The sequence below is a fragment of the Acetobacter sicerae genome, assembly GCF_011516765.1.
Lineage (GTDB): Bacteria > Pseudomonadota > Alphaproteobacteria > Acetobacterales > Acetobacteraceae > Acetobacter > Acetobacter sicerae.
In genome coordinates this window covers 57,551-115,221 of record NZ_JAAABN010000011.1, presented here as the reverse complement: position 1 = coordinate 115,221, position 57,671 = coordinate 57,551, and the positions used below count along the sequence as shown (strand labels likewise).

The 57,671-nt window shown below is 58.7% G+C and carries 46 protein-coding genes, 3 tRNA genes and 1 pseudogene (2 of these 50 running past the window's edge); 23 read left to right on the top strand and 27 right to left on the bottom strand.

Going from position 1 to position 57,671, the window contains the following annotated elements:
- The 3 genes from GVI59_RS12905 to GVI59_RS12895 form a co-directional block, all read right to left on the bottom strand.
- Window positions 1-710: the 5' portion of an L-dopachrome tautomerase-related protein gene (locus tag GVI59_RS12905; protein ID WP_194299133.1), read on the bottom strand. It extends 421 nt beyond the left edge of the window; 710 of the gene's 1,131 nt are visible here — the first part of the coding sequence; the start codon lies at window positions 708-710; the stop codon falls past the left edge of the window.
- Window positions 711-786: 76 nt separating this feature from the next.
- Entirely contained in the window at window positions 787-2,085 is a 1,299-nt protein-coding gene (locus GVI59_RS12900) for an Hsp70 family protein (RefSeq protein WP_173574614.1), read from the bottom strand.
- Window positions 2,086-2,131: 46 nt separating this feature from the next.
- Window positions 2,132-2,950 (bottom strand): EAL domain-containing protein, encoded by an 819-nt coding sequence (locus GVI59_RS12895; RefSeq protein WP_173574613.1) that lies wholly within the window; start codon window positions 2,948-2,950, stop codon window positions 2,132-2,134.
- 460 nt (window positions 2,951-3,410) lie between these two features.
- On the opposite strand from GVI59_RS12895, the gene GVI59_RS12890 reads away from it, so the two are divergent.
- From GVI59_RS12890 to GVI59_RS12875, 4 genes are all read left to right on the top strand, one after another.
- Window positions 3,411-5,501: a phosphocholine-specific phospholipase C gene (locus tag GVI59_RS12890; RefSeq protein ID WP_173574612.1), complete on the top strand. Its 2,091-nt coding sequence runs from the start codon at window positions 3,411-3,413 to the stop codon at window positions 5,499-5,501.
- Window positions 5,502-5,593: 92 nt separating this feature from the next.
- Complete coding sequence (locus tag GVI59_RS12885; protein WP_173574611.1) at window positions 5,594-10,696, top strand: Hint domain-containing protein; 5,103 nt, start codon at window positions 5,594-5,596, stop codon at window positions 10,694-10,696.
- On the top strand, window positions 10,693-11,901 hold the full coding sequence (locus tag GVI59_RS12880; RefSeq protein WP_338422100.1) for an autotransporter strand-loop-strand O-heptosyltransferase: 1,209 nt from the start codon (window positions 10,693-10,695) through the stop codon (window positions 11,899-11,901). Before GVI59_RS12885 ends, GVI59_RS12880 begins: the two co-directional genes overlap by 4 nt.
- Window positions 11,902-12,170: 269 nt before the next feature.
- A complete protein-coding gene (locus GVI59_RS12875; protein ID WP_173574610.1) occupies window positions 12,171-13,772 on the top strand; it encodes a B12-binding domain-containing radical SAM protein in 1,602 nt (533 codons plus the stop codon).
- A 185-nt stretch (window positions 13,773-13,957) separates the two neighbouring features.
- Here GVI59_RS12875 and GVI59_RS12870 read toward each other — a convergent pair whose 3' ends face one another.
- The 3 genes from GVI59_RS12870 to GVI59_RS12860 form a co-directional block, all read right to left on the bottom strand.
- Entirely contained in the window at window positions 13,958-14,989 is a 1,032-nt protein-coding gene (locus tag GVI59_RS12870; protein WP_173574609.1) for an isocitrate/isopropylmalate dehydrogenase family protein, read from the bottom strand.
- Window positions 14,990-15,059: 70 nt separating this feature from the next.
- Window positions 15,060-16,838, bottom strand: a complete 1,779-nt coding sequence (locus tag GVI59_RS12865; protein WP_408736622.1) for an aminopeptidase P family protein — start codon at window positions 16,836-16,838, stop codon at window positions 15,060-15,062.
- A gap of 237 nt (window positions 16,839-17,075) precedes the next feature.
- On the bottom strand, window positions 17,076-17,948 hold the full coding sequence (locus GVI59_RS12860) for a hypothetical protein (protein ID WP_173574608.1): 873 nt from the start codon (window positions 17,946-17,948) through the stop codon (window positions 17,076-17,078).
- Between the two features lie 294 nt (window positions 17,949-18,242).
- On the opposite strand from GVI59_RS12860, the gene GVI59_RS12855 reads away from it, so the two are divergent.
- The gene (locus tag GVI59_RS12855; protein ID WP_173574607.1) at window positions 18,243-18,458 is read left to right on the top strand and encodes a hypothetical protein; all 216 of its coding nucleotides are present in this window, start codon (window positions 18,243-18,245) and stop codon (window positions 18,456-18,458) included.
- Between the two features lie 891 nt (window positions 18,459-19,349).
- On the opposite strand, the gene GVI59_RS12850 is transcribed toward GVI59_RS12855, so the two are convergent.
- The 4 genes from GVI59_RS12850 to GVI59_RS12835 form a co-directional block, all read right to left on the bottom strand.
- Window positions 19,350-19,426 (bottom strand) — tRNA-Pro (locus tag GVI59_RS12850).
- A 100-nt stretch (window positions 19,427-19,526) separates the two neighbouring features.
- Window positions 19,527-20,123, bottom strand: coding sequence for an LOG family protein (locus tag GVI59_RS12845; protein WP_173574606.1), 597 nt, complete (start codon window positions 20,121-20,123; stop codon window positions 19,527-19,529).
- 248 nt (window positions 20,124-20,371) lie between these two features.
- A complete protein-coding gene (locus GVI59_RS12840) occupies window positions 20,372-20,635 on the bottom strand; it encodes a hypothetical protein (protein WP_173574605.1) in 264 nt (87 codons plus the stop codon).
- A gap of 124 nt (window positions 20,636-20,759) precedes the next feature.
- Entirely contained in the window at window positions 20,760-21,965 is a 1,206-nt protein-coding gene (locus GVI59_RS12835; RefSeq protein ID WP_173574604.1) for an MFS transporter, read from the bottom strand.
- A 148-nt stretch (window positions 21,966-22,113) separates the two neighbouring features.
- Between GVI59_RS12835 and GVI59_RS12830 the strand changes: the two genes are divergently transcribed.
- Both GVI59_RS12830 and GVI59_RS12825 read left to right on the top strand, forming a co-directional pair.
- Window positions 22,114-22,719, top strand: a complete 606-nt coding sequence (locus GVI59_RS12830; protein WP_173574603.1) for an NUDIX domain-containing protein — start codon at window positions 22,114-22,116, stop codon at window positions 22,717-22,719.
- 201 nt (window positions 22,720-22,920) lie between these two features.
- Window positions 22,921-24,204, top strand: a complete 1,284-nt coding sequence (locus GVI59_RS12825) for an AI-2E family transporter (RefSeq protein ID WP_173574602.1) — start codon at window positions 22,921-22,923, stop codon at window positions 24,202-24,204.
- Window positions 24,205-24,369: 165 nt separating this feature from the next.
- Here the strand turns inward: GVI59_RS12825 and glf are convergent.
- Window positions 24,370-25,517: pseudogene (glf, locus tag GVI59_RS12820) on the bottom strand (UDP-galactopyranose mutase).
- 283 nt (window positions 25,518-25,800) lie between these two features.
- Between glf and GVI59_RS12815 the strand changes: the two are divergent.
- A complete protein-coding gene (locus tag GVI59_RS12815; RefSeq protein ID WP_173574601.1) occupies window positions 25,801-26,139 on the top strand; it encodes a hypothetical protein in 339 nt (112 codons plus the stop codon).
- Between the two features lie 293 nt (window positions 26,140-26,432).
- Window positions 26,433-28,055 carry an ABC-F family ATP-binding cassette domain-containing protein gene (locus GVI59_RS12810; protein WP_173574600.1) on the top strand — a complete coding sequence of 541 codons (1,623 nt, stop codon included), beginning with the start codon at window positions 26,433-26,435 and terminating at the stop codon, window positions 28,053-28,055.
- 12 nt (window positions 28,056-28,067) lie between these two features.
- On the opposite strand, the gene GVI59_RS12805 is transcribed toward GVI59_RS12810, so the two are convergent.
- Together GVI59_RS12805 and GVI59_RS12800 are read right to left on the bottom strand one after the other, a co-directional pair.
- On the bottom strand, window positions 28,068-28,730 hold the full coding sequence (locus GVI59_RS12805; protein ID WP_173574599.1) for a protein-tyrosine phosphatase family protein: 663 nt from the start codon (window positions 28,728-28,730) through the stop codon (window positions 28,068-28,070).
- A 275-nt stretch (window positions 28,731-29,005) separates the two neighbouring features.
- Window positions 29,006-30,394: a PAS domain-containing protein gene (locus GVI59_RS12800; protein ID WP_173574598.1), complete on the bottom strand. Its 1,389-nt coding sequence runs from the start codon at window positions 30,392-30,394 to the stop codon at window positions 29,006-29,008.
- A 238-nt stretch (window positions 30,395-30,632) separates the two neighbouring features.
- Between GVI59_RS12800 and GVI59_RS12795 the strand changes: the two genes are divergently transcribed.
- On the top strand, window positions 30,633-31,748 hold the full coding sequence (locus GVI59_RS12795; RefSeq protein WP_173574597.1) for a THUMP domain-containing class I SAM-dependent RNA methyltransferase: 1,116 nt from the start codon (window positions 30,633-30,635) through the stop codon (window positions 31,746-31,748).
- A 120-nt stretch (window positions 31,749-31,868) separates the two neighbouring features.
- Entirely contained in the window at window positions 31,869-32,216 is a 348-nt protein-coding gene (locus GVI59_RS12790; RefSeq protein WP_173574596.1) for a zinc ribbon domain-containing protein YjdM, read from the top strand.
- A 42-nt stretch (window positions 32,217-32,258) separates the two neighbouring features.
- On the opposite strand, the gene GVI59_RS12785 is transcribed toward GVI59_RS12790, so the two are convergent.
- The 7 genes from GVI59_RS12785 to GVI59_RS12755 form a co-directional block, all read right to left on the bottom strand.
- Window positions 32,259-33,359 carry an acyltransferase family protein gene (locus tag GVI59_RS12785; RefSeq protein WP_173574595.1) on the bottom strand — a complete coding sequence of 367 codons (1,101 nt, stop codon included), beginning with the start codon at window positions 33,357-33,359 and terminating at the stop codon, window positions 32,259-32,261.
- 295 nt (window positions 33,360-33,654) lie between these two features.
- Window positions 33,655-34,752, bottom strand: a complete 1,098-nt coding sequence (locus GVI59_RS12780; RefSeq protein WP_173574594.1) for an aromatic ring-hydroxylating dioxygenase subunit alpha — start codon at window positions 34,750-34,752, stop codon at window positions 33,655-33,657.
- A 295-nt stretch (window positions 34,753-35,047) separates the two neighbouring features.
- A complete protein-coding gene (locus tag GVI59_RS12775) occupies window positions 35,048-35,830 on the bottom strand; it encodes a succinate dehydrogenase iron-sulfur subunit (RefSeq protein WP_173574593.1) in 783 nt (260 codons plus the stop codon).
- Between the two features lie 27 nt (window positions 35,831-35,857).
- Window positions 35,858-37,669 (bottom strand): succinate dehydrogenase flavoprotein subunit, encoded by a 1,812-nt coding sequence (gene sdhA, locus GVI59_RS12770; RefSeq protein WP_173574592.1) that lies wholly within the window; start codon window positions 37,667-37,669, stop codon window positions 35,858-35,860.
- A gap of 84 nt (window positions 37,670-37,753) precedes the next feature.
- Complete coding sequence (gene sdhD / locus GVI59_RS12765) at window positions 37,754-38,173, bottom strand: succinate dehydrogenase, hydrophobic membrane anchor protein (protein WP_173574591.1); 420 nt, start codon at window positions 38,171-38,173, stop codon at window positions 37,754-37,756.
- A 1-nt stretch (window position 38,174) separates the two neighbouring features.
- A complete protein-coding gene (gene sdhC / locus GVI59_RS12760) occupies window positions 38,175-38,651 on the bottom strand; it encodes a succinate dehydrogenase, cytochrome b556 subunit (RefSeq protein WP_173574590.1) in 477 nt (158 codons plus the stop codon).
- A gap of 272 nt (window positions 38,652-38,923) precedes the next feature.
- Entirely contained in the window at window positions 38,924-39,946 is a 1,023-nt protein-coding gene (locus GVI59_RS12755) for an aspartate-semialdehyde dehydrogenase (protein WP_173574589.1), read from the bottom strand.
- Between the two features lie 330 nt (window positions 39,947-40,276).
- On the opposite strand from GVI59_RS12755, the gene GVI59_RS12750 reads away from it, so the two are divergent.
- Complete coding sequence (locus GVI59_RS12750; RefSeq protein ID WP_173574588.1) at window positions 40,277-40,726, top strand: DUF2501 domain-containing protein; 450 nt, start codon at window positions 40,277-40,279, stop codon at window positions 40,724-40,726.
- A gap of 268 nt (window positions 40,727-40,994) precedes the next feature.
- Here GVI59_RS12750 and nusG read toward each other — a convergent pair whose 3' ends face one another.
- The 3 genes from nusG to GVI59_RS12735 all read right to left on the bottom strand — a co-directional run bounded on the left by nusG (window position 40,995) and on the right by GVI59_RS12735 (window position 41,960).
- Window positions 40,995-41,525: a transcription termination/antitermination protein NusG gene (gene nusG, locus GVI59_RS12745; protein ID WP_010668723.1), complete on the bottom strand. Its 531-nt coding sequence runs from the start codon at window positions 41,523-41,525 to the stop codon at window positions 40,995-40,997.
- A gap of 9 nt (window positions 41,526-41,534) precedes the next feature.
- Window positions 41,535-41,729, bottom strand: a complete 195-nt coding sequence (gene secE, locus GVI59_RS19390) for a preprotein translocase subunit SecE (RefSeq protein WP_077814465.1) — start codon at window positions 41,727-41,729, stop codon at window positions 41,535-41,537.
- Window positions 41,730-41,883: 154 nt separating this feature from the next.
- Window positions 41,884-41,960: transfer RNA gene (locus tag GVI59_RS12735), tRNA-Trp, on the bottom strand.
- 297 nt (window positions 41,961-42,257) lie between these two features.
- On the opposite strand from GVI59_RS12735, the gene GVI59_RS12730 reads away from it, so the two are divergent.
- From GVI59_RS12730 to atpC, 7 genes are all read left to right on the top strand, one after another.
- A tRNA-Gly gene (locus tag GVI59_RS12730) sits at window positions 42,258-42,331 on the top strand.
- Between the two features lie 107 nt (window positions 42,332-42,438).
- Window positions 42,439-43,878: an MFS transporter gene (locus tag GVI59_RS12725; RefSeq protein WP_173574587.1), complete on the top strand. Its 1,440-nt coding sequence runs from the start codon at window positions 42,439-42,441 to the stop codon at window positions 43,876-43,878.
- 212 nt (window positions 43,879-44,090) lie between these two features.
- On the top strand, window positions 44,091-44,681 hold the full coding sequence (locus tag GVI59_RS12720) for a F0F1 ATP synthase subunit delta (RefSeq protein WP_173574586.1): 591 nt from the start codon (window positions 44,091-44,093) through the stop codon (window positions 44,679-44,681).
- Window positions 44,681-46,216, top strand: coding sequence for a F0F1 ATP synthase subunit alpha (atpA, locus tag GVI59_RS12715; protein ID WP_173574585.1), 1,536 nt, complete (start codon window positions 44,681-44,683; stop codon window positions 46,214-46,216). The genes GVI59_RS12720 and atpA overlap by 1 nt, the downstream gene beginning before the upstream one ends.
- A 16-nt stretch (window positions 46,217-46,232) precedes the next feature.
- Entirely contained in the window at window positions 46,233-47,114 is an 882-nt protein-coding gene (locus GVI59_RS12710; protein ID WP_173574584.1) for a F0F1 ATP synthase subunit gamma, read from the top strand.
- A gap of 60 nt (window positions 47,115-47,174) precedes the next feature.
- Window positions 47,175-48,653 (top strand): F0F1 ATP synthase subunit beta, encoded by a 1,479-nt coding sequence (gene atpD, locus GVI59_RS12705; RefSeq protein WP_173574583.1) that lies wholly within the window; start codon window positions 47,175-47,177, stop codon window positions 48,651-48,653.
- A 28-nt stretch (window positions 48,654-48,681) separates the two neighbouring features.
- Window positions 48,682-49,089 (top strand): ATP synthase F1 subunit epsilon, encoded by a 408-nt coding sequence (gene atpC, locus GVI59_RS12700; RefSeq protein ID WP_010665847.1) that lies wholly within the window; start codon window positions 48,682-48,684, stop codon window positions 49,087-49,089.
- Window positions 49,090-49,325: 236 nt separating this feature from the next.
- Here atpC and queF read toward each other — a convergent pair whose 3' ends face one another.
- Window positions 49,326-49,796: a preQ(1) synthase gene (gene queF, locus GVI59_RS12695; protein ID WP_173574582.1), complete on the bottom strand. Its 471-nt coding sequence runs from the start codon at window positions 49,794-49,796 to the stop codon at window positions 49,326-49,328.
- A 102-nt stretch (window positions 49,797-49,898) separates the two neighbouring features.
- Here queF and rnd point away from each other — a divergent pair, with 102 nt between their 5' ends.
- Together rnd and GVI59_RS12685 are read left to right on the top strand one after the other, a co-directional pair.
- Window positions 49,899-51,125: a ribonuclease D gene (rnd, locus tag GVI59_RS12690; RefSeq protein ID WP_173574581.1), complete on the top strand. Its 1,227-nt coding sequence runs from the start codon at window positions 49,899-49,901 to the stop codon at window positions 51,123-51,125.
- A 166-nt stretch (window positions 51,126-51,291) separates the two neighbouring features.
- Window positions 51,292-52,050: a GcrA family cell cycle regulator gene (locus tag GVI59_RS12685; RefSeq protein ID WP_173574580.1), complete on the top strand. Its 759-nt coding sequence runs from the start codon at window positions 51,292-51,294 to the stop codon at window positions 52,048-52,050.
- Window positions 52,051-52,221: 171 nt separating this feature from the next.
- Here GVI59_RS12685 and GVI59_RS12680 read toward each other — a convergent pair whose 3' ends face one another.
- On the bottom strand, window positions 52,222-52,719 hold the full coding sequence (locus GVI59_RS12680) for a bactofilin family protein (RefSeq protein ID WP_173574579.1): 498 nt from the start codon (window positions 52,717-52,719) through the stop codon (window positions 52,222-52,224).
- A 523-nt stretch (window positions 52,720-53,242) separates the two neighbouring features.
- On the opposite strand from GVI59_RS12680, the gene GVI59_RS12675 reads away from it, so the two are divergent.
- The gene (locus GVI59_RS12675; protein WP_173574578.1) at window positions 53,243-54,232 is read left to right on the top strand and encodes an adenosine kinase; all 990 of its coding nucleotides are present in this window, start codon (window positions 53,243-53,245) and stop codon (window positions 54,230-54,232) included.
- 46 nt (window positions 54,233-54,278) lie between these two features.
- Here GVI59_RS12675 and GVI59_RS12670 read toward each other — a convergent pair whose 3' ends face one another.
- Both GVI59_RS12670 and GVI59_RS12665 read right to left on the bottom strand, forming a co-directional pair.
- Complete coding sequence (locus tag GVI59_RS12670; protein ID WP_173574577.1) at window positions 54,279-55,664, bottom strand: glycosyltransferase family 4 protein; 1,386 nt, start codon at window positions 55,662-55,664, stop codon at window positions 54,279-54,281.
- Window positions 55,664-57,139 (bottom strand): glycosyltransferase family 4 protein, encoded by a 1,476-nt coding sequence (locus tag GVI59_RS12665; protein WP_173574576.1) that lies wholly within the window; start codon window positions 57,137-57,139, stop codon window positions 55,664-55,666. The genes GVI59_RS12670 and GVI59_RS12665 overlap by 1 nt, the downstream gene beginning before the upstream one ends.
- Before the next feature lie 128 nt (window positions 57,140-57,267).
- Here GVI59_RS12665 and GVI59_RS12660 point away from each other — a divergent pair, with 128 nt between their 5' ends.
- A protein-coding gene (locus GVI59_RS12660) for a glycosyltransferase family 2 protein (protein ID WP_338422099.1) crosses the window boundary here: on the top strand, window positions 57,268-57,671 show its 5' end (the start). The gene runs 1,618 nt beyond the window's last position; 404 of the gene's 2,022 nt are visible here — the first part of the coding sequence; it begins with the start codon at window positions 57,268-57,270; its stop codon lies beyond the right edge, outside the window.

Below are 57,671 nucleotides of genomic sequence, written 5' to 3'. Positions count from 1 at the left end.
GGACTGATGGCGACAAGAGTGGCGTCAATGGCCAGAGGCCGTCCGTCCCGCGCCTTGACCTCGCCGGAGGGCGTGACGATCGGTCGTTTTGCGGTCAGCCCTTCGACATGATCAAGAAAACGTCGGGCGACACCACTCTCAAGGTCGATGACCAGAATTCCCGGCACCCCCGAATCCGCGACATAGGCCGTCTGCTCATGCACAGCGATGCCTGCCAGGATGCTGCCGTCTCGCAGCGCATCAGCTGAAACGGGGAAAGAGCGTTTAACCTGACCTGTGGAGGGATCGATCTGGATCAGTTTCGCAGGCGCTTCCGGCTTGGCCTCCCGATCCGGGACACCACTATCGACAAGCCAGAGAGTGCCATCAGCCGCCCGCGTCATGCTGGTCAGCGCGACAAAGCGTTTGGCCGGATCGCCTTCCGCCGCATTCCAGTCTGCGTCAGGGTAGGGTGCAGGCGCACCGCCGACTGTCGCGATGCTGAGTTGCGGGTTCGGATTGCCCAGCCAGCGCGGCGCTTCCAGCACCAGCCTGCCATCGGGCAGGGCGATCACGGATTCCCATATCTGTGAAGATGACGTCACGGCAGGCGTCAGGTCGGCTGCCGTCGCCTCCGCCTTTTCCGGCATGGGGACCGCCTGCGCGGACGAGGGAAGCGCCGCCAGCGCAAGCGGCAGGGACAGACAGGAGACGAGAAGCAACCGTTTCATGAGAGAGAGTTTCACCCTGTTCACATCCCTCTGACAACACCTCCGGGGTGCGATCCAGACGCGCAAGATATTTCTGTCAGACTGCCAGAGCGAGGGGATTGGCCAGAGCCAGCCCTTCCGCCACGGAGACGAACTCGCCGCCCAGTTCGACCTTGTCCGCGCCGAACCGCTGAATGAACAGCTCTCTCACCGCTGGCACAAAGGAGGTGCCGCCGGTCAGGAACACGCGGTCGATCTGGTCCGGCGTCAGGTTCGAGCGCTCGATGGCGAGGTCAATCGCGTCCCCGAACTGCGCCAGATCAGGCGCAATCCATCGCTCGAAATCGGCCCGCTGGATCGTCTCCTCGATCGCGAGACCTTTCTGTGAGAAGCGCAGCACGGCGCTGTCTTCCGTAGACAGGGTCCGTTTGGCGGCGGAGACGGCATTGTAAAGGAGTTGTCCGTTCTGCTCGCGGATCAGCTCGACCAGATTCATCAGCCGTTCAGGCTGGGAGGCTGTGCGCGCAACCTCGGTGATCTCGTTCAGAATGCGCGGGGTCCGCATCAGGGACAGACGATGCCAGCGGGCGAGGGAACTGTACCATTCGATCGGCACCGGCAGAGGCTCGCCGCCCATGATGCGGAAAGTGCAGTCACGGCCCAGAAACGGTGCGACCACATGATCGATGATCCTTGTGTCGAACTGATCTCCGGCCAGCCCCACGCCAGCATAACCCAGCGCCTGTGTGGGCTGCGCCGTTCCCGGCTCGAAACGCAGGACCGAGAAGTCGCTCGTGCCGCCGCCGAAGTCTCCCACCAGCACCGTCGCCGGATGATTGAGGCGATGCGCGAACTTCCACCCGGCGGCTTCCGGTTCGAGCATGATGGAAATCTCGGGGAAACCGGCTTCGGCAAGGCTGGCGCGCAGTCGGGCCTCGCCAAGATCGTCATCGGCGTTATCGCCGACAAAACGCACCGGCCGTCCGACAGTCACGGCGCAGTCCTGAGGCGCAAGATCCGCCAGCTTCATCAGTTCCTGAAGAAAGGAGGCGACCAGCGTTTCCAGCGGAACCCGCTGCCCGAAAAGCTGCGTCTCCCGAAAGCTGGCCTGCGCCAGATAGGACTTCATCGACATGATGAGACGGGTTTCGGTCGGATCGTCGAGATAGGCCTCAACGGCCTCTTCTCCCACGGCGCGTTCGGTCAGGCGCCGTCCCCCCGTCAGTTCCTGCCACAGCGCCAGAAGCGTACGGCAGGTATCCGTGGTGTCACCTCCCGGCGTTGGAAAACGCACGGTACGCGTGTCACCGTTCTCGTTGCGCAGAACGATGACGCTGTTCGTTGTGCCGAAATCAATGCCCAGCCGGACAGGAGCGGAAGAGGAGGCGTTTTTCATGAGCGGGGACTTAAAAGCTGCGACTCCTCCTGTCCACGTCTGACTGTCACGATGTGCGCTTTCTTTTCCTTGCGGCCGATCGGGCCGGTTTCTGGTCTGTCAGGAAATCCATGAGGGACTGAGGTCTTCCAAGGCTGTTTCCTCGGCCTTCCTGGCAGCCGATGCTCTGTAGAAAGTGAAGTGTTTCAGGCGTATCCACGCCTTCGGCTCGTGTATTCAGTCCGAAATCCTTTCCCAACTGCACCACGGCGCGGGCGATGCTCTGGCCTGCCTGCAGATGGGCCGGGTCGTCGTGATGGAAGAGATGTCGGTCCAGCTTCACGGCCGTGAGCAGTCCTGAAAAGCTTCTGTCCCGGAGAAGGGAGAGACTCGTCAGACCCATCCCGAAGCCCGAGAGCACGAGACCTGCTCCCGCATCGCGCAGGGCGGCGAGGGAGTAGATCAGAATCTCGCTGTCAACGGCGAGGCTCGTTTCCGTAAATTCGAAATCCAGTTTCGAGGCCGCAAGCTGATGGTCGGACAGGACGGTGGCAAGGTGATTCAGCAGGTCCACCGGAAATGAATCCGGCGTTTCGAGCGGCAGGGCCAGACGGCACTGAGGCGGAAGTTCAGCCGCCATCCTGCATCCCTCCACCAGAAGCGGCAGCCAGACAGGTTCTTTCTGCCGACGACGAGGCGCCGTGCGTCCGGATGTCAGTGAGGGAGGAGGGCTGAGATCGCCACCCACCACAGCGAGGGTCGAAAGTGAAAAGCGCGGAACGATGCTGAAGCTTGCTTCAGCTCTGTGTCGTGTATGCATTCCTGCCATATGCGACGTGACGCGATGAAAGGTCTCCGGGCGACCAGAAGCAGGTGAAACAGGCAAAAAAGCTCTCCCGGTAAAGCAGATCGCTGAGACACTAAGGGCGGCAGGTAACTTTCTGGTAAATTATGACGGTTCTGACAAAAAGAGCCGAAATGAAAGCCGGTTGGCGGAAAGTGGCGGCTGATTGCCTCTTTCTTAAAGGAACTGCGCAAGGCCGTCGTCAGTCTACCTTTGGTGAGGCGGATGTAACGGAAAATTGAGTAGGAAGATTGCTGTCAGATTGACTTCAGAAAGATCGCGCCAGACTTCCAGTCTGCTTTTGTCAGTGCTGCGAAAACCATATCGATTTCTCTGCGTGAAAACGCCCGGGTTCAATGCGGCGGCGTCTCCCGCTTTCTGTCCCGTCGAATAATCTAGAGCCGCCCGCGACTTAAAACCGTAATGAAATCATAACCCAATCAAAGATTAATATTCAGTAAACGCTCTGCAAGCCAAAGATACATCAGAGCAAAGAATCATAATGTCTGAGACAAATCGCAGGAATTTTATGAAGCTGATGGCGGGAGGCGGGACCGTGGGGACCCTCCCTCTCAGCATTAAAAAGGCGCTGGCAACTCCAGCCAACAACGCGACACGCTCCATTGAAGACGTCGAACATGTCATTTTCCTTATGCAGGAAAACAGATCGTTCGATCATTACTATGGCACGTTGCAGGGCATCCGTGGCTTCAATGATCCACGTGTCGCATCCCGCAATGCGACACAGACTGTGTGGGAGCAGCCGCAGGGTTCATCTGTGGTGATGCCCTTCCACCCGACCGCGCCGGATCTCGGTCTGGCGTTTGTGGCTGACCTTGCGCATGACTGGGAAAGCACGCATGCGGCGTGGAATGGCGGCTCATGGGATGGCTGGATTCCGGCCAAGACCACCACCTGCATGGCGCATATGGAGCGCGCCGACATTCCATTTCATTATGCTCTGGCAGATGCTTTCACAATCTGTGACGCCTATCACTGCTCCCTCATGGGGTCCACCGATCCCAACCGCTATTACATGTGGACCGGCTGGGTGGGTAACGATGGGAAAGGTGGAGGCCCTGTCGTCGATAATGCCGAGGCAGGCTATTCCTGGACCACGTATCCCGAGCGTCTGCAGGCTGCGGGTGTCACCTGGAAGGTCTATCAGGATATCGGCACCGGGCTGACCGCGGCAGGAAGCTGGGGCTGGACCAGCAATGCCTATATCGGGACATATGGTGACAGCTCCCTGCTGTATTTCAATCAGTACCGAAACGCAGACGATTCCTCGCCGCTGGCCCAGTATGGCCGGACAGGCACCAATATCGCTCAGTCCGGCACGCTTTTTGATATTCTGAAAAGTGACGTCGAGTCTGGAAATCTGCCACAGGTGTCATGGATTGTCGCGCCCGAAGCCTATTCCGAGCACCCGAACTGGCCGCCGAATTACGGCGCATGGTACATCTCGCAGGTTCTGGACATTCTCACTGCCAATCCAGAAGTCTGGAGCAAGACCGTTGTTTTCCTCACATTCGATGAGAATGATGGCTTCTTCGATCACGTTATTCCCCCCGCGCCTCCGCCTGCCGCAGGGCGCGGCAAATCGACCGTTTCCATAGAAAACGAGATTTATCCGGGCACATCCTCACAAAGCTCCGGGCCATACGGCTTTGGGCCGCGCGTGCCGATGACCGTCATCTCTCCATGGACACGCGGCGGCTGGGTCAACTCGCAGGTGTTCGATCACACCTCGATGATCCGCTTTCTCGAAAAACGCTTCGGCTCGCTTTCATCAGGCCTGATCGAGCCCAACATCACGCCATGGCGTCGTGTTGTGTCCGGCGATCTGACCTCGATCTTCAATTTCCAGACGCCCAATGATGATCTGGTGTCGTTGCCATCGACAAGCAGCTACGTCCCGCCGGATCAGAGCCGCCATTCCAGCTACGTGCCGAGCGTGCCCACCACACAGGCTGTTCCCCGGCAGGAAAGCGGTGTCCGACCCGCCCGCGCCCTACCATATGATCTGCACACGCAGTTCACGCCGTCAGCCGCTACCGGCATGGCCACGCTGAAATTCGTAAACAGTGGTGACGCCGGAGCGGTTTTTCATGTCCGCGATCTGACCGGCGCCTTCCAGCCACGCTACTTTACGGTTGAAGCCGCCAAATCCCTTTCCGACACATGGATCGTGAACGGTGGCAGCAGCTACAATCTGGAAACACACGGTCCGAACGGGTTTTTCCGGGCCTATCGCGGCACGCTCGGCGGTGCGGCGCATTCTTCCGCACTGGCGATCTCCACCCAGTCCAATCGCACTGCCCAGATGCTGATCATCGAACTGGTCAATGAAGGCGCCACGGCGCTCACGCTGACGTTCAACGATGCCTATGCCTCGACACAGATGCGGCCCGTCGTCCTCGCGGCTCATGGTTCGCATCCGCTGGTCGTTTCGGCCCGAGGCACGAGCGGCTGGTACGACATCACGATAACGGCCGCAGAGGACAGCACTTTTCGGGCGCAGCTCGCAGGGCACCTCGAAAACGGTCAGCCAAGCATCACCGATCCGCTGATGGGTGGCGTCACAGTCTGACGCGCCCTCGCGTTCATGTCGTCTGTCGGTCGCATGAACGCCTTTCTTCACCCCTGCCTTCCGATACCCATGATCTGGAAACGATAAGCCTCATGACGACTATTTCCTCCGGCTCTTCCGTCGATGTGACGTCCGGCACAACCAGCTCCGACATGATCATTCTTAGTGGTGGCACCGGCATCATTGACGATGGCGCAACGGCCAGCGGCACCGAAATCCAGACAGGTGGCCGTGAAGTCGTCATGTCCGGCGGCGAGGAAGATGGCGCGCTGATCAGCGGAGGCATACTGGCGGTTGTCAGTGGCGGCATCATCTCAGGAGGCACCGCCATGGATGGCGGTTCTGTCGCTGTTGCTGAAGGCGGGACAGAAAACGGTCTCACTCTGGTCGATGGTATCGAAATGGTTGTCGGCGGTTCTTCGCTGCTGGCGAGTGTGAGCGCTGACGCGATTCAAATATTGCAGTCCGGTGGCATGGCGGATGGCGCGGATGTTTCCGGTCAGCAACTGATTGGTTCGGGTGGCGTGTCGCAGAACGCGGTCATCGAAAGTGGCGGCGTGGACGTCGTGCAGGCTGACGGTATGACCATCGGCGTCACCATCATGGGCTATGGTGGAGAAATCATTCTCTCCGGCGGCGTTTCAGAAAATGCGATGCTGGTGGATGACGGCGCAATGGAGACGGTCAGCGCTGGCGGCGCCCTGATCTCGGCCTCCCTCTACGCCGGAACGACTGTCGTGGCGGATGGGGGTGTTGAAAGCGCTTCCCTGCTGCAGGGAGGAACGGAAACGGTTCAGTCCGGCGGGTCTTCCCTGAATACAACTATCGCCTGGGGCGGCACTGAAGCTGTGGAAGACGGCGGCACTGTTCTCTCGGCTATCGTGCAGGAAGCGGGCATGCTCCAGCTTGATCAGGGAGCGGTGGCCATCGACACGGACATCCAGTCCGGTGGCACCCAGACAGTGGCGTCTGGAGCCGTTGCTTCCAATGTCACGGTCGAGAATCAGGGGCTCCTGATCGCTGACGACGTGTCGGCCATTCAGGGCGCAACGCTGCAGGGCGGCGCTCAGGTCGATATTGCTGACATTGCATGGAATGCCTCCGAAACCGTCACGATCACGACGGATAAGGGCCTCGTGATCAGCGACGGGTCTTCTTCATGGACACTAGACCTCGCCGACGCGAGTGGCGGCACACAGGCCTCGCTGTCCGCTGCGGATGACGGCAGCGTTCTCGTCACCATTGTCGCGAGCCAGACGACCTCCGGTGGTGTGATCGGCAATGGGGCTATCGACGTCGTCTCCTCCGGCATGGCCGCGTCGAGCATGGAGATCGCAAGCGGCGGCACGGAAATCGTGCAGGCGGGTGGCACGGCTGTTGGAACGGTCATCGACGATGGCGGCGCGGAGTACGTCCTGTCGAACGGCATGCTCATCAACGCGACTCTTGCCGGAAATGCACAGGAAGTTCTGGTTTCCGGCGCACAGGTCAGTGGAACCATCATCCAGAGCGGTGCGGCTGAAATCATCGTCTCCGGCGCGACAGCCAGCGACGCGGACGTGCAGGCAGGAGGCACGCAGGTCGTCTCTTCAGGCGGCACGACTGTCAATCTCACCATCGAAAGTGGTGGCAGCGCGACCATTGCCGCGCAAGGCGCGACCAATCGTGGCGGCACCGCCATCAACACGACCGTGAAAAGCGGTGGCGCCATCGCCTTCGGGCATAACGGCGTCGAAATCGTCTCGGGTGGCACGGACTCCGGCGTGACGATCGACGATGGCTGGGAGCAGATCCAGACAGGCGGCACGGCGTTCAATGACATTCTGACCGGTGGCACCTATGCGGGTGTCGTCGGCGGAACAGATGTTGGACTGACCATGTCCGGCAGCGGCAATCGGGAATATGTGGGGTCTGACCCGCTGACCGGGGCGACCGGCGCAGGGCTCTCCGAACAGACTGCGGTGGGCAGCGGTTCTACCCAGTATGTCTATGCTCAGGGCACCTCTGTCGATGCACAGGTTGCGGGTATTCAGACCGTCTCCTCCGGCGGAAAGGTTATCGACGCCACGATCCTGGCCGGGGGCTCCGCCTCTGTCGCGGGCACATCCTTCAACATGACGGTCGCAACCGGCGGAGACGCCACCATCAGGTCCGGCGCAATCGAAATCGTGTCGTCTGGCATGGATTCCGGTGTGACGCTGTCGGGTGGCGTTCTTGAAGTGACGACCGGCGGTGTCGCCACCGGTGACATGCTGATCGCGGGCGCTCAGGCGGGTGTTGCTGGCGGCACGGCCATCGGTCTCTCACTTTCCGACGGCGCTACGGAAACGGTCGGTTTCGACACACACACCAGCGCCGTCGCGGCCGGTGTTTCCTCCGACACAAAGATCGGCGCATCCGCCATTCAGACTGTCGGTTCGGGCGGCACAGCCATCGGTGCTGATATCGTCTCCGGTGGCGCGGAAATCGTCCTGTCGGGTGGTCTCAGCTCCGCTGCGGACATTGAAACCGGCGGTCTGCTCATTGCCGACGACGCTTCGGAAATCGCTTCGGCTGCTCTCGGTTCAGGGGGCAGCATCAATATCCGCGATCAGGCATGGGCCAGCGGCGCGACCGGTTCCATCGGCAGCGACGGCACGCTGACCGTTACGGAGGGCGGCAAGAGCTGGACTCTGAACCTTTCCCCACGCGAAGCGGGCGCGACGGTCGAACTGTCCTCTGCGGGGGATGGCAGCACGCTGATCAGCGTCTCGGATCTTCCGCCCGGCTTTTTTGCCGACACGCTGGTTTCTTCCGGCGCCATTCTTGACGTGAAGTCAGGACAGACAGTGTCCAGCGTCGCCGTTCTCAGCGGTGGCACTGAAATCGTGGAAAGCGGGGGGCATGCGTCCGCCACTACGGTCATGGGCAACGCCGTCGTCTCGCAGGGTGGCGTCGATGTGGGGATGACCATCAGCAGCGGTGGCAGCGCCAGCATCGCCGCAGGCGGTACGACGGTCAATATGACCGTTCTCAGCGGAGGATCGGAGACATACGGACACAACGGGATTGAAATCGTCTCGGGCGGCACGGACGCCAATGTCTCTCTCTCCAACGCTTACGTGGATGTCGAAACGGGCGGCACGTCGTTCGGCGACATGCTGCTCGACAACACGTGGGGCGGGGTCGTTGGCGGCACGGACATCAACACCACGATCAGGGGGGCTGGCAGCCGTGAGACGGTCGGGTATGACCTGCGCACGAAAGCCAGCGGCAAGGGGGTGTCGATCAGCACCCAGATCGGCAGCGGCGCGACCCAGACCGTCTATAGCGGCAGCACCGCCACCAGTGCGGTGGTGTCAGCGGGCGGCACGGAAATCATCATGTCCGGCGGCACGGCGGTTGGAACGGTCGTGCTCAGTGGCGGCATGGAGATCGTCTCCAGCGGTTCGAATGGCGGCACGTCGATCAACACGACTGTGGAAACCGGCGGCAAGATCATCATGTATCATGACGCCGTTGAAATCGTATCCGGCGGTACGGATCTCAACGTCACCCTTGATGACGGCTGGGTCGATATCCAGTCCGGCGGCACCTCGTTCAATGACAGGCTGACCGGCGGTACGTGGGAAGGCGTTGTCGGCGGCACCAACATCGACATGACGATGGTTGATGACGGCAACATCGAATATGTCGGATATGACCGTCTGACCGGTGCGACTGGTTCCGGTCTTTCCATCCACACGACCATCGGCAGTGGCTCGACACAGGTTGTCGAGGTTCAGGGCACGGCGACAGGCGCTGTCGTGCAGAGTGGCGGCACGCAGATCGTGCAGTCCGGCGGTATTGCGACTGACACACTCATCCAGTCGGGTGGCACGGCTTTCGTCTCGGCGGGTGCTCAGGTTAGCGGGCTGCATCTTGATAGCGGGGCAGTTCTGTCCGCTGCCGATGCGCAGACGCTTTCCGGCCTGTCCGTCGATAACGGCGCGACAGTGGTGCTGGAAGATGTCGCCTGGGACAGCGCCGTGGCGGCCAGCATAAACAGTGCTGGTGATCTAGTCGTTCAAAGCGGCGGCAGTTCATGGACTGTCGATCTTGGCGAGGGAACATTCGGCGGTACTGTCGAACTGTCTTCCGCGGCCAATGGCGGTCTTGATGTCGAATTGACCTGCTTTCTCGCGGGCGCGCTTATTCAGATGGCCGACGGCACGGAGAAGCGGGTCGAGACCATCAAACAGACTGATCAGGTCATGGCCTTTACGCGGAGTGGCGAGGAGAGCCGTTCCGTCATCTGGGCCGGTCGCATGCGGCATACCGTAAAAACCGATCTGCCTGACGACAGCGCAGGCTGGCCTGTCCGGATTGTAGCAGGCGCTCTCGGCGAGGGCGTGCCACACTCCGATTTTCTGGTTACACCGGAACATTGCCTGCTGATAGAGGATCATTTCGTACCGGTCCGTATGCTCGTGAACGGACGCACCATACGTTACGATCGTACTCTTCCTGTCTATGACTACTATCATATCGAGACAGACAGCCATTCCGTGATCCGGGCCAGTGGAGCGCTGACGGAAAGTTTCCTCGATACCGGTCACAAGCGCACTTTCACACAGGATGGCAGGCTCGTCACGATCGGCAGCCGGGTTCTGGACTGGCAGACGGATGCTGCGGCGCCATTGAATACGGATCGCTGTTTTGTGGAGCCGCATTATCGCGCGATCGAAAGTCGCGCCATTCAGTTGGGTGTGCCGGTTAAAGAAAAGATCGCACAGATCACGCATGACCCCGATCTGAAAATTGTGCTTCCGTCCGGCGAAGAAGTCAGATCCCGTAGCGGATTGGGCACGGACACCGTGTTCTTCGCGCTGCCTGCCGGAGCGCATGACATCCGGATCGTCTCACGGGCTGCGCGTCCAGCGGATACGATCGGTCCGTTCCTTGATGATCGACGTCACCTTGGTGTCTGTGTCGGTGAAATCACCTATTATCAGGCTGGCATTACGCATCCAGTGACGTCACATCTCGAACAGTCTGCACTGCCGGGATGGCATGCGCCTGAAGGTGACCGATGCTGGACCGACGGAGCAGCGGTTCTGTCTCTGGACCATGCTGCTGTCGATAAGGGGGGTCTTCTCGCCCTTCAGATCGTTGCCGGTGGGCCATGGCCTGTTTCTGAAGAAGGGGATCAGGAAAAGGATCACCGTGCGGCGTGAGCAACGAGACTGATGTTAAAAACCATCTGACGAAAAACCCGGATGCCGCACACACTGTGGCATCCGTTCTCAGTCAGGCAGGTCCGGACGGTATCCGCTACGATTTTCAGGATGGCTGCCGTGTATTCTGTCCTCCCGGTCATGACTGGCGCGTGGTCATGCATGATCGGGAAACACGGAATGTCCTGTTCAATCACACCTATCAGGGTGGTTATCTCCGTTCATCGAGACGTTCTTTTGTCTCATTTGGACTAGAGGTTTTCAAAAATGGCAGTCCTGTTTTCGCTCACGACTATAACGCGGCGGGCAGAGACGTTCTGATTGATATGTCTCTTGGCGCGCTGGGAGATCATCTGGCGTGGATGGGGCAGGTTGAGCGTTTTCGGCAAAAGCATGGATGCCGACTGACCTGCATCATGCGTGGTCCTCTCATCGATCTTCTTGCAGACGCGTATCCTGAAATACGCATGGTTTCGAAAGAACAATGCGGAAAGGAAGGATTTTATGCCGCTTACAAGGTGGCAGTGTTCTACAATGATGACGCAGGAGATTTTCAGCCCTGTGATTATCGGCAGGTCGGGTTATGCGCGACGGCGGCATGGATACTCGGTCTTCCTCCACAGGAAATCCGTCCGGCTATTCCGTCCGTGAGTGACGTCAGACCGATTGAAAAGCCCTATGTGTGCATCGCGGTGCAGGCGTCGGGGCAGGCAAAATACTGGAACAATCCGCGCGGCTGGCGGGAAGTCGTGACCTTCCTGAAGCAGGCGGGATACGAAGTTATTTGTATCGATAAATTACCTGAAAATGGCTCAGGTCTGACATGGACAACGGTACCGAACGGGGTTCGGGATGAAACGGGTGAACGCCCGCTGGCGGAACGGGCCTGGTGGCTGCATCACGCGGAGTTCTTCATCGGTCTCTCCAGTGGGCTGGCCTGGCTCGCCTGGGCGGTGAAGTGCCGGGTTGTCATGATTTCTGGGTTTACTGAAATATTCAACGAATTTCAGACGCCATGGCGCATCATCAACAAGAATGTGTGCAATGGGTGCGCCAATGACGTGCGCCTGAAATTCGACTCTTCAGATTTTTTCTGGTGCCCGCGACACAAGGACACGTCGCGGCAGTTTGAATGCACACGCATGATTACAGCCCATCAGGTAATCAGTCATATTGATACATTACGAGACGATATAAAACTCTAAACGCAAGGTGTTCCAGACACTGCTCTATCGCTATTTCTGGGTGTTGGGCTTATAAAAAGCTATTCCCTTGCAAGAAGGGTCATATGACGACCCTACGCCGGGACGCTGCCGTTCAGAGCTTCCTCGTCCGACGCAGTTAAGGGCGTCCCCGGCTTTTTCTCTCCTAAAACTGAATCAGGCCCCATCTGCGGGTCCGGCGCGCTTTCGATCAGGGCGGGAAATCTCCTGCCTGATTGCGATCAGCTGTTCTATCTGAGGAATTCTCCCTGATGACTGACAGCTGCAAGGTCTTGATGATCTTTCCGCTTTTCAATTCAGGTTCGTTCTGGAACTACAAGGAAGCCTGTGATCTGACGGGTGCACGCTACCCGGCTGCGCCTCTCGGTCTGATCACCGTGGCCGCCATGCTTCCGGAGAGCTGGGACGTCAGGCTCATCAATCGCAATACAGAACTTCTGACGGAAGAAGACTTCGCATGGGCCGATATGGTGATGACCGGGGGAATGCTTCCGCAGAGAAACGATGCCCTGCATATCATCGACACATGCCGGACCAGGGGCAAGCCTGTGGTAGTGGGGGGACCGGATGTCACATCCAGCCCGCCTGTCTATAAAGCCGCGAATTTTCAGGTTCTCGGGGAAGCTGAAGAGATCATGGGCGACTTCATCTCGGCGTGGCGAAGCGGCGTCAGGGAGGGCGTGTTTGAAGCGCCCATGGGCAAGACGGACGTCACGAAAAGTCCCGTGCCGCGTTTTGATCTGCTGAAGCTGGATCAGTATCTGCATGTCGGGATTCAGTTCTCGCGCGGATGCCCGTTCAGTTGCGAGTTCTGTGACATCATCGAGCTGTATGGCCGCGTGCCGCGCACCAAGACGACCGGGCAGGTCATGGCCGAACTGGATGCGCTCTATGCCCTCGGCTATCGCGGACATGTCGATTTTGTTGACGACAACCTGATTGGCAACAAAAAGGCGCTCAGGAAATTTCTGCCTGATCTGAAACGGTGGCAGGACGAAAAACGTTTTCCGTTCGAGTTTTCGACCGAAGCATCAATCAACCTTGCCGATGATGCCGAACTGCTGAAAGACCTTGCCGACAGCAACTTCTTCGCCGTGTTCGTGGGGATTGAAAGCCCGGACACAGACACGCTGGTCATGACGCAGAAAAAGCAGAACACCCGCCGCAGTCTGCAACAAAGCATCGAGACCATTCATGGCGCCGGAATTTTCGTGAACGCCGGTTTCATTGTGGGTTTCGACAGTGAAAAAGGCAGCGTCGCTCCCGGCATGATCGAGTGTATCGAAGACACGTCGATCCCGGTCTGCATGGTCGGTCTGCTTTACGCACTGCCTACGACGCAGCTGACACGTCGCCTGCTGGCGGAAGGACGTCTCTTTCTGGATGACGGCCAGACGCAGTCGGGTGATCAGTGTACGGCCGGCCTGAATTTCCAGACAAGTCGTCCACGCCGGGATGTGCTTGATGATTACAGGACCGTGCTCAGGACGATTTATGAACCGACCGCCTATTTCGGTCGTGTGCGCAGACTGGGGCGTATGCTCAAACGCAAGCGTGCCCATCGGATGATCAAGGGGGATCTTCGCAGTTTCTTCCGGCTGCTTTTCCGCATTCATCGCGCGGGTCCGGGAACGGTAGGGCAATTCTGGCGCATGCTGGTCGACTGCGCCGTGCATAACCCGAAAGCGCTGCCGTACGTGGTCATGACCAGCGCGCTGTATCTGCATCTTGGGCCGTTTGCGCGGCAGGTCGTCGGAGAGATCGATCAGGAAATCGCCCGGCTCGATCAGGGGCATTGGCGGGTTCCGCCTCTCCGGGAGAAACCCGCCGAGATGGTGCTTCAGCCTGCCTGATCAAAGGCGGCATGATTCAGAGCTTATTCAAAGGCATTTGTGGGGGCGGGGGAAAGTCCTGAAAAGCATGTCTGCAAACCACATGAACGGCACAAAAAAGGCCCCGCCGTAAAACGGCGGAGCCTTTCTTTACGCAGGTCTGGAACTGAACATCCCAGCCTGCGTAACGTGTTTTTACTGAAAGATCAGACGAGAGCCTGCTTCAGCGCAGCCGTCAGTTCCTTCGTGCCAGCTTCGCCGCCCATGTCACGGGTGCGAACCTTGCCGCTGGTGATCAGGTTCTTGATCGCCGTGTCGATCCGGTCAGCCAGATCATCGCGACGAACGTGGCGCAGCATCATCACCGCTGCGAGCAGCAGAGCCAGCGGGTTGGCGAGGTTCTTGCCTGCGATGTCAGGAGCGGAGCCATGCACCGCCTCGAAGATCGCAGCTTTCTCACCGATGTTCGCGCCCGGTGCGAGACCCAGACCGCCAACAAGACCGGCTGCCTGATCGGAGAGGATGTCGCCGAACAGGTTGGTCGTGACGATCACGTCAAACTGCCACGGGTTGGTCACCAGCTGCATGGAACAGGCGTCGACGATACGCTCGTCACACTCGATCCTGCCCTTGTATTCCTCGGCGACCTTGCGGCCAGCCTCAAGGAACATGCCGCACATCTGCTTGATGATGTTGGCCTTGTGGACCAGCGTCACCTTCTTGCGGCCGTTCTGCACGGCGTAATCGAACGCGAAGCGGACAATGCGCTCGCATTCCTTGCGGGAAACATAGCCGCCCGAAAGCGCAATGCCCTGCTTGTCGCCATTGGCCGGGATCGTCTGTTCCATCGCGGCGTAATAGCCTTCGAGGTTCTCACGAACGATCACCAGATCGATGTCTTCATAACGACCACCGGGAATGATCGTCTTTGTCGGACGAAGATTCGCGTAGAGTTCGAACTCTTGACGCATGGTGACGTTGATGGACTTGAAGCCGCCGCCGACAGGCGTGGTCAGCGGGCCTTTGAGAGCAAGACCGGTCTTGCGGATGCTCTCGAGAGTGTCTTTCGGAAGAGGATCGTTAACCGCGTCAACGCCAGCCATGCCAGCGATGTGACGTTCCCACTTGAACGGAGCGCCGACCGCATCGAGGATCTCGACCACCGAATCCATAATTTCGGGACCGATACCGTCGCCCGGAATAAGGGTGGCGGGGATTGTTTTGCTGTTCGTCATCATGAACTCCCTATACATCCGCCGCCTCTTCTGCCTCGCATTGAGAGAAAGCGCGATGCGCAATTACGTGTTGTCACTTCCTCTTGATGGAAGAGCAGGCATGCACAAGCCATGATTTCGCCTCGCCGGAGAGCAGAGGACCAACCTCAGAAAGCACTCTGGCGTGGTAAGAATCAAGGAAATCCAAGGCTTCCGGTCCCATGACGTCCGGGTCGACCAGACGGCGGTCGAAAGGAGCGAGAGTCAGCGTTTCGAACTCAAGAAAGTTCCGTCCATCCTGCCCGACGTCCGATGATCTGACCATCTCCAGAGTCTCCAGCCGGATCCCGAAAGCACCGGGACGGTAATAGCCCGGCTCGTTCGACAGGATCATCCCGTCCTCCAGCGCGATTCTGTTGGGCAGCTTGGAGATGCGCTGCGGCCCCTCATGCACGGAGAGATAGCTTCCCACACCGTGCCCGGTGCCGTGGTCGAAATCCAGACCGCCCTGCCACAGCGCATAACGCGCCAGCACATCCAGCGCGCTGCCGGTGGTGCCGGAGGGAAAGCGGGCGCGTCCCAGCAGCAGATTACCCTTGAGCACGCGGCTGAACGCTTCCTTGATTGAGGCAGGTGGCTCATCCGGCCCCGTCCACACGGTGCGTGTGATGTCCGTTGTGCCATCGGGATACTGCGCGCCGCTATCCACCAGATAGACGGTGTTCGCACCAAGGAGGCGGCTGGTCTCCGGCGTGACGCGGTAATGGATGATGGCCCCGTTCGGTCCGGCGCCCGAGATCGTGTCGAAGGAATCGTCGCGATATTCCGGCGCTTCGGCCCGGAATGCCTGAAGCCGTTCCACCAGTTCCATCTCCGTTGAACCGGCGGCATGAGCGTCCAGCCAGTGCAGGAAGCGGCAGATGGCGACGGCGTCACGCAGATGCGCGGCGCGGGCGCCCTGCTGCTCGACGGCATTCTTCCTTGCGCGGGGCAGGGCGCAGGGATCGGCGGCTTCCACGACGGTCGCTCCGGCGTCTTCCAGCGTCTGGCTGAACCAGACCGGCGTGGCGGATGGATCGACGGCGATCGTCTGATCCGTCAGCGCCCGGAGTGAGTCTTCCAGATGTTCCGGCGGAAGAATGTTCACATCGCTGCCAAGCCAGTCCCGGACCTCGGGTGTGATCTTCGCCTCATCCACAAACAGATCGACCTGCCCGTTGCTGTGCAGAATGGCGAAGGAGAGCACCACTGGCGTGTGAGGCACATCGGTTCCACGGATGTTCAGCAGCCAGGCGACTGATGTGCAATCAGCGACGATCGCGGCCTGCCATCCACTTTTCGCAAGCTGCGTCCCGAGAGCGTGACGTTTTTCCTCACTGCCCTGCCCGGAAAATTCCAGCGGATGAACCTGCGTCGGAGCAGCGGGTGGGGCAGGGCGATCAGTCCAGACGGCATCGACCAGATTGAACGCTGTCGGGAGCAGTGTGACAGCATCCGTTTGAAGAGCGTTCAGAGCGGAACGGCTGATAATGCGTGGGTCGTAGCCGATCCTGGCCTTTGTGGGAGCGTTCTCTTCAAGCCATATCCGCGGAGGAGCCTCCGTGATGTGATGGCGTTCCCACAGTGCGCCATCGACCTGATCGTCCATCTGGGTGATGTAGCGCCCATCCGAAAAAACGGCGGCCTTGTCGGACAGAACGACGGCCAGTCCCGCACTGCCTGTAAAACCGCTGATCCACGCTAGTCGTTCGGCGCAGGCAGGGACGTATTCCCCCAGATACTCATCACTGCGCGGAATGATCAGCCCATCCAGACCGTTTTCTTTCAGCAAGGCGCGCAGGGCCTGAAGACGGTCGCTCATCTTTCCAATCACGGGACTGATCGTGGTCTCTGTCAACGGGCTCTCCTCTGACACACATCCCTTTCACGGGATGCGTTGCTGCCTCTTCATGGTGATGTCGCGCCGTAAGGTTTCCCGGTCCCTGTCGGCATGGTTTCCGGCGGAAGAGATCGGCTGGCTCCACACGCCTTGTCCTCTCTGCCTCTCATTCCGGGCATCACCCTCAACCGGAGCATATCCGTTCGATCATGCGCGTAAACCCGGCGGGTCTTACCGCGTCGTTTTGTGCGTCGTTCTGCCCGACGATTGCCCAGAGGACGATTGCCCGGAGGGTGTCTGGGAGGTCGGGACCGGATCCGGCGACGGGCTGAGCCACGCTGGCAGCACCTGCGAAGCTGCCGATGTCGATTCGTCCGGACCCTGCGGCATGGACGAGCCCGGCTTGACCTTGAAGGGAGCCTGTTGAGTCGTGGAAGTCGACGGAGCCGTCTCATCCTCGTCCGGCGTCTGGGCCGGGGCGGGAGGCTGGGCGCTCGGAGCAGGTGCTGGCGCAGGCTGGACAGGAGGTGTCTGCACAACCGGTTCCGGCTGTGTCGCGGGGACGCTGGCCGGAGCGGGCGGTTGTGGAACGACAGGCGTGACTGCTGAAGGCGTGGGTGTCCGGGGAGGCGTAAGAGCCGGGGGCGTCTGTGTCGGAACTGCCGGGGCCACTGCGGGCCGCGTTGCGGGAACTGCGGCAGAAGGCGCTCGCGGTGTGATCGGTGCTGGCTGGGGAGCGGACAGCTGCGCCGCTTCCGGCACGGGGTTAACGGCGGATGGTGCTTCTTCCTGAGAACTGACGGAGGGCGAGACAGGCGATTTGATCGGTCCACGCAGGTTCGGAGCTATTCCGCCAACAGGAGCGGGGCGAGCCGAAAGCGGGGACGATGCGCCATGCTGAACCGTCTCGTGCGCATCATGCCATGCCGCTCCATCGAACCAGCCCTGCCAGCGCCCGTGCTGGTCATACCAGCCGAGATGACCGGCATGATGTCCCATTGTCCATCCCTCTTCATAACCGGCGGGACGATAGTTGTACTGGGCGTAACAGCCTTCAAGCGCCAATGCGGTCAGCAGCATGGCCGCAATCTGTCCTGTTCGCATGGCGCACTCGTTCTCCTGAGCGTGTTCTCTTGATCACGGGTTGGACCAGAGACAGCGCGCAAGAGCAAGGGGGGAGCAGGGACAGAGGCAGGTTTTCAGGCGATTCTTCGGAAAAGGAGCATCCCGGCGTGTGTCCTGCTCCTGTTATGCGCCGCCATATAACCCTGCAGATCGGCAGCATGGCATGCGATGTCGTCAGGCTATATTATAACGGATGAATATCGACACGTCCCTGTTTCGATTTTACTGTGATTCGACTGTTCAAAAATATGCTCTGAATTCAGGAGGAACGTCATGTCGCGCTCTGTAGCAGTCCGGGGACTTGCCGCTGTATTTGTGTGCTCTGGATTGATTGCCTGTTCCACGGAAAAGGAAATAATACAGGATCATAATTCACCGCATACCCAACAGATTGAAAAAGAAATCAATCTTGATGAAGATGCCGCCGGGCCACCAAAAAGCGCTCCGCCAGAAGTTCAGCAACCTCACAGCGATCAGAGCAAAAACTGATTATGGAATGATCGCCTGTCTGTTTTCACAGCAGAAGCCCGTTAAAAATACGGCTCAGTTAACGGCTGCGGACGGGTGGTCTGCGTGGATGCTGATAGAGATAATGACGTCTGGATTCAGCCATGAGACACCGGCCGCGCGCGGTCCGGTCTGAAATTTCATTGCAACTGTGCAGTTTCTTCTGATCCCGGCGGATCTCCTGATGCGGCGACAAACGGGTAGGGCCTGAGCAGGCTGTGAGCAGACACAGGACCGACGTCATCATCAGGATGCGAAAAGGGGAGGGTGTAAAAATCATGGTTCCCGGATCGGATTTCAATCGGAAAGCAATGGCCTTCCTGCTTCCTTATCTAGAGTAGTCTCTGTTCAAATGAAATCACCGGTGTCCGGGAAGGTGCTCTGAAAAGAACAGGATAGTCGGGCGTGAACTTGGCAGCCCTTGCGAAGAACGCGTCTCTGGCTACGTCTGGATTCTGAATCAGCCTCATATCTCTCACGCGATCAGAGGAATTTCTTCGATGGTCTGTAATAGCGGGAGCCAGACCTCTTTCCGAGCCTGAGGCCTGTTGTTGCTCATACAACTCATCCTCTGTTCGGAATGGTAAAAGCGCGGGAGAGGTTGTGGCTTCCTCACACGTCCCGTCAGTTGCCATCAGTCAGGCATGGGGCGGTAATTCTTCCCATCATCAGCCTGACCCGTAACACGAACACAAACGGACAGAATCACACGACGATAGGCGATCGCGAGATCTGTCGGGTGAGCATCGCTGCCCGTGATGGGCGTATCATTCGAGTGACGTATTTTAGAGATGTGGGGAGAGAAAGATATAGTCTGCGTTCGCCTGAACAACAGAACATATAAGCGGATGTCGGGCCATCCGTTGAAAACCCTGGTCGGAGTGAGAGGATTCGAACCTCCGGCCCCTGCGTCCCGAACACAGTGCTCTACCAGGCTGAGCTACACTCCGATTGGGTGCGGGCCTAATAGCGCTCATCGTTCATGACTGCAAGGGCCGAAATATCATACGGCCCCCTCGAGTGGTTTATTTTTCCCCCGAGAGCGGAAATTTACATTCTGGAGGTCGCTTCCGAGGCCTCACGGCTGTCGGAGCGGGAAACGAGTTCCAGCCGTTTCAGAGCCGCCGCCGTATCAGGCACTACCTCAAGCAGGGCTCGTGCCTGGGGAGAGGCGAAGCCCTGACTGACGGCCTCGTTCAGCATCGCAAGCACGCCCTGCGCCCAGTTTGCGACATTGACGATAAGGATAGGCTTGGAATGCAACTGGAGCTGCTTCCAGGTCAGAATTTCCATCAGTTCGTCAAAGGTTCCGAACCCGCCGGGAAGAATGAGAAATGCGTCAGCTACCGCAAACATCTTCTGTTTCCGCGTATGCATGGAATCCGTGACAACCAGTTCCGTCACGCCGCGATGCATGACTTCGCGGGCTTCCAGAAAATCGGGAATGATACCGGTGACACGGCCACCCGCCTGTATGGCCGCATCCGCCACGACGCCCATCAGGCCCACATCCCCACCGCCATAAACGAGATGGATACCTGCCCGGGCAAGCCCGGCTCCCACGGCTTCTGCAGTTTCCTTGTAGACAGGCTGATTGCCGAAACGGGAGCCGCAAAAGACGGCGGCGGCATTGATGCGGGCAGGCATGCAGTCAACTCTCCAATGGGCTTGTCAGGTGTTTTTTCTCGGCTCCGTCGTCAGTCAACGGCAGCCATCTTTTCCAATAAGAGCATGATACAGCTTCATACCTTTCCGCCAAGTCACTGACGTCGTATTCCCGACGATCATGCTCCCGGAATGGCGTCTTCCGCACAGATAATACCGGCTGTCTGAGCCCGTCCGGGCAGAAGCGATTTTAGAGATACCGTTAGCCAGTCCCTGACGGCTTCATCCGGTTACCCGCGATCGGCGGGGACACGAACGGAACGGACAGCCAGATGAGTTTTGGCGCGCGGGCCGGACAGAAGAGAGAAAGCAACTGCTATCATCCCGCTTCCGGTTCCGAGCAGGCCGAATTCTGTTGCCAGAAGGCTGGCCGTCTTTTCATCCGCCAGACTCTCGGCCAGAGACAGGCCCTTCCAGATTTCCACGCAGAGCATCAGCGACGCCAGACCTATGAGCCCGTACCCAACCCAAAGCATGACGATATAGCGCTTCATCCGGCCTACCCCCGTTTTGCTCAGCCTATTCGCCTGCATCTTCCAGACACAACAGAAACCTGTCGCCAGCAGTTTCAGAAAATTCATTCAGACCGCAATAAGCGTCGGAAATGAGGCAGCCCCGTCACGCCGATGCCGCAGGACTGTTTTTCGGCAGAGTGAGGGTCAGGAAGAACCCAATAGCGCAGAACGCGGCTGCAACGACAAACAGCGTCGGAAAGCCCCAGATGGGAATGATCATCCCCAGCCCCGGACCAGACGCCCCGATGGCGAGGTCCAGAAAGACGGAAAACCCTCCCAGCGCCACTCCGCGATTTTCCGCCCCCAGCCGCTCGATGGCCAGCACGCCCAGAGCCGGGAACACCAGAGAAAATCCCACACCCGTCAACGCCGCTCCAATATTGGCCAGAACGGGAGACGGGCCGCCTGCGATGATCAGCAGGCCAAGCGTTTCCACCGCCATGGAGACCAGCGCCACTTTCACTCCGCCGATCTTTCTGATCATGGATGAGAAAACGAACCGCGTCAGCACGAAGAACCCGCCGAAGACGGCAAGGGCGATGGCGGCCCCGCTCCAGTTCTCATCGTTGAAGTAGAGCGTCAGACAGGAGACGATTGCGCCAAATCCGACCGAGCTCGCTCCAAGTGCGCAGCCATACGGCATGATGGCGCGGAAAATGGTCGTAAAACTCGGTTTGGGACCAGTCTGGGGAGCCGGGCGGGTTGTTTTCTGCCGGAGGGCATTGGGAATACAGGCGATAAACAGAAGCGTTGACAGCAGGCCCACGCCTATCAGGCCGCCGAACCGGATGTGAGATGAAAAAATCAGGGAGGCAATCGGCGCGCCGAGAGCGATGCCGCCATAGGAACAGACGCCGTTCCATGAAATGACAGCCGCCGAATTCGCAGCGCCCGCCCTGTGCATGTTCCAGATGATGACGCCGACCGCCACCCAGCTTTCGCTAAAGCCGAGCAGGGCGCGCCCGATGAGGAGCAGGCCAAGGGACAGCGATGATTCCGATGCACACAGGGACGAGGCGACAAGCAGCACGCCGGACAGGGCGCCCACGATCAGACCGGTCAGAACCACCGGGCGGGCGCCGTTGGCGTCAAGCCGTTTTCCGGCCCAGGTTCTGGTCGCCAGAGTAGCCAGATATTGTGCAGAGACTGCAAATCCTGCGAGTGCGGCGCTGTATCCCAGTGTCCGGTGAACGAAAAGTGGCACGACCGCCATCTGAAGGCCGATGACCGTGTAACAGGCCAGTGTAAACAGCAGGACGGGGTAGATGCGGGCGATTACGGATGAAGAACGGGGCGAAGAGGGAGTCATGCAGCATCCGGTGGCAGTGGTCAGTGCGGTCTTTGCAGAGGCAGGGGTTTCTGCGTGCAGGAAGGCAGTCTAGCCTGTAACGCTTGGGAAACAGGGACGTTTCAGACGCCTCAATGTGAACTTCCACCCATCAGGGAGGTAATCCGTCATGACGATCACGCCGTCAGCAGAAAATGTCAGCCCGCTTACAGATACACCGGATGATGGAGGATATGTCACGCTTTCCTCTCGCATCGCCTATGAAAATCCGTGGACACGAGTGCGTGAGGATATCATCCGCCGTCCGAACGGGAAGGATGGTCTCTACGGGATTGTCGAGCGCGGGGATTTTGTCGTCATCATGCCTGTGGGTGGTGAAGGCGGCGAGCGGACCGTGACGCTCATCCAGCAGTTCCGCTATCCCGTGCAGCGACGCATGTGTGAATTTCCCATGGGTATGTGGGAGACAAAGCCCGATGCCGATCCGGACGCCGTCGCCGCCGGAGAGTTGCGGGAAGAAACCGGTCTTTCCGCCGCACGGATGCAGCATGTCGGCGTCGTCTATCAGGGGGCGGGCTATTCAACCCAGCGCGGCCACGTCTATCTCGCGACCGATCTGACGCCGGGAGAAAATGCGCTGGAGGAAACGGAGCAGGACATCACCTGTCACACGCTTCCCCTCGCGGAATTCGAGCGGATGGTGCGCGATAACGAGATCACCTGCATGGTGACGCTCGCAGCCTTCGCGATGATCCGCGCTCGGGGTCTGGTCTGAACACGACGTCCCGCCCTGCGGATGCACACTGATGTGTCCGTATGGCTGCGCTGCCCGTAAAGCAACACTCAGCCGATAGGGAATTGACAGGGACTCGTCTTCCACAGTCTGTAGCAGGGTCAGAATTGTAAACCTGTCTCCCACCATTCCGGATACGTAGTGGTAACAGACACGCCACTGACGGCAAAAGGAGTACGGGACATGCCGCAGGACATGGATGAGTCCGGTTCTTCCGCCGGTGCGGGCAACGAGGCGGCGCGACCGGTTCTTCCGCCGTCTGTTCTGGCGAGTGGACCGGATGAAGAAGCCGCTGCGGAACGGGCCCAGCAGGCCCGCATGCATGAAGCGGTGCGACGCGCGCGTCTGAGCGTCAATCAGGTCTGCCTGATTATCCTGACCAATCTGGCGATCCTGTACACCCTGAAACTCGCCGCCTCGATCGTGCTGCCGATGGTTATGGCCGTGGTGACGAACCTGATGCTGGTGACACCAATGCGCGTCATCTCGCACTGGGTGAAACTCCCGCGACCCATCATCGCCTTCCTGCTGATCGGCAGTGTGTTCGGAGGATTTACAGCCGTCGGAATGGCCGTCTCGGTGCCTGCGGCCGGATGGCTCTCACAGTTGCCGCGGGAAATCACGCTTGTTCAGTCGCATCTGGCCATTCTGAATGATCCCATCCATTTTCTGGAAAGCACTGGCCTGAGAATACAGAAAATGCTCGGTGTGCCGACCGATCCGCATGCGTCGGGCGTCGCGTCCGGCATTATGCCGCTCGGCTCATCGCTGCTGCTCGGCACGCAGGCGTTCATGGGGCAGCTTTTCACATTCTTCATCATGCTGTTCTTCCTGCTCGCACAGGGAGACAGCCTGTTGCGGCGCTTTGTCGAGATCATGCCGACCTTCAACGACAAGCGTCGCGCCGTTCAGATTTCGTCCCATATCGAGCGGAACATTTCGCTCTATCTGGCGACCATCACGATGATGAACGTGTTCGTGGGGATCGCCAATACGGTCCAGTGCTGGATGCTGGGCATGCCGACACCTCTGTTGTGGGGCGTGGTGGCGTTCGCTCTGAACTACATTCCGATCATCGGCCCCTGCACGGGCATCGTGATCTATTTCTGCGTGGGGCTGCTGTCGTTTCCAACGGTCGTTCAGGCGCTTCTGCCGCCGGCAGTCTATCTCTGTATCCACCTGCTGGAGGGAGAAACCATCACGCCCATGCTGCTGGCGCGCCGTTTCACGTTAAACCCGGTGCTTGTGATGGCGTCATTGCTGTTCTGGGACTGGATGTGGGGTATTACCGGCGCGTTTCTTTCCGTGCCGATGCTGGCCGTGTTCAAGATCATCTGCGATCACGTCGATTACCTGACGCCCATCGGGCACATGATCGGTGGACCGGGCGCCATGCCTGACAGGCATGAGCACGACCTTCATCATGAAGGGACTGAGCTGAACCCGAGAACGCACGTCAGCTCATAAGCCAGAGCATCACGGAGACGCCTATCAGGACGAAAAGCCCGGCAGCCTGTTCATGTCTGCTGTGGGCGGTTTTTTAGCGAGGTTCCGGAGGGTGCCGTTCTGAAATGAGGCGGCACCCTCCGGAACCTTGTTTTTACTGTCGATAAAGTGTGTCGAAGCGTTCGTTCAGGTGGGATCGACAAAGAAAACGGGGATGGCCTCTCCGGCTGCAACAAGCTGGTCGATCCGATCACAGGCGGCCAGAGCCTCCGAGATGGTCACGTCCATATCCAGATATCTGTAGGTTCCCAGACGTCCGAGGAAGGAGATTTTCTTTTCCGTTCTGGCCAGCTCGATATAGCTTTCGAGCATGCGTTTTTCATGGACCTGACGGATCGGGTAGTAAGGAATGTCCTGCTCTCCGGCCAGTCGGCTGTATTCCTTGAAGCAGACCGTGCGTGAGAATTTGTCAGCTTCCCACGGAGCGAAATGCTTGTGCTCGGAGATACGCGTGAAGGGGACGGACTGGTCGCAGTAATTGATGACAGCCGTACCCTGATGGTCGCCCTCATCCTCGATCCGCTCGAAGTCCAGTGTCCGATACCCCAGTCGTCCCAGCCTGAAGCCAAAATAGCGGTCAATCGGGCCAGTGTAGAAAACATGATCGAACTCTTCGGCCACCGCCTCGAAAGAGGTGCCAAGCCGGACTTCGATACGATCATGTTTGAGAATGTTTTCGATGATGGCCGTGTAACCGTCCTCGGGCATGCCCTGATACGGATGGTTGAAGTAATTGTCGTCGTAGTTGAAGCGCAGGGGAGACGTTTCAGGATGGAGGCGGGCAGTTCCGTAGGCTCCATGCCCCACTGCTTGCAGGTATAGCCGTGAAAAAAGGCCCGGTACAGATCAGGGCCGATCATGGAGAGCGCCTGCTCTTCAAAATTCTGCGGATTTCTGATGGATTTATCCGCTTTGGACTCAATGAAAGTCCGCGCCTCTTTCGGGCTGAGCGTCTGGCCGAAGAACTGATTGATGGTCAGCAGATTGACGGGAAGCGTATAGACCCTGCCCTGAGAGATCGCCTTGACCCGGTTCACATACGGACGGAATTTTCCAAACTGGTTGATGTAATCCCATGCCCGCTGATCAGCCGTATGGAAAATGTGCGGGCCATAACGATGCACCATGATGCCGGTCGCCGCATCGCGCTCGGTATGGCAGTTGCCGCCAGCGTGAGGACGTTCATCCAGCAGAACGACCTCATGGCCTTTCTGCGCAAGATGACGGGCAATAATGGCGCCGCTGAAACCCGCTCCAACGATACAGACTCTCATAAGCAACACTCAAATTCTGTTCCGGGTGATATGCGTGCAAGGTTCTGACGCATACTTTGCCAGAACTTCTACACTCGATATTTTATGGGAGTAAAGTTTATAATTTTATAATGCAGTGCAATCATATATTGAAACTGGCGGCAAGAAAGTATTTATAAATAAGTTTTTCTATTTTGGACTGTTCTTGTAATGAAAGAGAGATAAAATTATTGTAATCATGAAACCATTCACTGCACGGAGTTGTTTAACTGGCTGCATTAACTTCTGATGTTTGGAAAGAATAATGAAAGTCGCTTACGCACTGACTTTGGGTGTTGCTCTCTCAGTTTACTCACAGGCATCTTTCGCGCAGGCCACGGGCAGGAGCGACGTTGCTCCCACTGCTGAAAGCGCCGCCCAGCAGGTCGGGAAAAGCCCGGCTTCCGCGAAGACAAAGCACGGCAAGCGCATCGAGCCTTCGCAGAAACTCTGGAACAACCCGAGAACGGTCGCCGAGCAGCCCGGTAGCGTGCCGCCGGCGAACAAAACCACAAACGATCATTCAAAGCCGCTCAATTCCGGTGAACATGAGAAAGATGGCGCTCAGAAGCCACAGTCTTCAGACTCTAATGAGCAGCAGTAAGAGTTTTCAGTAAGTTTTGTCGGCATGCGCTGCATGAATGGATATGCAGTGCGTGCCAAAACGAACGGCAATTCCACCATGCCGTGATCGTTACAAGGCAGTGGTTTATCCTGTGAGGTGACAAGGCCTGCGTCCGGTCTCATTGTCGCGGACAACCCTGAGGCTCCGTTCGGACAGCATTCCTGGTCGGAATAGACGGATTTTTCCAACGCGCGCGCACCTGTTTGCGCCGGACGGCGGTTGATAGTACCTCGGCGGCTTCCGTCAGCCCGCCCGAGGACCTCCGAGCCCCCATGATCCGTCTCGACAATATCAGCAAGCACAACGGCAAGCGTGTCATCTTCATCGAGGCGTCAGCTTCGCTTCAGAAGGGCGAGAAAATCGGCCTCGTTGGCCCCAATGGCGCGGGCAAGACGACCCTGTTCCGACTCATCACAAAGCAGGAAGAGCCTGATGAAGGCAATGTCGTCACCGACAAGGGGCTGACCATCGGGTTCTTCAGTCAGGACGTCGGCGAAATGGAAGGCCGCAGCGCCGTCGCCGAAGTCATGGACGGCGTGGGCGAAGTCTCCACCGTTGCGGCGGAGCTGGCCCAGCTGGAAATGGCATTGGCCGATCCCGAGCAGATGGATCAACTGGACACCATTCTGGAACGCTTCGGGGAGGTGCAGGCGCGTTTCGAGGAACTGGGTGGCTACGCGCTGGACGGGAAGGCGCGTGAGGTGCTGGACGGCCTCGGTTTCAGTCAGGAAATGATGGACGGCGATGTCGGCAAGCTGTCCGGCGGGTGGAAGATGCGCGTCGCTCTGGCCCGCATCCTGCTTATGCGGCCCGACGCCATGCTGCTTGACGAACCGAGCAACCATCTCGATCTGGAAAGTCTGATCTGGCTCGAACAGTTTCTCGCGAACTATGACGGCGCATTGCTCATGACATCGCATGACCGAGCCTTCATGAATCGCATCATCAACAAGGTCATCGAGATCGACGGCGGCAATCTGACCAGCTTCTCCGGTGATTATGAATTCTACGAACAGCAGCGCGCCCAGAACGAAAAGCAGCAGCAGGCCCAGTTCGAGCGTCAGCAGGCCATGCTGGCCAAGGAAATCGCCTTCATCGACCGGTTCAAGGCTCGTGCTTCCCATGCGGCGCAGGTCCAGAGTCGTGTGAAGAAACTGGACAAGATCGACCGTGTCGAGCCGCCGAAACGTCGCCAGACCCTGTCTTTCGAGTTTCCGCCAGCGCCGCGGTCAGGTGATGTAGTCGTGACCCTGAAAGGCGTGGACAAGAAATACGGCAGCAAGGTCATCTATGAAGGCCTCGACCTGATGATCCGTCGTCAGGAACGGTGCTGTGTGCTCGGCGTGAACGGTGCGGGTAAATCCACACTGCTGAAACTCGTCACCGGTACGACTGAGCCCGATGCCGGCACGGTCACGCTCGGCGGCAGTGTGAAGATGGGTTACTTCGCCCAGCACGCCATGGATCTTCTCGATGGAGACCGCACGATCTTCGAGACGCTTGAGGACAACTTCCCTCTCGCCAATCAGGGTGCGCTCCGGGCGCTCGCGGGTGGCTTCGGTTTCTCCGGTGACGATATCGACAAGCCCTGTCGTGTTCTGTCAGGCGGCGAGAAAGCGCGTCTGGTGCTGGCGCTGATGCTGTTTGAGCCGCCGAACTTTCTCGTGCTCGATGAGCCGACCAACCATCTCGACATCGGCACCAAGGAAATGCTGATCAACGCCCTCTCGAAATACGAGGGCACCATGCTGTTCGTCTCGCATGACCGGCACTTTCTCGCCGCCCTGTCCAACCGTGTGCTGGAACTGACACCGGAAGGCATCCATCCCTATGATGGCGGCTATTCGGAATATGTCGCCCGCACTGGCCGCGAAGCGCCCGGCCTGCATGCGTGATGGCGGCGGGAGTTATTCCCGCCGCAGCACCTTGTCCGTGACGAACGACGCCAGCTTGCCCGCAACGAAATCGCGCTTGAGGGCGACTTCGTCGTAATGGTGCTCGACCCATTCCAGAAAAGGAATGCGACCTTCGGCCTCGGTGCGGTAGCGCCAGAAAAAGGCGTCCAGAATGCCGGTGCGGGAACGGTTGAAATGCCCGAAGCGCCATGAAAGCTGGCGGAGCGCCTCATCGGTCGTGCCGCCCTCGAACATCACCACAAGACCGGAGGCGAGACCCGCACGATCCGCGCCGGACTTGCAGTGCATCAGCATCGGAAACTCAAGCGAGCGATAGAGCGACGCAAAGCGCAGTATGCGGTCACGGTGCGGTGCGCCCCGGCTTTCAAACGCCATATCGACGTGAATCAGGCCCTGCTGTTTCGCCGCATTACGGGACAGGGCGTCGGAGCCGCACTTCCGGTGACCACGCAGATTGACCAGCGTTTTCAGGTGAAAACGACGCTTTGCGGCGGCAAGGCGTTTGGGTGTGGGATGATTGCAGCGATAGACCTTGCCCGGGACGACCGTGTGAAAATTGGTCCAGACAAGTCTGAAAACCGCATGATCTACGAACAGGCTGTCTATCCAGGCTTTGCGACGGCCGCTCGGCGAGGCCAGACTTCCTTCGAACACAAGGGTGCTCCTGTTTGTTGGGGGGCGGAGTATAGGGAGAGAGCGGCATCTCTCCAAGATGGCCAGCCCTATGGGGTGTGCGACGCTCTCAGGGCAGCAGGAGAGGGCGGATCGGAGATGAAAATGTTAACGGTTTTTCTTTTAATAACAGATTGATATTCAGAACGCCCGGGTGGCGGTTTTGCGAGACTCCCCGGAGTTTTCCGGCCCACTGCAACAGAACTTTCTTGTGACTGAAAGGATGGTTCATTGGCAGGCCGCTGAGAGCGAACGGATCAGTTTGTCGGCAGACGGGTCAGCACCCGTTTTGCCGGTGCCGTGAATTCCCAGAACACACCATCCGCTTCATGATGACAGATGACATTTGCCCCTTCTATTCCGCGGGGGTTGCGTTCGATCACTGCCGTGCCGAAACCTTTTGATGGTGGTTCCATGATCGGAGGGCCGCCGAGTTCCTTCCATTGCAGCCGGAACAGAGCGTCATCGTTCTTTCCTTCAATCTGCCAGTTGATGGTCACAGCGCCGGTATCGTTGGAAAGAGCGCCATAACGTACCGCATTCGTTGTCAGTTCGTGAATGGCCAGACCGATTTTTTCCACAGCCTCCGCACGCAGACGGATATGGGGGTCGCCTTCGAGGCGAAGCCGGCTGAGGCAGGATTCGCCGTTCGCGGCAGTGTGCGCCGTCACAACATCTTCAACGCTGGCGCCGGTCCATTGCTCCCGCACCAGCAGATCCAGACCGCGGGCAATGGCGGTGATGCGTTGATCGAGCGATGTCACAAAGGAGGCGCGCGGGTCCGGAACCGTCCGCCTGAGCATGGCCCTTACGACGGTCAGCATGTTGCGGGAGCGGTGCGTGACCTCACGCAGAAGCATGCCGATGCGCGCCTCGTTCTCCCGCACCTTCGTCACATCACGGGATACACAGAGGATTGCCTCCACGCCGCCGCTTGTGTTGAGCAGGGGAGTCAGAACGTTATCCCAGTAACGCGGCGGTTGTCCCGGTATCTGGCTGAGGCCGCCAAACCTGGCTCCTGCTCCGTTGCGGGCTTCTTCCAGCGCCTGTTCGCCCGGATCCCATGCTTCCTGAGGCAGAAGCGGCAGCCATTTCATGCCAAAACCTGAATCTGCATCGACATTCAGCGCCGTACAGCCCGCCTCATTCATGTGAGCCAGCGTGCCGTCGGTGTTGATCACCTTGATGCAGTCCGAGCTGACATTGAGCATGGCCATGCGCATGCGGGCGGTGTGACTGGTCTTCTGTTCACGCAGTTTCTGCTCATGAACATCGGTCAGGATATGGAACCAGAACAGAAGCGTGTTGCTGGCGTCCCTGTGGGGAACAGTCCGAAACAGAAACCACCGACCGGAGTTGGCAGAACCCGGGGAGACGCCTCCCATCAGGCGACATTCCGTCGTCTGCTGCTCGCCGGTTTCCAGAGACAGTCTCAGAATCTGCTCGATCTGATCGCGATCTTCCGGAATGATCCAGTCAACCCAGGCGTCCGATGCAAAGTCATGATTCGGTCCATCGGCATAGCTGCGCCAGGCCTTGTTGAAATAATCACTGCGTCGATCCGGACTGACCACACAGATCAGGTCAGGTAGAAGATCAAGAGTGGTATTCATTGAAGACGTGGTGACAGCTGGGGCGATATCCATGGTAGTTCCGGACCGTCAGAAAAGTCTGCACACGCTGTCTCAGGGCAGGACCAGAATGCAATGTTTCATGAAATAAGTATCTTATTGAAACACGGGTCAGGCTTTTTTGTCAAAAAAATGGATCAAGCTGATGTGGTGCTTGTATCCGGACGGCTTTATCCACTGATCAGAAAGGTTTTTCAGCTTTTTCCGGCAATATCGGTTTGCTGAGAAAGCAGCTTCCTGTCATGGAAGCGCAATGACTGGACCGCGCCCCTTCGAGATCTTTCTGGCAACCATTCCCGGACTGGAGGCAGTCCTGTGTGAAGAGGTGCGCCTTAAAGGCTTCAAACGCCCCGTCGCCGTTCCCGGCGGTGTCACGATACTGGGCGGCTGGCCAGAAGTCTGGCGGGCCAATCTGTGGATTCGCGGCGCAAGTCGGGTGCTGGCGCGGATCGATAGCTTTCGCGTGACGCATCTGGCGCAACTCGATCAACGCGCCCGACAGGTGCCGTGGGCAGAGGTTTTGCGTCCGGACGTTCCGTTCCGGGTCGAGGCAGACTGCACCACTTCGCGCATCTATCACGAGGGAGCCGCGGTCGAACGCATCACCCGCGCCATCCACGAAACACTGGGCGCGTCGGAAGCCAAAGAAGGCGGTGTTCTGGTGAGGGCGCGCATTGAACGGGACATCTGCACCATCAGTGTGGATACGTCCGGTGTTCTCCTCCATCGACGCGGACATAAGGCTGCGGTCAACCGGGCACCGATCCGTGAAACCATGGCGTCCCTTTTTCTGCGGCAATGTGGCTACACAGGTAACGAGCCCGTGGTGGACCCGATGTGCGGCTCGGGCACCTTTCTGCTGGAAGCGGCCGAAATCGCCGCCCGTCTCAATCCGGGGCGCTCCCGCCACTTCGCTTTCGAGGAACTGGCGACATTCGACCCCGAAGCGTGGGCGCAGATGCGGGCTGTAAAAAGTGAACGCACGCCTTCCGTCCGGTTTTATGGCAGTGACCGGGACGCGGGAGCCATCGCCATGAGCCGCACCAATCTGGAGCAGGCGGGTGTCGCTGATTATGTGACGCTGCAACAGGCGACAATCAGTGAACTTCAGCCGCCGGAAGGACCGCCGGGTCTGGTGATCGCCAATCCGCCTTATGGAACCCGTATCGGGGACAAAAAGGCGCTGATTCCTCTCTATCGCGCCTTCGGCCAGACGCTGATGAACCGGTTCTCCGGCTGGCGCGTGGGGATCGTGACGACGGAAACGGCGCTCGCCCATGCGACCACGTTGCCATTTCTGCCCACAACAGCGCCGGTTCCACACGGCGGACTGCGTGTGACGCTCTATCACACGGCCCCGCTTCCCTGAACGATCATATGTGAAATCTGCGGCTCGGGATGGGACGCAGGCTTGTGTCGCAGCCGCCGGTTTGCCATGCCTGCATCCGCGAAGGCGCACCCTGCGTCTGTCGGTAACGGAGAGTGCGAGATGAGCGAAGCCCTGAAATGCCCGGAATGTGGATCGGAGCATGTGTATCAGGATGGCCCTCTCTGGATCTGCCCGGAATGCGCTCATGAGTGGACAGGCGAGGCCACGGAAGCGGGAGAGCAGGGCGAGCGTGTGATCCGTGACGCCAACGGCAATGTGCTGGCGGATGGCGATACGGTCAGCGTCATCAAGGAACTGAAGATCAAGGGATCGTCGCAGGTTGTGAAAGGCGGCACCAAGGTCAAGGGCATTCGTCTTGTCGACGGGACGGACGGACACGACATCGCCTGCAAGATTCCGGGCTTCGGCGCGATGAACCTGAAATCCGAGTTCGTGAAGAAAGCCTGATTTCACGCAAACCCGAGGTTTCCTGAATCTGCAAAGGCCGGTTCAGGAAGTTCTGCGCGATGGCCGAAAGAGAGTGGAAAGCCGATGACCCAGTCGGTTCGCTGGTCTTTCCACTTTCTCATACAGCAGATGACTTACTGGTAGGGCGATCAGCAGGGTCAGGCAGAAAACCATGCCTTCCCGTATCGGCATTGAAAACGCCGGCAGCAAGGGTGAAAGCAGTCGCCCTGCAATGGCGATGACCAGAAAATGCACGAGATAAAGGCTGAACGAGATATCGCCCAGCCAGAGCAGCGCCCTGTTTGAAAGCAGGCCAGCTATCGTGCCGTTACGCGCCAGCCCGAACAGCATAAAACCAGCGCAGATCGTCTCTGGAATAACCAGTTTTGGCGAGTTGAACACAGCGCCCAGTGTTTCCGGTTCGGTCAGCAGGGTGGTGGGAAGCGACATGCCCACCGCCGCGAGCAGAACACCGACGGATGTGAGAATGACGTTCGTGTTCTGCCATCCCCGATAGGCGATGATCCCCACTACGAAACTGAAACCGTAAATAAAGGGAAGCCCCTTGCCGCCCGATGGGGCGCAGATGGAGAGGGCCAGAGCGAGCAGCACGACGGGAAGGAAAATCCGGCTCTCGTTCCGGCTGGACGCCCAGAGAAAGGGGAAAAAGGCGGCGGCGATCAGTTCGACGGCGACAGTCCAGTTCTGGGGCACCAGGGCGCTGGAAATCGAGACAAGACATTTTGCCAATAATGCGGGTGACAGAGGCATGTCATGGGGAAGAAGCGCTTCCATTGACGGATCGCTTCCTGCCACAGGCCAGCCTGCGAGTGGCGTGCGGGTAAAAAGAGCGGAAAGCAGCGTGACAACAACCAGCGCGGGCAGAATGCGAAATACGCGACGTGTCCAGAAGGTCAGAACGGTCTCCACCGAAAAGTTCTGCCCCACGAGGGAATGTGTGAGGACAAACCCGCTGAGAACGAAAAAGAGCGTGACAGCCGCAGGCGAGTTGAAAAGAAAGAAAACGATGACTGTCGCGGAATGGCTCGACAGGGGATAGCAGGCCAGAACGTGTCGCAGCACCACGACAAGAGCCGCCAGCCCACGTACGGACTGTAATGCATCAAAACGTACGTTTTTCATCGTTGAGTCTGAGGCGAAAAACGTGAGCGGGAAGGCTGCATTGCTGTTTTCGTGTCCTGTTCCGTGTGTGAAGAGGCATCTTCACGTCAGAAGAACAGGTATAATCATGTTTTCCAATGACAGGAATGAGCCTGAGGTCAAAGCATTGCCTGTCAATCAGAAGTCAGCATGACTCTGGAGACTATGGAAATGATTTCCCCCAACAGACGTGGGATGAAAATACAAAAGTTTTGATAAAGCTGTTTTCAAAAAGCTTCATAATAGATCGTTTTTTAAGCTTATACCTCACGTGTTTTCATAATCCGACGACAGGCTCGCAAGCACGGGCCGCCGGATTATTCTCCATGAGAGCTTCAATCCGGCGGCGCACACGCACGGCGGCGGCATCAGTCACGAAATTTGGTTCATCACTGACATCCGCTTCCGTAAGGTAGGGCTCTATCGCTTCCAGAACCCTGATATCCTCGCGCACCACCTGATCGTTGCGTTCTGAGTAACTGTTGGAAATTGCGTCATCGTCCAGCGCAAAATCCCGCATGATCCCGGCAAAGTAATGGGTGCTGTGATCCGTCTCCGGCGTGATTGCATGGAAGAAGACGAGGTCACCCATGCTGGACGCCGGTTCTCCCTCTGCATCACAGGCGATAATCTCGGACCCCGCTGCTATGACCAGTCCGACCCCAAACAGTTCCGAACGCCCCTTGATACGCATTTTCGCACTGATATCGGGGAATAACGCCCGGAGAGCCTCATCTGTATCCTTCGCCGGAGAAAGACGCAGGAAGGCCAGATGGTTTTCATCGTCGATGATTTCGGAAGGTCTGGTCGGACCATTTGCTGCACAGCGCTGTCCGAGTGTGAGAGGATGCGTAAAACTGATGTGAGACTGGTCAAAGAGATTTTCGAGAACAATCTGTGATCTGGCCCGCACATGAAAGGTCTTCAGACCGAAGAGCAGAGTCTGGCCGGCCTCAGGTTGAAGGCTGCGCGCAAACGGCAGGCGACTCATGTCAGGCGCTTTCCCTGCACCGACCCACAGCCAGATAAAGGGTGTGCTTTCCACAACATGAAATGATTTCAGATCCATGCCTGCAGGAACATGTTTCTGAAAAGGCAGATGGACACACACGCCGTCAGAACCGAAGGCTGCGCCGTGATATGGACAAACGATCTGGTCGTTGACGATTTCCGCTGTTTCCAGAGGCATCTGCCGGTGTGGACAGAGCGCTGACACAGCCGCGACGTCCCCGGACCGCTGTCGATAGACGATAATGTGCTCACCGGCGATCGTTCGCATCAACGGCTTTTCACCAATTTCATGGCTCCATGCTGCGACATACCACTGGTTCCGGGGGTAGGCCTGCCCGGCAGCAGTGAAAGGATAAAAGGCCATGAAATCTCGCACGCTTTTTGAATATTCAAAGAGATGCTGGGAGATGATTAACAGTCTCTTTGGAAAAGTGACGGTCCACCCGGAATTTAAAATTTGAGCGAAAAAGTTTCATTCTGTTACTTTTGGCGGTCAGAAGCGGGGAAACCACTCATTCTTTTTGTAAAGACGACGGCGATCAAAGAGACTGTGTTCTTTTGTGAGGTCTGGAGACAGGTCCCGCAAAACGACCGGCCACAATAAAAAACGCCGGAAGGTCTCCCCTCCGGCGTTTTTCATGCAGTGCTGGATCAGCAGATCAGAGCTTGCGCTCGACCTGAAGTTCCTTGATCCGGCCAATGGCCTTGGCGGGATTGAGACCCTTCGGGCAGGTCTGTGTGCAGTTCATGATCGTGCGGCACGCATAGAGCTTGAAGGTATCTTCCAGCGAGTCGAGACGGTCGCCCTGATGTTCGTCACGGCTGTCCGCGATCCAGCGATAGGCTGCGAGCAGCGTAGCCGGACCGAGGTAACGGTCGCCGTTCCACCAGTAGGACGGGCAGGACGTTGTGCAGCAGAAGCACAGGATGCACTCCCACATGCCGTCCAGCTTGGCGCGCTCTTCCGGTGACTGGAGACGCTCACCATCCGGTGGAGGCGCGCTGTCAGCCTTCATCCAGGGATCGATGGAGCGCAGCTGGGCATATGCGCCATCGAGGTTGGAGACGAGATCCTTCACGATGGGCATGTGGGGCAGGGGATTGATGATGATATCCCCCTGCATGTCCCGGATCGGCTTGAGGCACGCGAGCGTGTTCTCGCCGTCGATGTTCATCGCGCAGGAGCCGCAGATGCCTTCACGGCAGGAACGGCGGAAGGTGAGCGTAGGATCGACGTCGTTCTTGATGTGGATCAGCGCATCGAGCACCATCGGGCCGATGCTGTCGATATCGATCTCATACGCGTCCATCACCGGATTGCTGTCGTCATCCGGCGTCCAGCGATAGATCTTGAAAGTCCGCACATTCTTGGAGCCGGCGGGGGCAGGAAAAAACTGCCCCTTACCCACCGTGCTGTTACGCGGAAGTCTAAGTTCGACCATGTTCTGTCTCCCTTGTCTTGCGGTGGGTCAGTAGACGCGCTTCTTGGGCGGGAAGACCTGAACCTCATCGGTGAGGGTCTTCATGTGCACCGGACGGTACGTCATGTTCGTGCCACCCTTGTCATCCAGCCACGACACGCTGTGCTTCATCCACTCCTTGTCGTCACGGTCCGGATAATCGTCACGGGCGTGAGCGCCGCGGCTTTCATGGCGGACAAGGCCGCTTTCCAGCGTCACGGTCGCGTTGGCGAGAAGATTCTCGAATTCGAGCGCTTCCATCAGGTCGCTGTTCCAGATCAGGGAACGGTCGGCCACGGACAGGTCGCCCTTGGCTTTCCAGATATCCTGGATCTTGTCACAGCCTTCCTTGAGGCTTTCCTCGGTGCGGAACACTGCTGCGTGCATCTGCATGTCGCGCTGGAGACGGTCACGCAGTTCGGAAACGCGGGTGCCGCCCTTGGCGTAACGCAGGGCGTCGAGACGATCGAGCGCGTTCTCGCCAGCGCCAGCAGGTAGCGGCTTCACGAAGTCGGTCGGCTTGACAATCTCGGCGGCGCGCTTCGCAGCGGCGCGACCGAAGACGATCAGATCGAGCAGCGAGTTGGTGCCGAGACGGTTCGCGCCATGCACGGACACGCAGGCCGCTTCACCAACAGCCATCAGGCCGGGCACGACGGCATCCGGGTTGTCGTCCGTCGGGCGGACAACTTCACCGTGAATGTTCGTCGGGATGCCGCCCATGTTGTAGTGAACAGTCGGCAGAACCGGAACCGGCTCCTTCGTCACGTCCACACCGGCGAAGATGCGGGACGTCTCAATGATGCCCGGCAGACGCTCATGCAGCAGTTCGGAACCGAGATGCTCCAGATGCATCATCATGTGGTCCTTCTTCGGACCACAACCACGGCCTTCACGCATTTCCACCGTCATGGCGCGGGAGACAACGTCACGGGACGCCAGATCCTTCGCCGTCGGCGCGTAACGCTCCATGAAGCGCTCGCCTTCCGAGTTGGTCAGGTAAGCGCCTTCACCACGGCAGCCTTCCGTGAGCAGGCAGCCCGCCGGATAGATGCCGGTCGGATGGAACTGCACGAACTCCATGTCCTGCGTCGGCAGACCGGCGCGCATGACCATGCCGCCGCCGTCACCGGTGCAGGTGTGGGCCGAGGTGCAGGACTGGTAGGCGCGGCCGTAACCACCCGTCGCCAGAACGACCATCTTCGCATTGAAGCGATGGATCGTGCCGTCGTCCTGACACCACGCCATCACGCCGCGACACGCGCCTTCCTCATCCATGATGAGATCAATGGCGAAATATTCGACGAAGAATTCGACGTCATGCTTCAGGCACTGCTGATACAGCGTGTGCAGGATCGCGTGACCCGTGCGGTCGGCGGCGGCGCAGGCGCGGGGCACCGGAGCCTTGCCGTAGTCGCTCATGTGACCGCCGAAGGGGCGCTGATAGATCTTGCCCTGTTCGGTGCGGGAGAACGGCACACCGAAATGTTCGAGTTCGTACACGGCGGGGACCGCCTCGCGGCACATGTACTCGATCGCGTCCTGATCGCCCAGCCAGTCCGACCCCTTCACGGTGTCGTACATGTGCCAGCGCCAGTTATCTTCGGCCATGTTGCCCAGGGAAGCACCGATGCCGCCCTGTGCTGCGACCGTATGGCTGCGTGTGGGGAAAACTTTCGTGACGCAGGCGGTGGACAGGCCAGCGGCGCCCATACCCAGCGTTGCACGGAGACCCGACCCGCCGGCGCCGACCACGACCACGTCATAGGCGTGATCGACAATGCGGTAGGCCCCCCGAGAAGGAGAGGAATTAGCGTTCATAGTGACGGCGCTCCCGTTGTCTTGCGACCAGTCAATGCATCAGAAAAACCGGCGAAGCCTGCTGGCCACGTCGGTCAGCGGCGATCAGCCTTTTGAGGCAGGGCGACCAAGGGCCAGTTTCAGCACCGAAACGATGCCGAGCAGACCGAGAAGTCCTGTGCCGATCTTCACGAGTAGTTTTGTGGGGGCGTGAGCCTTGCCATGCACGTAATCGTCCACAATCACCTGCAGCCCGACTTCCGCGTGATAGAAGCTGGTGGCGACCAGAGCGGCGAGGAGCGTCGCGTTGACCGGCTTGCCACCCCATTTGGCGACCTGCTCGTAATCCTCGCCACCGAGGCGGAACATCTGGATGACGAACCAGCCGGAGAGTGGCAGCAGACTGGCTGCTGAAACACGCTCCACGATCCAGTGGCCGGTGCCCGAATGACCGGAGCCAAGACCACGGGCGCGGCCCAGCTGTGAGCGCATCACGGTGCGATGCGTGGGAGACGTTGCATTCATCTCAGGAAGCCTTCTTCAGCAGCTTGGCGCGATGCCGTGCACGACAGCAGGAAACACCGAGCAGGGCGGTGGCGAGCGTGACGCCCACACCGGCGATGACGCCAAGCGCCACCGGACCGTCCTCGTTCAGTTCCTTCTTGTCGTAGCGATGGCCGGCATCCCAGATGAAGTGGCGAAGGCCACCAACGGTGTGCCAGACCAGTGAAAGAATCCATCCGAACAGCACGAGCTGACCCAGCGGATTGCCTGTCACCTTGCGGGCGCTTGCAAAGGACTTGGGTCCTTTCGCGAGGGCCGCCAGCCAGAAGACACCCAGTGCTGAACCGCCGGTTGCCACCACACCCGTAATTCGGTTCGAAATGGAAAGAAACATCGACAGGCGCATTTTATAGACCTGAAGATGCGGTGACATCGGTCGTCGGATTAGAGCGCCGTCACTTCGGCTCCCGACATAGAGCGCTTCCCGGACATCCTGCATCGTCGCCTCGTCATCTTGTCCACGTAAAACGCCGCACGAAAGGCGGCGCTATTCCAAAACCGGTCCTACGCCGCAGGGTTTTCGTGGTCAATTGAACGGGGAAACACGAGACCGAGAGGGAGCCTCACGTTTGGGAGGATGAAAACCTGCCGGGAACGGGGACTCTCTGCGGCAGATGACGCCTGGACTGTTTCAGGGCGTGTAATCCGCGTGAAACAGTCATCTGGCCGACCGGTCGCATCAATCCCCCGTGACCGGCGGCCTCCAGCGTCTTAGTTGCGATGAGGCAACAGATCGAGAGCAATCATCGTCTCCGCGATCTGCACGGCGTTCAGGGCCGCGCCCTTGCGCAGATTGTCGGACACGCACCAGAAGGCCAGACCGTTCGGCACGGTCGGATCGATTCGCAGACGGGAGACGTAAGTTGCGTCTTCTCCCACGCATTCGATCGGCGTCACGTAACCACCGTCCTCGCGCTCATCGAGCAGCACGACTCCTTCAGCCTCACGCAGCGCCTCACGCGCCTTCCTGAGATCGACGGGCTCCTCGAACTCGACCACCACAGCTTCCGAGTGACCGATGAAGACCGGCACGCGCACGCAGGTGGCGAGAACCTGGATCTCCGGGTCGAGAATCTTTTTCGTCTCGACGGTCATCTTCCACTCTTCCTTGGTGGCGCCGTCATCCATGAAGCGGTCGATCTGCGGAATGCAGTTGAAGGCGATCTGCTTCTGGAACTGCTCGACCTTTGGCGGATCGTTGACGAACGTGCCCTTGGTCTGGGCGAACAGCTCGTCCATGCCGTCCTTGCCCGCGCCCGCGACAGCCTGATAGGTCGCGACGACGACGCGCTTGGCCGTAAACAGGTCATGCAGCGGCTTCAGCGCCACAACCATCTGGATAGTGGAGCAGTTCGGATTCGCGACGATTCCGCGCCTGGCTTTCTTCAGGTCGTTGGGATTCACTTCCGGCACGACCAGCGGAACGTCAGGCTCCATGCGGAAGTGGGACGTGTTGTCGATCACGATGCATCCGGCCTTTGCGGCGCGGGGACCATGAATCGCGGATACGCTCGCTCCCGGCGAGAACAGGGCGACATCCCAGCCAGCGAAGTCGAATGTCTCGAGATTCTGTACTTTCAGCGTGCGATCCCCAAAGGAGACTTCGCGTCCAGTCGAACGCGGTGACGCCAGAGCCACGATCTCGTCGACGGGAAACTCCCGCTCGTGCAAGGTCTTCAGTATTTCGCGTCCGACAGCGCCTGTCGCGCCCACGACCGCTACGCGATAACCCATCTCAGTTCCTCTCCTGATCCACGCTCACTGTGGAAGTGCCACTGTAGAATTGCGAGTCGACACCTATAGCAGGAACGTGGTGCGTGGAAGGCTTAACGCAAGGCTGAAGGGCGTTTGCGCTGGAGATCAGACTTTCCAGGGACGCCGAAATCACTCGTTCGGTTTCACTCAGGGTGAAATGGGGCCGGGTGAGAGTTGCAGAAGGAACAGCCCTGCAATTCAAGGCTGACTTTGCGGTTGTGCCGCGTTTCCGCCTCATTAAGGTTCAACAGTCTGAATGCGCTTCGGTGATAACTGGCTTGCCGGGGCCATCACTGAAAAGGAAAATCCATGATCTTTCGTCGTTCTGGCGTTCTGGCGCTCGTTGCTGGCCTGTCGTTTGCTGGTGTGTCCGCTTCTCACGCACAGTCTCTCGGAGGCATTGCTCAGGGTGCGGAGCAGGGCGCCCTGCAAAGCGTGACGGGTTCTTCCGGCGGCACATCCGGCCTGCTCGGCAGCCTTGGCGTCCCGTCGCTTTCTTCCGCAAGCTCAGGCAACATCGCCGGTCTGCTGGGTTATTGCGTTCAGAATGATCTGGTCAGCAATGTTTCTTCCGCAAAGTCCACGCTGAACACGCTGACGGGCAAGTCCGATGTGACCAGCGACACGTCCTACGCTTCAGGTCAGCAGGGTCTGCTGCAGCTTGCTGACGGCAACCAGCTTTCCCTGTCCTCTCTGAAAGCTGCGGTCCGCAAGAAAGTCTGCAAGGCTGTCACGAGCAAGGCTTCCTCACTTCTCTGAAAAGAATAGCGAGCCTGCCGTCGTTGGAACATCCGGCGGCAGGTTAAATGAAAACGCCTGATGATGTGCAGGTGCGACCAAGGCAGATGAAGGGTTTGTGATCGCCACGTTCCATGTTCTGGAATGAGGCCATTCCCTTTAAATTTGTCGCCCGGGGCGCAGAGAAAGCGGGAATCGTGTTTTCCGTCCCGGCCTGCAAATCATACGAACGAAAAAGCCCCGGTCTTTTGAACCGGGGCTTTTTGTTGGATGCGAACCGAAAAGGCGATCAGAGTTTCTCGACTTGCCCATACTCAAGATCGACAGGCGTGGAGCGACCGAAGATCGAGACGCTGACCTTGAGGCGCTGCTTCTCTTCGTCGACTTCCTCGACAACACCATTGAAGGAGGTAAATGGACCGTCTGCGACGCGGACCTGTTCGCCGACCTCGAAGGTGACGGAAGAGCGCGGACGCTCGACACCTTCCTGGGCCTGCTTCATGATCCGCTCGGCTTCCGCCGCGGGAATGGGGCTTGGACGGGTCTTGGAGCCAAGGAACCCGGTCACTCTTGGTGTGTCTTTCACCAGATGCCAGGCGTCGTCCGTCAGCTCCATGTTCACCAGAATGTATCCCGGGAAGAACTTGCGCTCGGAATTGACCTTCTGGCCTCGACGGATCTCCACCACTTCCTCGGAAGGGACAAGAACCTGCTCAATATGGTCGGACAGCCCTTTCTGGGCGGCCTCTTCCATGATCTGGGTGGCGATTTTCTTCTCGAAACCCGAATAGACGTGAACGACGTACCACCGCTTGGCCATGCCGGTCCTCTAGCCTCCCAGCCCGAAAAGTTCTCGAACGCCGAGCCCGATAGCCTGATCGACGACGAAAAAGAAAATGGAAGCGAGCGTAGCCATCGCGAGTACGGCTCCCGTTGTCACCAGCGTCGCTTTCCGTGACGGCCAGGTGACCTTTTTGGCCTCGGCTTCTACATCCCGGAGGAATTTGACTGGACTGGCTGACACGAAAAAACCTTCTCTTTCGACCTGCCCGTCGACCCTGACTGGGCCGAATCCGGCAGACCGGTAACACTCGCCAGAAACCGGCCGGAGCCGGCAACCTGTGCCAGCCCTGTCCAGCGTCGGGACTGGTCCCGTTGAGACTGAATTCAGGCTGATTTGGCAGGGGCGGAGGGTCTCGAACCCGCAACCTCCGGTTTTGGAGACCGGCGCTCTAGCCAATTGAGCTACACCCCTGCGGTACCATCCCGAGTGACCCCCGAAGCAGACCGAAGTCTTTTCCGCTGTTTCCACTCAGGTCGGGCACAGGTGGCGGAAAAGAATATGTTGCGCGTTTAAAGTCAAGAGGAGGGAGAGAGAATTGCTTCGGAAAAATGATCTTCCTGATCGGGGAAGCGCTGAAAAACCCCACGAAAAGCCGGATTTTTGCGAGAATTATTTTCTGTGAAAAAAGCAGCGCGTCCATTCCGGCGCATAACGGCATGGATAGAGGCTTGCGTCGTCCGAAAGGGAAGTTATATAAGCGCCTCGGATGCGGGCGTAGCATAGTGGTAATGCAGTAGCCTTCCAAGCTTCTTAGGAGGGTTCGATTCCCTTCGCCCGCTCCAGATTTCCTGTATAAGCGATATACGCGATGTGACTAAGTCGGTCAGGCTGGGCTATTCCCATTTGCCTGCGCTTTGTCATGTCTGCTGCGCTGTCAGGAAAAGAAACGATGCTCTTACAAACCGCCCAGCCGGATTCCAAAAGACACCAATGGCTTGTGCTGGCGTCCTGTTGTCTCAGTCTGCTGCTGGTCATGATGGACGTGACCATCGTCAATGTGGTTCTGCCCTCCATCAGGCAGGCTTTCGGGGCCAGCCTCTCCGGTCTGCAATGGATTGTGGACGCCTACACGCTGACAGTCGCGGCTCTGCTCATGGCGGCAGGCACTCTGGCGGACCGGTTCGGACGGAGGCGGGTCTTTCTGACGGGAATCGTGATTTTCTGTGGGGCTTCCGCGCTCTGTGGGCTGGCTCTCACGCCGACGCAGATGATCGTGGCGCGGATTCTGCAGGGGGTAGGGGGCGCCATGCTGAATCCGGTGGCTCTCTCCATCATTGCGAATACATTTCTGGACCCGGGCGATCGTGCGCGGGCGATCGGCATGTGGGGCATGATGTCTGGCATCGCGCTGGCGCTGGGGCCTGCTGTCGGCGGATTTATCGCCGATGCGCTGAACTGGCGCGCGGTGTTCTGGATCAATGTGCCTGTCGGGCTGGTCGCTCTGGCCATGACGATCCGTTTCGTCCCGGAATCGCGCTCCCCGATTCCGGCGCGATTCGATCCGGTTGGGCAGGTGCTGGCCGCGCTGACGAGCATGACCCTAGTGGGCGCTCTGATCGAAGGGCCGGATTTCGGCTGGCATAGTGCTCCGATTCTCGGGCTGCTGGCTTTGTCTGTGCTGTCGCTGGCGGCGTTTCTCATTGTCGAGAAGCGCAGTGCGCACCCCATGCTGAATCTTGGGTTTTTCCGCTCTGTTCCTTTTGCGTCGGCCACTGTGCTGGCCGTGCTCTGCTTCGCTGTTTTTTCGTCGCTGCTATTCCTGAGCACCATCTACCTTCAGGACGTGAGAGGATTCGCTCCCGGTGCGGCGGGCTGGAAACTGATGCCCTTCGCTGTGGCTGTGGTGATCGCAGCCCCGCTTTCCGGGAGGCTGGTGGCGGCGCGGGGCGCTCGTGTGCCGCTGATGCTGTCCGGCTGCGGGCTGGCTGGTGGAGCGTGGATGCTTGCCGGGCTGGCTGCGGACACGTCACCGCTCTGGCTGGCGACGGCCTATGCGCTGACGGGCGCAGGATTCGGCCTCTGTAATGCGCCGATCACCAACGCGGCAGTCTCTGGAATGCCGAGGCGGCAGGCCGGTCTGGCGGCGGCGGTTGCGTCCACGAGTCGACAGATTGGGGCGGCCCTTGGCGTGGCGATAGCGGGGAGTGTCCGTGGCGCGGGGATCATGACAGCAGACAGGGCTGAATTTGCTGCTTCATTTCTGCATCTTAGCTATTTCGTCTGCTGGATCGGAGTGGCGCTTGGCTGCGGTGTGGTGCTGGTCGGAGCGCTTGCGACAAGCGGCTATGCGCGGGAAAGCGCGGAGCGTGTTGCGCAGGATTTTTCCTGAGCGATGGCGTGGAAGTCCGGATTGTTGCCGGGTTGAAATATTAGGGGAAGATTGACTTCTCTTCATCTGGTCTGTTGCGCGCCGATAGTCACCATGCTAGAGGCCGCGACAATAACAAATGCGACCGGGTGTGCTTTACGGGTCGGGTGTGAAACCGGACCGGGACCGCGCATTCCGATGCCCCTGGGGAACGCAGAAGGAAACAGCCGACAGTGGCCACTGCCGTAACAAGTACCCGATCCGCTGCTCAGTCCCCGGTGGGGACAGGTGGCCTCGCCGGGCGGTATGCGACCGCGCTTTATGAGCTTGCCGCCGACAGGTGGAAGCTCGACGAGGTCCTGCCCCAGGCTGACGCTCTCGCCAGACTGATCGATGAAAGCCCTCAGTTCGCGGCCGTCCTGCAGGACACGCGTCTTGATATCAGAGACGCCCGCAAGGCAGTTCTTGCTGTCATCAGGCAGCAGGGCTTTAGCGATCTGATCATTAATTTCGTGGGCGTGATCGCTGACAATCGCCGACTTTCCCGTCTTCGTCAGATTCTGGCGGCGTTCGCCGCCGTGGCTGCCGCCCGTCGGGGTGAGGTTTCCGCTGAGATCGTCAGCGCGCAGCCCCTGACGACAGCGCAGCGTGCCCAGTTGCAGGGCAAGCTCGCCGAAGCCGGTTATTCGCGTGTCGTGCTTCAGGAGCACGTTGATCCCGAGATCCTTGGTGGTCTTGTGGTGCGCGTCGGTCCGCGCCTTGTTGACACCAGCCTGCAATCCCGCCTTGTACGCCTGCATTATGCCATGAAGGGAGCCGCGTGATGGAAATCCGTCCCGCTGAGATTTCGGATATCCTGAAGCAGCAGATCGCTTCATTCGACACGGCGTCAGAAATCGCCGAAACAGGAACGGTTCTGACCGTTGGCGATGGTATCGCCCGCGTTTACGGCCTTCAGAACGTCATGGCCGGTGAACTCGTCGACTTCCCGACGGCCGGTCAGAAGGGCATGGCCCTCAACCTTGAGAACGACAACGTTGGTGTCGTTATCTTCGGTTCCGACACGGAGATCCGTGAAGGCGATACCGTCAACCGTTCCGGTGCGGTTGTCGAGGTTCCGGTCGGCAAGGGCCTGCTCGGGCGCGTTGTCGATGGTCTCGGCAACCCGATCGACGGCAAGGGCCCGCTCACAGACGTCACGATGAAGCCTGCGGAAGTCAAGGCTCCGGGTATCATGCCGCGTCAGTCGGTCAGCGAGCCGATGCAGACCGGCATCAAGGCCATTGACGCGCTCGTGCCGATTGGACGTGGCCAGCGTGAACTCGTGATTGGTGACCGTCAGACCGGTAAGACCGCGATCCTGCTCGACACCATTCTGGCGCAGAAAGAGGTGAATGCGCTCGGCGATAACAAGAAGTCGCTGTATTGCATCTACGTCGCGATCGGTCAGAAGCGCTCCACGGTTGCCCAACTCGTCCGTACGCTCGAAGAGCGCGGTGCGATGCCTTATTCCATCGTGGTGGCGGCAACGGCGTCCGATCCGGCTCCGATGCAGTATCTGGCGCCTTACTCCGCCTGCGCCATGGGTGAGTATTTCCGTGACAACGGTATGCATGCCCTGATCTGCTACGACGATCTGTCAAAGCAGGCTGTTGCTTACCGTCAGATGTCGCTGCTGCTGCGTCGTCCGCCGGCTCGTGAAGCCTATCCGGGTGACGTCTTCTATCTGCACTCCCGTCTGCTGGAGCGCGCTGCGAAGATGTCCGACGCGAATGGCGCCGGTTCCCTGACAGCTCTGCCTGTCATCGAAACGCAGGCTGGTGACGTCGCCGCCTACATTCCGACAAACGTGATTTCCATCACCGATGGTCAGATCTTCCTTGAGACCGATCTGTTCTATCGTGGTATCCGTCCGGCCGTGAACGTTGGTGGTTCGGTTTCCCGTGTTGGTTCTGCCGCGCAGATCAAGTCGATGAAGCAGGTCGCCGGCAAGATCAAGCTTGAGCTTGCCCAGTATCGTGAAATGGCTGCGTTCTCCCAGTTCGCATCCGACCTTGATCCGGCGACGCAGAAGCAGCTTGCCCGCGGCGCCCGTCTGGTGGAGCTCCTGAAGCAGCCTGAGTCTTCCCCGCTGTCTGTTGAAGAGCAGGTTGTGGTGCTGTTCGCAGGAACGCGTGGCTATATCGACGGCATTGCTGTCGACAAGGTCGTGCCCTGGGAGACGAAGCTTCTGGCCGAACTGCGCAGCCCAGCCAAGGACATTGTTCAGGCTCTGCGCACCGAGCGTCAGATCACCAAGGATCTTGAAACGAAGATCGGCGAGTTCCTTACGGACTTCAATCGTCGTTTCACAGCCTGATCGCGAGTAACCGTTCATGGCCTCCCTGAAGGAACTCCGCGCACGGATCGGAAGCGTCAAATCGACGAAGAAGATCACGAGCGCGATGAAAATGGTCGCGGCGGCGAAACTCCGCCGCGCCCAGTTGCACGCTGAGGCGGCCCGCCCTTATGCGGCTGCCATGCGTCGTATGCTTGGCGAACTTGCCGGATCCATGACTGGTCAGGATGGTCTTCCGCAGCTTCTTGCCGGCACGGGTAATGACCGTGTTCATCTCCTGATCCCGATCACCAGTGACCGTGGTCTTGCCGGTGGGTTCAACTCGAACATCAACCGCACGACCCGTCTGACGATCCGTCGCCTCCAGTCTGAAGGCAAGGTCGTCAAGCTGCTTCCGATCGGCCGCAAGGGATATGACTATCTGTCCCGTGAGTATGCCGATCTGATCGTCGATCATGTGATCGGTGTGGGTGGCAAGGAAATTCCGTTCTCTGCGGCGAGTGATCTCGGTGCGAAGGTTACGGCGCTTCTGGAAGCCGGACAGTTTGATGTCTGCACCGTCATCTATAACCAGTTCAGGAACGTGATGTCGCAGGTGCCTACGCCCCTGCAGCTCATCCCGCTGGGACTGGAAGAAGCCGAAGCAAAGCCTGATCCGAACGCAGCTCAGTATGAGTTCGAGCCGGACGAGCAGGTGCTGCTGGAACGTCTGCTGCCGCGCAATCTGCAGGTACAGATGTATGCTGCCCTGCTTGAGTCGGCGGCCGGCGAACAGGGTGCGCGTATGACCGCCATGGACAACGCCACCCGAAACGCAGGCAAGGCGATCGACCGTCTGACGCAGACCTACAACCGGACACGTCAGGCCAACATCACCAACGACCTTATCGAGATCATCTCGGGTGCGCAGGCGGTCTGATCGCCGCCTCCATCCGATCCCGTATCATTCAGACCGAATTTGCCCGCAGGAGCTGATCCCATGTCGGACACCACCACACAGACCCCGGCCCAGTCTTCAGCCGCGGGTTCGTCAAACAATGTCGGCCGTATCACCCAGATTCGTGGCGCTGTCGTTGACGTCCAGTTTGAAGGCGAGCTGCCCAAGATTCTTGGTGCGCTGCACGTAAAGCTGGGCAACCACACTCTTGTGCTTGAAGTGGCGCAGGAAATTGGCGAACACGAAGTGCGCTGCATCGCCATGGACACCACCGACGGTCTTGTCCGCGGTCAGGAAGTCATTGACACAGGCGCACAGATTTCCGTGCCGGTCGGCCCGGAAGTGCTTGGCCGCATCATGAACGTGATCGGTGAGGCCATCGACGAAAAAGGACCGATCCGCACCACGCGCACGGCTCCGATCCACCGCGAGGCTCCTTCGTTTGAAGAGCAGGCTGGCGCATCCGAAATTCTCGTGACAGGCATCAAGGTCGTTGATCTGCTTTGCCCGTACCTGAAGGGCGGCAAGATCGGTCTGTTCGGTGGCGCCGGCGTCGGCAAGACCGTTATCATTCAGGAACTGATCAACAACATCGCCAAGGCGCACGGTGGTGTGTCCGTATTCGCAGGTGTTGGTGAGCGTACCCGTGAGGGTAACGACCTGTATTTCGAAATGCAGGACGCAGGCGTCATCAAGGTCAACGAAGACGGCTCCACGGACGGTTCCAAGGTGGCGCTGGTTTATGGCCAGATGAACGAGCCGCCGGGAGCGCGTGCCCGTGTTGCGCTCTCCGGTCTGACACAGGCTGAGTATTTCCGTGACGAGGAAGGCCAGGACGTCCTGTTCTTCGTCGATAACATCTTCCGCTTCACGCAGGCTGGTTCGGAAGTGTCCGCTCTGCTGGGCCGTATCCCGTCAGCCGTGGGTTATCAGCCGACGCTGGCAACGGAGATGGGTGCTCTGCAGGAACGCATCACTTCCACGAAGAAGGGTTCGATCACCTCCGTTCAGGCCGTTTACGTGCCTGCCGACGATCTGACCGATCCGGCTCCTGCCGCGACCTTCGCTCATCTGGACGCAACAACGGTTCTCAACCGTTCGATCGCGGAAATGGGTATCTACCCGGCTGTGGATCCGCTGGATTCCACCTCCCGTTCGCTTGATCCGAAGATCGTTGGTGAAGAGCATTATCAGGTCGCCCGTGACGTGCAGCGTATCCTGCAGACCTACAAGTCCCTGCAGGACATCATTGCCATTCTCGGCATGGACGAGCTCTCGGAAGACGACAAGCAGCTCGTCGCCCGCGCTCGCCGTATCCAGCGCTTCCTGTCCCAGCCGTTCCACGTGGCCGAAGTGTTCACGGGCGCTCCGGGCAAGCTGGTTTCGCTCGAAGACACGGTCCGTTCGTTCAAGGCGATCGTTGCCGGTGAGTATGACGATCTTCCGGAAGGCGCCTTCTACATGGTTGGCTCCATCGAGGAAGCTGTCGCCAAAGCTGAGAAGATGAAGGAAGCGGCGTAAGTCGCCGACGTCGGAAGGGACCAACAGAATGCCGATCAAGGTCGAGATCATCAGCCCGGAGAAGGTTCTGGTGTCCCGCGACGTGGACATGGTCGTCATGCCGGGTGAGGAAGGCGATATCGCCGCCATGCCCGAGCATGCTCCCATGATGCTGCTTCTGCGTGGCGGCACCGTTACCCTTTATGAAGGCGAGACCCCTACTGACCATTACTTTGTTGGTGGTGGCTTTGCGGATATGACGCAGACACGGTGCACGATCCTTGCGGACGAAGCCGTACCGGTTACGGAAATTTCCATCGACGCCGCTACGGCAAGGCTTGAAGCCCTGACGGAAGCATGGGAGTCAGCCGACAAGTCAGACGTTTCCCGTCTTGAAGGACTGATGTCGAAGATTCAGTCCGTACGGGCCGAGATTGACGCCGGAGCTGGCGGCTAAAGCTCTTCGGTCATGATTGTTACAGCAAAAAGCCCCGGTTCAGTTTTCTGAGCCGGGGCTTTTTGTATGACGTTTGTATATCTTGCAAAGTCGGGCTCAGAGCTTTGCCCCTGAACCTCACAAAGGAACGCTGCTCCTTTGATCCCGATCTGATGGGCAATGGAACTCCGGCTCTTACGGGGTGAGACGACACCCCCGTAAAGTTGTCCCTCGTGCAGATGCAGGTGAAGAGACAGTCAGCCGCGTCCTCGATAACCTGGAACATCCTGAGCGGGGATCCAGACGCCTTCCGGCGGCAGGCCCGTCTGCCAGAAGACATCAATAGGCATCCCGCCTCTGGGATACCAGTAAGCGCCAATCCGCAGCCAGACCGGATCAAGTAGTTTGACGAGCGTTTCTGCGATCGTCACCGAGCAGTCTTCATGAAACGCGCCGTGATTTCGGAAGCTGGTGAGATACAGCTTCAGAGACTTGCTTTCGACAATCCAGTCCCGAGGAATGTAGTCGATCACCAGATGCGCAAAATCCGGCTGGGCTGTGACGGGGCAGAGCGATGTGAATTCGGGCGCAGTGAAGCGCACAACATACTGTTTCCCTTTGTGAGGGGCCGGGACGCGTTCCAGTTCCGCCTCTTCGGGCGATTGTGGCATCGGTGTGGATCGACCGAGCTGGGTAAGGGTTTCCCGGTCGTCATTCTGCGCGGTCATGGTCTGTCTCCATTCAATCTTTCACGCGATGTGTCACTGGCGTGGTGCTGACGTCAAGGAAGCACACTTTCGCTTTTCAGCGGCTCTGTGTATGGAACGCTCATGGCTAAAAGTCCCCGATACAGCTTTCCGGCGCCCCGTCTGATTACCAGCACGACTGACCTTGCAGAAACAGTCGAAAGACTCAGAAACGAGACTTTCGTTACGGTCGATACCGAGTTCATGCGGGAAAAGACCTACTGGCCCGAGCTGTGTCTGCTTCAGATCGCCGGGGAGAAGGAAGTCGTCCTGATCGATGCGGTTGCGCCGGATCTTGATCTGACGCCCCTGACAGTCCTGTTCGATGATCAGTCTGTCGTGAAGGTTTTTCACGCAGCCCGTCAGGATCTGGAAATCTTTCTGCATCTGTTTGATCGCCTTCCGCAGCCCCTGTTCGATACACAGGTGGCGGCGATGGTGGCCGGATATGGCGATCAGGTTGGATACGACAATCTTGTCGGCGCAGTCACCGGCGCATCAATCGACAAAAGCCATCGTTTCACGGACTGGTCGGTCCGTCCGCTATCGCCGGCCCAGCTGGCCTATGCTGCGGCGGATGTGACCTATCTGCGCCTGGTCTATGAATCCCTGCTCAAGCAACTGGAGCGGGAAGGCAGATCGGCATGGGTCAGCGCTGAACAGGCTGCACTCTCTGATCCGGACAGATTACGGGTGGACCCCGAAAAGCAGTGGGAAAAGCTCCGCGCCCGGACGAATAACCGCAGGATGCTGGGTATCCTGCGGGCGATTGCCGCGTGGCGGGAGAGGGAAGCCCAGAATGCGAATATTCCACGGCAACGTATGCTGAAGGACGAGAGTCTTCTGGAGATTGCCGCGACGGTGCCGGGCAATACGGATGACCTGGCCCGTGTGAGAGGCGTGAGTCGTGGATTTGCGGAAGGCCGGGCCGGGCAGGAATTGCTGGATGTGATCCGCGATGCCGTCCAGCTCCCGGATGCGCAATTGCCAAAGGTCGTGCGGAGCGGGAAGGGGTCTGATGGTCCGCGTCCCTCTCCGGCGCTGGTTGCATTGTTAAAGGTATTGCTGGCGTATCAGTGTGAAAAGCACGATGTTGCCCCCAAGCTTGTGGCCAGTTCCGACGATCTTGACGCTTTTGCTCTGGACCCCGACCCGACCGGGCCGCTACTGACGGGCTGGCGTCGTGATGTTTTTGGTGAGGAGGCGCTTGCGCTGTTCGAGGGGCATCTGTCTCTCGGTGTCAGTGCGGGGCGACTTCGTCTGATACGGACGGATAATCAGGGCCAATCCTGTTCGGATGCGAACGTCTGAACGGGTAAGAGACTTTGACGCGGCGATGTCACAAGACTCTGCGAGGGCATTGTGATGTTCGCTGCGGAGTTTCGATGACTGTTGCTTGAGTGTGTGTGGCGAAAATCATATTTTCGCTCAGAACTCGGAACCGGGTGCGACCGTCCGAGAATGGGAGAGGCGTGTCATGGAATGGACAGACGAGACAATCGCCCGTCTCAAGGCTTTATGGCAGGAAGGACTGTCAACGGCTGAGATCGGGCGACAACTCGGAATTACAAAGAACGCGGTGGTGGGCAAGGCTCACCGTCTGGGACTTCCCGCACGTCCGTCTCCGATTCGTCGACAGGATGGAAAAACAGCCGCCAAGAAAACGGCAGAGACCGGAGAACAGGCCAAGGCGTCGGCACCACGTCGTACTGCCAAGGAAACAGGTGCTGCCGAGAGTGCGCCTGCTGCGTCCGTAAGCGCGGTTGCTGCTCAGCCACCAGCCGCGGTCACTGCTGATGCAGCAACCAGCGGAGAGGCGCCAGCGTCTCAGGTTAAAAAGCCTGCTGAAAAGCCGGTCGTTGTCAGCAGCATGAAGACAGAAAGCGCTCCCGCAAAGCCGCTGGAAACTGTTGCCGTGAACGAAAAGCCCGCTGAACAGCGCGTGAAAGCGACAGTTCCAGCTCTGGCTAAAGTGGCGCAGGAAGAGGCTGTCGTAGAAAAGCCCGCTCCGGTCGCGAAAAAAGCTTCTCCGGCCTCGCGTCCCGCCGCTCAGCGGCTGGCTGCCGTGATGGAGCCTCGTCGTCGCAGTGCAACCTGCTGCTGGCCGCTGGGTGATCCGGGAACCCCGGGTTTCCACTTCTGTGGTGCGACACCTTTGCCGGGCAAGCCTTATTGCGCGGAACATGCTGCCATGGCTTACGTCAAGTTGCGTGATCGTCGCGAAAACGCGGGCTGAGTGGGAAATCAGGAGCTTTTCTATCGGATGGAGGCCGTCTCGTTGCTTCCATCCCCCAGGAGAAGAGATTCTGCGGCTTAATCAGAAAGTGGCAACAAAAAAACCCGCCATATGGCGGGTTTTTTGTAATCAGACGCACAGGTTTGAAACTGTGCTTTTCTGACTCCCTGATCAGGCAGGCTTGTCGGTCTTGGTCGCTACATCCTTGTCGGAGAGCATTTCCAGCTGACCTGTGATCTGACCACCATCTTCAACGCGCAGACGCTTGCAGGTCGCCTTGCCAAGCAGACGGCCGGTTGCTGCAACGGTCAGGTGACCGCGAACAGTCAGCGTGCCGTCAACGGTGCCGGCGATCTCTGCGTCTTCCACTTCGACGCCACCACGGAACAGACCGCCCGGAGCAACGGACAGCTCCTTGGCGTTGATCATGCTGGACTCGACAGTGCCTTCAACCACGAGGCGCTCTGCATCCTGCACGGAGCCCTGAACGCTGATGCCGCGACCGACAACGAGGGTGCGACGATCATCACGCGGGGCGTTCACGGCCGAAGGGCGCTGGCCCGGGACGATGCCCTGTCCGCCTGCGAGCGGTGCGCTCGGCGGGGTAGGACCACCGGCAGGGGATGACCCCGGAGTTCCGGACGTGGGAGGAAAGGGAGCACGACCCATAGATGTTGAATCCTTCGAAGGTGAGGAAGAACCAGCAGTGCTGGTTAGCGACCTGTCTGACTCGCCTGCCGGCTTGGGCGAAAAGATGGCTCCATGTCCGCCAGCATCTGCTTTTGCAGATTTGCTTTCGGAAGAACCAGAAGCAGGCGACCGGGGAACGCCGGCATTGCTACCGGTCGCAGACGTGGCCGACCCGGCTGACTGGGTCTTGGAGGCGTCAGGTTTGTGTCTCTTGAATAGCAAGAAAAACCCCGTCACTCGTGTATGGGCCGCAAGGCGACCGGATAGCTGCCGACATCGTCAGCTTCGGAATGGAAGTCTGTAGCCAATGTCAGCGGTTCCTCACGGTTATACGCATAAGGGGGCGCTCGACAAGGGAGTTCGTTACGGAATTTTCCCGGAAAATGGCTGATAAACGCTTCTCCGGGGATCGGGAACGGAAATGAGGGGGCTCTGGAGGCATGGACTGCGCCAGTACATTGGAGGTAGAGGAGACCAGCTTTTCAGTCAGCGGGACCAAGGTATGACCATCCTTTACGATCTTTGCGGTATAGGAAACGCCATCACGGATGTGCTGGCGAAGGTGAGTTTCGATTTCCTCGAAGCTCAGGGCCTCGTGGCCGGCAGCATGACCCTGATTGATGAGGATAGGGTAAAAACCCTGCGGGATGCGGTGCAGGTCGAGTGCGAGACGGGGGGTGGATCAGCCGCCAATACCTGCGTGACGGCGGCCCAGCTCGGTTCTCGTGTGGCGTATCTCGGCAAGGTCTCGGGCGACACGGCCGGAAACGCATTTTCTGAAGACATGCGTGGATGTGGTGTCGCCTTTCCGTCCAAACCGCTGGACGGACGGCTGGGGGCCAATCTGGCGACGGCGAGTTGCATCGTGCTGATCACGCCGGATGGCCAGCGTACGATGTGCACGTATCTTGGAGCCTGCACGCAGTTTTCCCCGGAAGACGTTCTGCATGATGTCATTGCAGCGTCCTCCATCGTCTATCTTGAAGGTTATCTCTTTGATCCGCCGCATGCGCAGGAAGCCTTCCGACGGGCGGCGACACTGGCGCATAACGCCGGGCGTCAGGTTTCCCTTTCTCTTTCGGATCCCTTCTGCGTAGGCCGTCATCGGGACGCATTTCTGGATCTGATCAAGGGGCACATTGATATTCTCTTCGCCAATGAGAATGAGATCTGCGCGCTGTATCAGACGGACAAGTTTGAAACGGCTGCGCGACATGTTGCGGAAGACACCAGCTTCGCGGCGCTGACACGCTCCGAACTGGGCAGCGTGGTGATCCGTGGCGGCGAGCGGGTCGATATCGCTCCCGTGCCGACACAGGTTGTAGATACGACCGGCGCTGGCGATGCGTATGCAGCGGGCTTCCTGACCGGCCTTACCTCGAACCGTTCACTGGAAGAATGCGGACGGCTGGCCTCGCTGGCGGCGTCCGAAGTAATTTCTCACTATGGCGCCCGCCCGCTTTCCAATCCCTGGAAAGACGCCGGTTTCTGAGAATGCTGTGCCGGAGAGTGAATGAGGCTCTCCGGTGACAGGGGATTCAGGACTGGCCGCAGGCAGCGGTCCGCTCCAGAATCCGCTGCGCGCAGTCCCGCCATTGCGGAGGGTTGTACGCCCTGCGAATGCGGTTGCTCCACTCAGACAGCGCCTGCGGATCATCCAGTGTTTCTGAAATTGCTTTGAAAACATCTTCTGCATTGTCCGGGTCGAAGTAGCGCGCCAGCGACTCTCCGGCTTCCGGTATGGCGGTCGTGCCGGACGCCAGACAGGGTTTGCCGGCCGCCAGACTTTCCGAAACGGGAAGACCCCACCCCTCGGCGAGTGAGGGGAACACGGTGAACAGGCAGTCCTCATAGAGAAATGCCAGTTCCCTGTCGGTAGGGCTGGGGATGTGGCGTATTTTCCCGTCCAGCCACTTCATGCCTGCAAGTTGCTGCATCAGATCATGCACCAGCCAGCCGGCACGCCCTGCGAAAACCAGCGTCGGCACATGGGCAGCGCCCCGTTCTTCCACAAGACGACGCCATACCCGCACCATCTGGATGTGATTCTTCCGCGCCTCAAGTGTGGAGACGAACAGAACATAACTGTTGGGCGCAGGAAGATGGGAAGGACGGCCTGATCCGGGCGTATGGCGGTGAAAGGCTGCGCCCACGCCGATGGGCACCGGTTCCGATGGCAGAGAGATCCTTTCCTGTCGGGCGTATTTCTGAACATCGCATGCCGTAGCGGCGCTGGTTGTGAAAACATGGTCCGCCAGCGGCAGCACGGTCCTGTGCCAGCTTGTGAAGCTTGCGATCACACCGCGATCACACCATTCAGGATTGAAAATCGGGATCATGTCATGGATCAACAGCCCGAATGTTACCCTTCGGCTATCGCGCAACCAACGCACGGTCTGGGAATAGTCCGCAAAATCCCAAGGGGAGCCGGGAACCAAAAAGAAATCGCCGGGACGGGCAAGCTCGGACAGCAGGCGGCCGGAGTCAGTGTGCAGGAGAGCGGCGTGATGCTGTCCTGATCTATGACGAACAGCTCTCCTGACCCGACTGGCCAGATTGTCCGCAAGCCGGTTCAGGTGTCGGAAAGTGGAAATCTGCATGGCGGCTGATTCTCTGATGAGAGCGAGCCGTCCCTGAGGAGGGATGGATAGTCCTGCATCATCAGATGATGAAACTGCGGTCTGCACAGTTCCGTGTGCAATGACCTTTTCCGCCGCCTTTGCGAAAAGGCTTTCCATGTCCTGCCAGCTGACTGTTTCAAAATCACACGGGCCTGCAAAGCGCCTTACGAACCGTACGCGTTCCAGGGCGCATTCCACAAGAGCCCGGCCGAGTTCGGATACAACGCGCTGGATGCCGCTCGGTCTGTTGTGTTGACCAAGGTAATCGAGCAGATCGGTCACATCGACCCATAGCATGGACATTACGGTCGGGCCTCCTCGTGGGACGTTGCAAGGCAGGTGTCCAGCAGCATGTCGGCGGACTGTTCCCATGAGGTGGGCATGAAGCCTGTTCTGATCTCGTTTTTCCACAAAGAGAGTTGTTCGCGGTCAGCGAGAAGTTCGCGAATTTTTTCTACTGCGTCCGTGACGTTTTCAGGGTCACAGTAACGGGCGAACTGTCCCCCGGCTTCCGGCACTGATGTGGCGTGCGATGCAAGGCAGGGAACACCCATCATCAGGCTTTCCGACACCGGCAGGCCCCATCCTTCAAACAGGGATGGGAAGATGGTAAAAAGACTGCCCTGATAGAGATATTTCAGTTCTTCGTCCGTTGGATCTGAAATGAGTCTGATCTTGCCGTTCAGCCAGTCGCTATTATCGAGTTGCTGCGTCAGGTCACGCACCAGCCAGCCGACACGTCCGGCAAAAACCAGTGTCGGAATGTCGGCCTCTTTTCCCTCGTTGAGAAGACGACGCCAGACGCGCAGCAGGAATGCGTGATTCTTGCGCACTTCCAGTGTGGAAACGAACAGAACATAGGAGCCTGCGGCGGGCAGTCCGACTGGAAGTGTCCCTGATCCTGTCAGCATACTGCTGAAGCCTGAGCCCATGGGCATCACCTGAACAGGAGGAGACAGTTCCAGCCCGTGTTCGGTTGCATACTGTTCTACATCTCGCGCGGTCGCTCTGCTGACTGCCAGAAGCCGGGAACAGTGTGGAAGACTGGTCTTCAGCCAGTGCTGAAAATTCCTGACAAGAGAAGGATCACACCATTCCGGACGACGAGACGGTATCAGGTCGTGGACGAGCAGCACGGGTCGCATGTCATACTGTTCGCGCGCATGGCGAAGGCGTTCACTGAAAAGCGGATCGCACCATGCCGCGCCGAGAATCAGAAAGATGTCTTTTTGTTCTGATGATATTGTATTCTTGGAAAATATCGTTGTTTTATAAGAGAAGACTTCGGAAGAAGATTCCGTTTTGGAAGCGGCCTGCCTGTCATGTGGCGGTCGGAAGCATTGCCGGAGCAGGTGGGCTGCCCGGATTTGCGCAATGCCGGACGCCAGAAGAGGTTTTCCTATATCGTCCGGCATGGACTGAAATTTTGAAATCAGGGTTCTGCGCAGGTTTTCACCAAAGCGAGGCTGACGAAGAAGAGACTGTCCGGTGCGACGGGTATTGCTGCGTCTTTCACTTGTCTGTTCCATGCCGGTGAGTGTGCTGAACAGAGCGGTGATGTCGGACCATGAGACTTCTGCAAAAGGTTCACCGCTCCGACCCCTGCGTACGAACAGAATACGTGGCTGCTGAGGATGCACGGCCGCACGCTCCTCCAGAACGCCCAGAATTTCGTAGACGACACGCTGGATTCCACTTGGTCTGGGATTGGCCATCGCATACTGGAAAAGATCGTCAACATCGACGCGGATCGTGCATTGAGAAGAAGATCGTATCATAAGGCTCAGGCCTGTTACGTGACGGCGTGCAGGCATCCACCATTACCGGAGGGTCTCCGTCAACCTGATAGCGGATCGAAATATATTTGATACAAAAACGATATTTTGAGACTCTTCCGGGGCGTGCCGTGTCGCTTTCCGCACGACAGATCCATGAGGCGGCCCTCGCCATGGGCGCGATGTTTCGTGTCGGATTGAAACGTCTGCCCGATCAGGGCGAGATCATGCGACTTATGCGCCGCACGGTGGATCGTAGAACCGGGGAAGTGACGCAGGCTTCGTTGCGCTGTCTGGCACGGATTGTCGTGCAATCAGACGAGTTTCGTCGGATGTATGAACACAGGACGGGCATTTCCGTTTCCTCCGATGCGGATCTGAAGCAGCGCCTCTGTGAGGATCTGGTCGTGGCGGCACAGCTTCCTGAAAACCGCGCCGGGATCATGCCGTTTCGGTTGTGTTATCCGGAAAGCGCTTCTCCTGATGATGACCGCGCCTATGCGCTGTGGTTCCTTTCAGCCTTGCAGACTGAGAC

Coding starts and splice junctions, on each gene's coding strand:
- GVI59_RS12900 (WP_173574614.1), bottom strand. CDS start 2,085: ATGAAAAACGCCTCCTCTTCCGCTCCTGTCCGGCTGGGCATTGATTTC.
- GVI59_RS12890 (WP_173574612.1), top strand. CDS start 3,411: ATGTCTGAGACAAATCGCAGGAATTTTATGAAGCTGATGGCGGGAGGC.
- GVI59_RS12885 (WP_173574611.1), top strand. CDS start 5,594: ATGACGACTATTTCCTCCGGCTCTTCCGTCGATGTGACGTCCGGCACA.
- GVI59_RS12875 (WP_173574610.1), top strand. CDS start 12,171: ATGACTGACAGCTGCAAGGTCTTGATGATCTTTCCGCTTTTCAATTCA.
- GVI59_RS12870 (WP_173574609.1), bottom strand. CDS start 14,989: ATGATGACGAACAGCAAAACAATCCCCGCCACCCTTATTCCGGGCGAC.
- GVI59_RS12860 (WP_173574608.1), bottom strand. CDS start 17,948: ATGCGAACAGGACAGATTGCGGCCATGCTGCTGACCGCATTGGCGCTT.
- GVI59_RS12855 (WP_173574607.1), top strand. CDS start 18,243: ATGTCGCGCTCTGTAGCAGTCCGGGGACTTGCCGCTGTATTTGTGTGC.
- GVI59_RS12845 (WP_173574606.1), bottom strand. CDS start 20,123: ATGCCTGCCCGCATCAATGCCGCCGCCGTCTTTTGCGGCTCCCGTTTC.
- GVI59_RS12840 (WP_173574605.1), bottom strand. CDS start 20,635: ATGAAGCGCTATATCGTCATGCTTTGGGTTGGGTACGGGCTCATAGGT.
- GVI59_RS12835 (WP_173574604.1), bottom strand. CDS start 21,965: ATGACTCCCTCTTCGCCCCGTTCTTCATCCGTAATCGCCCGCATCTAC.
- GVI59_RS12830 (WP_173574603.1), top strand. CDS start 22,114: ATGACGATCACGCCGTCAGCAGAAAATGTCAGCCCGCTTACAGATACA.
- GVI59_RS12825 (WP_173574602.1), top strand. CDS start 22,921: ATGCCGCAGGACATGGATGAGTCCGGTTCTTCCGCCGGTGCGGGCAAC.
- GVI59_RS12815 (WP_173574601.1), top strand. CDS start 25,801: ATGAAAGTCGCTTACGCACTGACTTTGGGTGTTGCTCTCTCAGTTTAC.
- GVI59_RS12810 (WP_173574600.1), top strand. CDS start 26,433: ATGATCCGTCTCGACAATATCAGCAAGCACAACGGCAAGCGTGTCATC.
- GVI59_RS12800 (WP_173574598.1), bottom strand. CDS start 30,394: ATGGATATCGCCCCAGCTGTCACCACGTCTTCAATGAATACCACTCTT.
- GVI59_RS12795 (WP_173574597.1), top strand. CDS start 30,633: ATGACTGGACCGCGCCCCTTCGAGATCTTTCTGGCAACCATTCCCGGA.
- GVI59_RS12790 (WP_173574596.1), top strand. CDS start 31,869: ATGAGCGAAGCCCTGAAATGCCCGGAATGTGGATCGGAGCATGTGTAT.
- GVI59_RS12785 (WP_173574595.1), bottom strand. CDS start 33,359: ATGAAAAACGTACGTTTTGATGCATTACAGTCCGTACGTGGGCTGGCG.
- GVI59_RS12780 (WP_173574594.1), bottom strand. CDS start 34,752: ATGGCCTTTTATCCTTTCACTGCTGCCGGGCAGGCCTACCCCCGGAAC.
- GVI59_RS12775 (WP_173574593.1), bottom strand. CDS start 35,830: ATGGTCGAACTTAGACTTCCGCGTAACAGCACGGTGGGTAAGGGGCAG.
- sdhA (WP_173574592.1), bottom strand. CDS start 37,669: ATGAACGCTAATTCCTCTCCTTCTCGGGGGGCCTACCGCATTGTCGAT.
- sdhD (WP_173574591.1), bottom strand. CDS start 38,173: ATGAATGCAACGTCTCCCACGCATCGCACCGTGATGCGCTCACAGCTG.
- sdhC (WP_173574590.1), bottom strand. CDS start 38,651: ATGCAGGATGTCCGGGAAGCGCTCTATGTCGGGAGCCGAAGTGACGGC.
- GVI59_RS12755 (WP_173574589.1), bottom strand. CDS start 39,946: ATGGGTTATCGCGTAGCGGTCGTGGGCGCGACAGGCGCTGTCGGACGC.
- GVI59_RS12750 (WP_173574588.1), top strand. CDS start 40,277: ATGATCTTTCGTCGTTCTGGCGTTCTGGCGCTCGTTGCTGGCCTGTCG.
- nusG (WP_010668723.1), bottom strand. CDS start 41,525: ATGGCCAAGCGGTGGTACGTCGTTCACGTCTATTCGGGTTTCGAGAAG.
- GVI59_RS12725 (WP_173574587.1), top strand. CDS start 42,439: ATGCTCTTACAAACCGCCCAGCCGGATTCCAAAAGACACCAATGGCTT.
- atpA (WP_173574585.1), top strand. CDS start 44,681: ATGGAAATCCGTCCCGCTGAGATTTCGGATATCCTGAAGCAGCAGATC.
- GVI59_RS12710 (WP_173574584.1), top strand. CDS start 46,233: ATGGCCTCCCTGAAGGAACTCCGCGCACGGATCGGAAGCGTCAAATCG.
- atpD (WP_173574583.1), top strand. CDS start 47,175: ATGTCGGACACCACCACACAGACCCCGGCCCAGTCTTCAGCCGCGGGT.
- atpC (WP_010665847.1), top strand. CDS start 48,682: ATGCCGATCAAGGTCGAGATCATCAGCCCGGAGAAGGTTCTGGTGTCC.
- queF (WP_173574582.1), bottom strand. CDS start 49,796: ATGACCGCGCAGAATGACGACCGGGAAACCCTTACCCAGCTCGGTCGA.
- rnd (WP_173574581.1), top strand. CDS start 49,899: ATGGCTAAAAGTCCCCGATACAGCTTTCCGGCGCCCCGTCTGATTACC.
- GVI59_RS12685 (WP_173574580.1), top strand. CDS start 51,292: ATGGAATGGACAGACGAGACAATCGCCCGTCTCAAGGCTTTATGGCAG.
- GVI59_RS12680 (WP_173574579.1), bottom strand. CDS start 52,719: ATGGGTCGTGCTCCCTTTCCTCCCACGTCCGGAACTCCGGGGTCATCC.
- GVI59_RS12675 (WP_173574578.1), top strand. CDS start 53,243: ATGACCATCCTTTACGATCTTTGCGGTATAGGAAACGCCATCACGGAT.
- GVI59_RS12670 (WP_173574577.1), bottom strand. CDS start 55,664: ATGTCCATGCTATGGGTCGATGTGACCGATCTGCTCGATTACCTTGGT.
- GVI59_RS12665 (WP_173574576.1), bottom strand. CDS start 57,139: ATGATACGATCTTCTTCTCAATGCACGATCCGCGTCGATGTTGACGAT.